Below are 55,900 nucleotides of genomic sequence, written 5' to 3'. Positions count from 1 at the left end.
TCGAAGAAGGCGAACGAGGCGAGCCCCGTGGCGATCATCAGCATTCCGGCCGTGCAGGTCGCCTTGGCTCCGAACCGGCCGACGGCCAGCCGGGCACGTGGTGCGAACGCCGACTGGGCCACCGCGAGCGGCAGGACCAGCAGTCCTGCCTCCAGCGGGCTGTGGCCGCGCACGGTCTGCAGATAGAAGACGGAGAAGAAGGCCACGCCCATCATCGAGAGGAAGGCGAGCGCAGTCGCGGTGATCGCGGCGGAGAACGCGGGGTTCCTGAAGTACGAGAAGTCGAGGGCCGGATGGTCGATGCGCAGCTCGTACAGCACGAAGGCCGTCAGCACGGCCAGTCCGCCGAGCAGGGGCAGCAGCACGGCCCGGTCGGTGAGGGAGGCGAGTTCGCCGCCGCGGATGATCCCGAACACCAGCAGGACGAGCCCGACGATGGACAGCAGCACGCCGACCGGGTCGATCCTCCCGGGGCCCGGGTCCCGGGAGTCGGGGATCAGCAGCAGCATCGCGGCGAAGCCGACGATCACCACGGGGACGTTGACCAGGAAGATCGACCCCCACCAGAAGTGCTCCAGCAGCAGTCCGCCGGTGAGCGGGCCCAGCGCGATGGCGATGCCCACGGCACCCGCCCAGATGCCGATGGCCTTCGGCTGCTCGTCCCGTTCGAACACATTCATCAGGACAGCGAGCGTGGCCGGCATGACGAACGCCGCGCCGACGCCCATCACCGCGCGGTACGCGATGAGTTCCGCCGACGACCCGGAGAACGCGGCGAGCGCCGAGCCGATGCCGAACACCACCATGCCGCAGAGCAGCGCCTTCTTGCGGCCCGTACGGTCACCGACCAGCCCCGCCGTGAAGAGCAGCGAAGCGAAGACGAGCGTGTAGGAGTTGATGGCCCATTCCAGCTCGGCCTGGGTGGCACCGAGACCCACGGGCGCGGGCGTGGCGATGGTCTTCACCGCGACGTTCAGGACCGAGTGGTCCAGCACCATGATGAGGACGGTGAACATCAGGACGCCGAGGATGGCCCAGCGGCGTCGGTGCACGGCTTCCGGTACACGGGGCGGGGCGGCTGGAGCGCCCGGTGGGATGGACATGGTCCCAGTACTTCCCGGAATTTCGATACGGGACCGTTTCGTATAGAAATATGACCGGGATGGCCCAAACATTGCAGGGGTGTGAACGGCACCACTTCACGCGACGGGCGCGAGGATGCCACCATGGATCCGGTCCGGGGACGCCGTAAGGGCGCCTCGAGATGACGAAGGAGCCGTTCACCATGACGCTTCAGGCTGCCCAGACGGGGCCCGCCGACAGCAGCAGCAAGGCGCTGTACGGCGGCAAGGGCACTCGCCGCATCACCGTCCACGACATCGCCGCCGCCAAGGAGCGGGGCGAGAAGTGGCCCATGCTCACCGCGTACGACGCCATGACGGCGTCCGTGTTCGACGAGGCCGGCATCCCGGTCATGCTCGTCGGCGACTCGATGGGCAACTGCCATCTCGGTTACGACACCACCGTGCCCGTCACGATGGACGAGATGACCCTGCTGTCCGCCGCCGTCGTACGGGGCACGAAGCGGGCCCTCGTCGTCGGCGACCTGCCCTTCGGCTCGTACCAGGAGGGCCCGGTCCAGGCCCTGCGCTCGGCGACCCGGCTGGTCAAGGAGGCCGGTGTCGGTGCCGTCAAGCTGGAGGGTGGGGAGCGCTCCCTGCCCCAGACCGAGATGCTGGTCCAGGCCGGCATCCCCGTCATGTCCCACCTGGGCCTGACCCCGCAGTCCGTCAACACGATGGGATACCGGGTCCAGGGCCGCAGCGACGAGGCCGCGCACCGGCTGATCCGCGACGCCAAGGCGGCGCAGGACGCGGGCGCGTTCGCCGTCGTGCTGGAGCTCGTACCGGCCGGACTGGCCGCCGAGGTCACCCGCTCGCTGCACATCCCGACCATCGGCATCGGCGCCGGCCCCGACACGGACGCACAGGTCCTCGTCTGGACCGACATGGCCGGGCTGACGGGCGGGAAGGTGCCGCGCTTCACCAAGCAGTACGCGAATCTCCGGCAGACGCTCGGCGACGCGGCGAAGGCTTTCGCGGACGATGTCGTCGGCGGGGCGTTCCCGGCCGAGGAGCACACCTTCCACTGACGCACCACGAGCTCACCGACGCACCACGGGCTCACCGTCGGAGCCGGAAGGCACCACAAGCCCGAAGGCGCCACAAGCCGTAAGGCACCAGGCAACACCGCCCGAGCCACTCCTGGCACCAACGACAGCCCGCCGATCTTCCCCCGTCGGCGGGCTGTCGGCGTCCCAAGAGGTCTCCGGCACCCGGGCGTAGCCTGAAACCGGACTCGGGATCCGCCTCTCTCCACCCGGAAGGTGGATGATCATGGCCGGAATCTTCTCCAAGAACTTCGACTCCGCCGACGAAACCCGTCCCTTCGAGGACGGCAAGGGAAGGGTCGAGGTGCTCACCACGGACCGCGGCCCCGTCGGCCGGGGCGTCTTCGAGCCGGGCTGGCAGTGGTCCAAGCACGTCAAGCCCATCGCCGGCACCGAGAGCTGCCAGGCCGCGCACGCCGGATACGTCATCAGCGGGCGGATGAAGATCGTCATGGACGACGGCGAGTCCGCGGAGGCGGGGCCCGGCGACTACATCGGCATCGCGCCCGGGCACGACGCCTGGGTCGTCGGTGACGAGCCCTGCGTCGTCGTCGACTGGGCGGGCTTCGGGGACTACGCCAAGCCGGCTGCGTAGGCCTCTCGTCAGCCCCTCTTCAGGCCACTTCTTCAGGCCCCTCCTCAGGTCTTCAGGCCACTTCTTCAGGCCCCTCCTCAGGCCCTTCGCAGGACCCTCTCACGCCCCGCGTCACGTCGTGTCGGTGCGGTTGTCCACAGGCTGTCGGCGGCTTGTCGGTGGTTTGTCGGTGGTGGCTGGCACCTTGTACGGCATGACGCGAAACGACAAGAACGCCGTCGAGGTACGAGGCCTCGTGAAGCACTACGGCGAGACGAAGGCCTTGGACGGCGTGGACCTCGACGTCCGCGAGGGCACGGTCCTCGGCGTCCTCGGCCCCAACGGGGCGGGCAAGACCACGCTCGTGCGCTGCCTGTCCACCCTCATCGCCCCGGACGCCGGACGCGCCACCGTCGCCGGGTTCGACGTGGTCAAGCAGCCCCGCCAGCTGCGCCGGACGATCGGCCTCACCGGGCAGTACGCCTCGGTGGACGAGAAGCTGTCCGGCTGGGAGAACCTGTACATGATCGGGCGGCTGCTCGATCTCTCCCGCAAGGACGCCCGCCGCCGGGCCGACGAACTGCTGGAGCGGTTCTCGCTCACGGAGGCGGGCAAGCGCCCGGCCTCGACGTACTCGGGCGGTATGCGGCGCCGCCTCGACCTGGCCGCCTCGATGATCGGGCAGCCCGCTGTGCTCTATCTGGACGAGCCGACGACCGGCCTCGACCCCCGCACGCGCAACGAGGTGTGGGACGAGGTCCAGCGGATGGTCGCCGAGGGCGTCACCGTCCTCCTCACCACGCAGTACATGGAAGAGGCCGAGCAACTGGCGAGCGCGCTGACGGTCATCGACCGCGGCCGGGTCATCGCCGAGGGCCGGATCGACGAGCTGAAGGCGAAGGTCGGCGGCCGGACACTGCGGATCCGGCCCGCCGACCCGGCGCAGCTCCCCTCGATGGCCGCAGCGGTCCGCGAGGCGGGCCTCGATGGGGTCTCGGGCGCGCAGGCCGTGCCCGACGAGGGCGTGCTGTACGTACCGATCCTCAGCGACGAGCAGTTGACCGCCGTGGTCGGCCTGCTGGGGACCCGCGGCTTCGCCATCGCCGACATCGGCACCGATCTGCCCAGCCTGGACGAGGTGTTCCTGGCCATCACCGGCCAGAAGTCGGCGTCCGTCAACGACACGATTCCCCAGGAGGTCGCGGCGTGAGCGCCACCACCGTCAGCCCCACCCCCACTCCCCGTCCCCACACGCTCGCCGACGAGGGCCGGATCGGCCTGCGCGGCAATCTGCGGCACATCGGCGCGCTCGTCCGCCGCAATCTGCTGTGGATCCGGCAGGACCCGGAGTCGATGTTCGACGCCGTGCTGATGCCGATCGTCTTCACGCTGCTGTTCGTGTTCGTGTTCGGCGGCGCGATCGCCGGCAAGGGCAACCAGCAGGAGTACGTCAACTATGTGGTGCCCGGCCTGATGGCGATGATGGGTATGAACATCGCGATGGGTGTCGGCACCGGCTTCAACCAGGACTTCCAGACGGGCGTCATGGACCGGTTCCGGTCCCTGCCCATCGCCCGGTCCTCCGTCCTGATCGCCAAGATCGTCGTCGAGATCGGCCGGATGCTCGTCGCCACGGCGATCCTTCTGACGGTCGGCTTCCTGCTCGGCCTGTCCGTGGCGGATGTCCCCGGGCTGCTCGCGGCCGTCGGTCTGTCGCTGGTCTTCGGCTCCTCGATCATGTGGATCTTCCTCACCATGGGCGTGACCATGAAGAACGCCCAGGCGATTCAGGGAATGGGCTTCCTCGTGCTGATGCCGCTGCAGTTCGGTTCCTCGATCTTCGCGCCGACGAACTCGATGCCGGGCTGGCTGCAAGCCTTCACGGACTACAACCCGCTGTCGTCGCTGGCCGACGCGGCCCGCGGACTGATGAACGGCGGCCCGGTCGCCAACGATGTGTGGGTGACGCTGATCTGGTCGGCGGTGATCACCGCGGTGATGGCTCCGGTCGCGATACGGAAGTTCCGTACGAAGTCCTGAGCCGGTCGAGATGGTCGCGTACGAGGGCGGCGGCCTGCTCCAGGGAGAGGCCGCCGCCCTCGGCGTACCGCGCGGCGAACTCGGCGTCGCCGAGGGCCGCGCGGACGACCCGCTCGGCGCGGGCGCGGCTCTCGCGCTCCACCGACATCGCCAGGACATGTCCGGCCGGGAGCACCTGCTCGTACGCACCGAGCAGCCGGGCCGCGTCATCTGCCGGCTCCCGGCCGAGACCGGCAAGCGCCTCGGCGGCGGTCACGAGATGGACGGCGGGCATATGCGGCGCGACCATCAGCGACAGCGGGGTCAGCGAGCTCTCCAGCGCCTGGTGGGCGTGGTCCAGGGCATCGCCGTAGCGGCCGTCCAGGCAGTCCAGCCAGGCGACACAGCCCCGCCGGAAACCCTCGAAGATCGCGAGGGTGGACGGGCGGAACTCCTCGGCCAGCAGGTCGAGTTGCTCCCGCGCCTCCGTGGTGCGGCCGGTGCGGCCGAGCTGCAGGCACAGGCAGAGACGGGCCGCGGGCACGACCTCACGGGCGGTGCCCTCGCCGACGCCGGCGAGCACGTCCCGGAGGATCGCCTCGGCCTCCTCGTCACGGCCGAGTTCGCCGACGACCCCGGCCAGCCTGGACCGCAGCAGCGGCACCTGGCTCTGGGCGCCGAGCCGCTCGGCACGGTCGATCGCGGCGGCGAAGTCCTCGGCGGCGAGCCGGAACTCGCCGCGCTTCTCGCGGGCCTCGCCCCGCGCCGACAGCGCCTCGGCGGCGCCCCACAGGTCGCCGAGCCGGTCGAAGATCTCCAGGCTGCGGTCCGCGTCACGGCTCGCGTCGCCCGCCCATGCGCCGCGGTTGGCGAGGAGGTTGGCGCGCATCTGCAGCGCGGCGGCGAGCGACCACTCGTCGCCGGACTCCTCGCAGCCGCGCACGGTCGCGTCGAGCACCTGAAGCAGCTGCTCGCCGTCCCCGGTCAGCATGATCGCGAAGATCCAGAGCGTGCCGGGGAAACGGCAGATCTGGGGGAGCCCGGGCCGGTAGACCTCGGTGACCCCGCGCAGCCATTCCAGGCGCTCGGGCGTCGTCCAGTCGTCCAGGCCGTGCTCCATGCTGACCATCGCGATCAGCCGCACGCCCCGCCGCGCCTCCTGGAGCAGCTCGGGCGCCAGCGGCGGGGAGGTGTCCGTGACGGGCGCGTCAAGCGGCGGCGCCGGCACGAGGGGCGGCGCGAACGGGTCGGGACCGAGGGCCGCGGCGGCCTGCGCCCAGTGCCGGGCGTCGGCCCGCAGATCCCGCATCTGCCAGTACCAGGCGAGGGAGAGGACCAGGCAGAGTGCCTCCTGCTCGTCCCGGGCGGCGACGGCCCGGCGCAGCGCGGTGCGAAGGTTGTCGTACTGCAGCTCCAGCCGCGCGACGGCACTGATCTGCTCCGGGCCGCGCAGCAACGGGTCCGTGCGGCGGGCGAGTTCGCGGTAGTACGTGAGATGGGCACGCTCGGCCTCCGACCGGTCGCCGGCCTCGTCCAGCCGTTCCGATGCGTATTCGGAGACCGTCTCCAGCAGTCGGTACCGCATCGCCCCGTCCGCCGAAGGCGCCGCGACCACCAGCGACTTGTCGACGAGCGCCCCGAGCACGGAGACGACGTCCTGGGCGCCGACGGGTGCGGAGGCATTGAGCGGTGCGGAGGCACCGAGCGCTGCGGAGGCGCCGAGGGCCGGCGGGGAGGCGCAGACCCACTCCGCCGCCGCCAGGTCGCAGCCGCGGGCGAAGACCGAGAGGCGGCGCAGGACCGACCGTTCGGCGTCGTCGAGGAGGTCCCAGGACCAGTCGACGACGGCGCGCAGGGTCTGCTGGCGGGGCAGTACCGTACGGCTCCCGCTGGTCAGCAGCCGGAAACGGTCGTCGAGGCGGTCGGCGATCTGGCGCGGGGTGAGCATCCGCAGCCGGGCGGCGGCGAGCTCGACGGCGAGCGGCAGTCCGTCCAGGCGGCGGCAGATCTCGGCGGCCGCCTCCGGATCGTCCTCGACCCGGAACGCCGGATTCGCGGCCGCACCCCGGTCGGCGAGCAGCCGCAGCGCCATCGGGTCGGGCAGGGGGTCGACGGGACGCACCGACTCGCCGGGGACGCCGAGCGGTTCGCGGCTGGTCGCGAGGACCGTGATCCCCGGGCAGTGCTCCAGGATCTGCTCGCACAGCGCGGCGGCCGCGGCCACGACGTGCTCGCAGTTGTCGAGGACGATCAGCATGCGGCGGCGCGCGCAGTGTTCGCCGAGGCGTACCAGCGGGTCGTCGCCGTGCAGGTCGGACGCGGCCCGCAACTCCTCGGCGCCCGCTCCGCGCAGCACGGTCTCGCGCGCCCCGAGCGCCGTGAGCACGGCCTCGGGCACGTTCTCCGGGTCGCCGACGGGCGCGAGCTCCACGAGCCAGACGCCGTCCGCGTACGCCCCGGCCACGCGCTCGGCGGCCTCCTGTGACAGCCGCGTCTTGCCTGCCCCGCCGGGCCCGAGCAGCGTGACCAGCCGCGCCCGTGCGAGGTCCCCGCGGATGGCCTCGATGTCCGCCTCGCGTCCGACGAAGCTGGTCAGCCGTGCCCGCAGGTTCCCCACCAGGGCGGGTGCCTCCCCCACCGGCTGCAGCCCGGGCCCTGCCCCCGGACCCGCCCCGCTGCCGGTCCCTGGATTCAGCAGCTCCGCGTGCAGGGTGCGCAGTTCCGGGCCCGGGTCCGTACCCAGCCGGGCCGCCAGCTCGCGGCGTACGGACTCGTACGCCGCGAGGGCCTCGGCCGTACGGCCCGCGGCACGCAGGGCGCGGATACGCAGCGCCTGCAGCGGTTCGTCGAGCGGATGGTCGCCGCAGAGCGCGGCGAGCTGCGGCAGCGTCTCCTCCGCGCGGCCCAGGGCGAGGGCTGCGGCGAGTCGTGAGCGGCGGGCGTCCAGGCGGCGGGCCTCCCAGCGGGCCGCATCGGCGGTACGGTCCGGCAGATCGGCCAGCACCGGGCCCCGCCACAGCGCCAACGCCTCGTCGAGCAGCTCCGCCGCCCCGCCCGGGTCACCCTGCGCAAGCGCCCGCGCTCCCTCTCCCGCGAGCCGCTCGAAACGGTGCAGGTCCACGTCGTCGGACCCGGCGCCCAGCCGGTAACCACCGTCCGCCGACACGACCGCGTCGTGCCCGAGAGCCCGCCGCGCCCGCCCGACGAGCGCCTGCACCGCCCCCACCGGGTCGGCGGGCGGATCCCCGTCCCACACCTCGTCGACGAGCACGCCGACCGGGACCGTTCGCCCGGCGCGCAGCGCCAGCACGGCCACCAGCGCACGCAGCCGAGCCCCGCCGAGCACGGCGGGGGTGCCGTCGTCATGGACTGCCTGGGTGGTGCCGAGTACGCGGTAATGCACCGGCCCATTGTCGTCGATCGCCAGGAACGCTCACGGCCTCACAGCACGTTGCCCGGTTGTCACCACGACGGTCTACCCTGCCCAAGCCCGATGCCCGATGCCCGACGACGCCCGGCGCCCGGCGCCCGGCGCCAGAAGCCCGACGCCGCGTACCCAGGATCCAGGACCCAGGAGCCCCGCCCATGACCACGGCCGCGACCCGCCGCAGCGATCGCCGCATCTCCCCCGTCTTCCTCGGCATCGCCGCGATCATGGCGGTCACCGCCTGGGCGGTCTGGACGGACTTCGCCTCCGAGCCGGGCGTGGCGGTGTTCCTCTTCGTCACGTCCGCATGGATCGTCTCGCTCTGTCTGCACGAGTACGCACACGCCCGTACCGCGCTCCACAGCGGCGACCTCACCGTCGGCGCCAAGGGCTATCTGACGCTCAACCCGCTCACGTACACGCACGCACTGCTGAGCATCGTGCTCCCCGTCATTTTCGTGATCATGGGCGGCATCGGCCTGCCCGGCGGCGCGGTCTTCATCGAGCGCCACCGCATCCGGGGCCGCTGGAAGCACAGTCTGATCTCGGCGGCGGGCCCGCTGACGAACGTCCTGTTCGCGGCCGTGTGCACCGCGCCGTTCTGGCTGGGCGCCCTGGACGGCGTACCGATCGCCTTCCGCTTCGCCCTTGGTTTCCTGGCGCTGCTGCAGGTGACGGCGGCGATCCTGAACCTCCTGCCGGTTCCGGGCCTGGACGGGTACGGGGTGATCGAGCCGTGGCTTTCGCACGGCATCCGGCGTCAGGTCGAGCCGTTCGCGCCGTTCGGGCTGCTCGCCGTCTTCGGCGTCCTCTTCATCCCCGCGGTCAACCACGCGTTCTTCGACGCGATCTTCGCGGTCATGGACGGCCTGGGCGTGTCACGGGCGGAGGTCGCATGCGGCCAGGACCTCTACCGCTTCTGGACCGAGCAGTACCCGGTCTGTACGGAGGCGATCAGCCGCTAGCCTTCGCCGCCTGCAGCGCCTTCTCGGCCTTCGCCCGGCGGATGTAGTACACCGCCATGTTCGAGGAGACACCGGCCATGAGCACCCATACGATCCCCAGCCAGCTGCCCTGCACGAAGGACACGACCGCCGCGGCGACGGCGAGGACGCAGATGACGACGGCGTAGAGGGCGAGGCGGGGCATGGGGGTCGGCTCCTGTCCGGGGGCTGTCGGTGCCCGTCCAGTGTCCCCCATGCCGCCGGGCCCTCAGACGTCGGTCACGCGCAGACCCGCGTGTGCCTTGTAGCGGCGGTTCACCGAGATCAGGTTGGCGACCAGCGACTCGACCTGGTGCGCGTTCCTCAACCGGCCGGCGAAGACGCCCCGCATGCCGGGGATACGGCCCGCCAGCGCCTGGACGAGGTCCGTGTCGGCGCGGGACTCGCCCAGGACCATCACATCGGTGTCGATCTCCTCGATCGACTCGTCCTGCAGCAGCACCGCCGAGAGGTGGTGGAAGGCGGCGGTCACGCGCGCCTCGGGCAGCAGGGCGGCGGCCTGCTCGGCGGCGCTGCCCTCCTCCGGCTTCAGCGCGTAGGCGCCCTTCTTGTCGAAGCCGAGCGGGTTCACGCAGTCGACGACCAGCTTCCCGGCGAGCTCATCGCGCAGCGCCTCCAGGGTCTTGGCGTGCCCCTCCCACGGCACGGCGACGATCACGACATCGCTGCGCCGCGCGCACTCGGCGTTCTCGGCCCCCTCGATGCCCAGGCCCAGCTCGGCGGCGGCGGTCTCGGCCCGCTCGGCCGCCCGGGAGCCGATGATCACCTTCTGTCCGGCGCGCGCGAGGCGGTACGCGAGGCCCCGGCCCTGGTCACCGGTGCCGCCGAGGACGCCGACGACGAGTCCGGAGACGTCGGGGAGGTCCCAGGGGTCCTTGGCGGGAGCGGGGGGCTTCGGGGCGGCGGCGTTGTCCTGTGAAGTCATGACCTCGACATTACTGGCTGGTCGGGTGGGGGTGAGCGGACCGCCGTTCGACGGAATCCAACCACGCGCCCCAGCCGAGTGCGCCGGCTGTCGGACCCGGGATTCCCGTACGGGTGAGCTGCCGCCAACGGCCCGTCCGGAGGCCGTCGTTCGGGAAGGATGCGGGGGCATGGATGCCGTACGCGTCGCACTGCTGCGAGAAGTCCTCGCCGGGACCGCATGGCCCGCGGCAGCCCGCCGGTTCGCCGGGGCGCTGCGGTCTTCCGTCGTCCCGCAGGGCGGTGGGCTGTTGCTGGTGGGGACGGCCGAGTACGAGCCGTGGCATCTCGCCGCGCATCTCGTGGACGAGGCCGCGTGGTCCGGCCGGCCGGAGCTGGCGCCGACGCTGGTACGGCACCGGGTGCGGTCCGGGGACCCGGCGCACCTGGCGGTCGGGCTCGGCCGGATCGAAGGGGCCGGACGCGGGGAGACGCTGCTGGTGGTGGCGCCGCGGCGGCCGGACGCGGGGCTGCTGGAGCGGGTGCACGACGCACGGCGCTCCGGGGCGACGGTGCTGACGCTGGACGGCGGGGACCCGGAGGTGCGGGGTCTCGCGCACGAGGGGCTCACGGTGGGCGGTACGGCGGAGGTGGACCTCGACACGGTGCAGCACCTGGTGAGCGCGGCCGCCGGTGAGAACAGCCTGCCGCCCGCGCCTCGGGGGCGGCGCGGATTCCGCGACCGCCTCTCCCGCCTGGCGGACCAGCTGACGGCCCCGCCGCCCCCGCGCTGGTAGAGGGTGTGGGTGCGGAGGCGCCTGCGGCGGGCCTTCTCCCCGCCCCGCCCCTTCCCGAACTGTGGGCTTCGCCCCCAGCCCCCCGGGTATGACCGGCACCGCCCGGTCGGCCCGCGTGTCCGTCCTCAATCGCCGGACGGGCTTGAAGTACACCCGGCACCAATGAGTGGGCCAGCGTGTCCTTCCTCAAACGCCGGACAAGCTCAAAGCGCACCCGACACCCGCAAGCAAGCCGGGGCGTCCGTCCCCAAACACCGGACAGGCTCGACGGCACGGCAAGCAGGCCAGCGTGTCCGTCCGCAAACACCGACAGGCTCAAAGCGCACCCGACACCCGCAAGCAAGCCGGGGCGTCCGTCCCCAACGCCGGACGGGCTCCGAAGGAGCACCCGGGGTCGGACTCCCATCCCCACGCCCGAAGGGCGTAGGGGGTAAGGGCCAGGGGCTGAGCCCCAGAACCCATCCTCGCTGAGGTCCCCTACGCCCGCGGGGCGACCCCGCCGGGTCCGGGCGCACCCCCGCCGGGCCTGGTCGCAGCCCCGGCAGGGGTCCGGGGGCACCCGGGTCCGGGGCCGCAGCCCCCGTTCGGGGAAGGTCGGGGTGGGGGCTGTGTCGATGTGCGGCTCCGCAGCGTTGGCCCGCCGTAGGCGCACACCGCGCGCTCCCCGCCGTAATTCGGTTGTCGCCCCCCGCGATCCGCGCGGAACATGGGCCCTCGTGGCATCACGACTTCGCGCGCTGCTCCCCGATCCGGCCCCATGGCGGTCATCGCGGGACTTCCGGCTGCTGTGGGGCCAAGGTCTGGTCACCTACTTCAGCAGCTTCATGGCAATGGTGGCCCTGCCCCTGCAGATCAAGGAGCTGACCGGCTCGCCGTTGGCCGTCGGCGCCATGGGGGCCGTGGAGCTGGTGCCGCTCGTGGTGTTCGGGCTGTACGGCGGCGCGCTGGCGGATGCCGTCGACCGGCGCAAGGTCATCCTGCTCACCGAGGCGGGGCTGGGCGTGCTCGCCCTGATTCTGCTCGTGAACGCCCTTCTGCCCGCGCCCATGCTCTGGCCGCTGTACCTGGTGGCGGCCGGCGTCTCGGGCCTCGCGGGGCTCCAGCGGCCCGCGCTGGACTCGCTGCTGGCCCGGATCGTGCCGCACGACCAGCAGACCGCCGCGGCCGCGCTCAATGCTCTGCGCTGGCAGCTCGGCTCGATCGCCGGGCCCGCGCTCGCAGGCCTGGTCGTGGCGTACGCGGGCCACGCGGCGGCGTACGCCGCGACGGCCGGCGGCTTTGTCGTCTCCGTACTGCTGTGCGCACGGCTCACCGCGGCGCCGCCCGCGCACGACGCGGAGAAGCCGTCACTGCGCGGCATCGTGGAGGGCGCGCGGTACGCGTGGAGCCGGCCCGTGCTGCTCGGTACCTACGCGATCGACCTGGCCGCCATGCTCTTCGCGTTCCCCAACGCGATCTTCCCCTTCCTTGCGGACGAGCTGGACGCGCAGTGGTCGCTGGGGCTGATGTACGCGGCGGGGTCGGTGGGCTCGCTCGGGCTGAGCCTGACCAGCGGCTGGACGTCACGGGTGCGGCGGCACGGGCTGTTCGTCGTGATCGGCGCGGCCGGGTGGGGGCTGTCGATCGCTGCGGCGGGCCGGCTGACGAACGTCTGGCTGGTGCTGCTGTGCCTTGCGTTCGCGGGGGCGGGAGACATGCTCAGCGGGCTCGGCCGCGCCACGATCTGGAACCAGACCATCCCGGAGTCCCTGCGCGGCCGCCTCGCCGGGATCGAGGTCCTCTCGTACAGCATCGGCCCCCAGCTGGGCCAGGTCCGCGCGGGCGCCATGGCCGGATGGACCGGCACGCGCGCGGCCTTCTGGAGCGGCGGGCTCGCCTGCGTGGCGTCGGTCGGCCTGCTGGCCTCGGTGCTCCCGAAGCTCCTCACGTACGACGCAGACACCGACGACGACGCCCTGCGCCGCCGCGCCCAGAAGGAGGCGGCGGCGCAGGCAGAAGCAGCTCTCTGATCAGTCGGCCGTGTCCTCGTCACGCGGGGCGTCGTGCCACCTCGGGTCGTTCTCCCACTCCAGGTTCCGCTCGCGCGCCGTCTCCATCGCGTGCTCGGCGTCCTGGCGTGAGGCGTACGGGCCGAAGCGGTCCTTGGCCGGGCACTCGGGGCCCTCCTCGACCTTCTTGTGCTGCAGGCAGTAGTACCACTCGCCCGGCTTGCCCACCGTGCGCTTCTTGAACAGGGCCATCGTCGGCTCCTTCCTCTGACGCCATGCTGCCCCACCGCCCTCCCCCTACGCCCCTCGGGCGTGTGGCGGGACCCCGCCCACGCCCGGTGGGCGTGGGCGGCCCCCGGTTAGACTCGCGGCATGTCTGGCCAGTCGCTGCTCGTACCAGGGGAGCTCTCTCCCACCCGTTCCGTTCCCGGAAACATCCGGCGCCCCGAGTACGTCGGGAAGCCCGCGCCGACGCCGTACACCGGGCCGGAGATCCAGGACGCCGAAACGATCGAGCGCATGCGCATCGCGGGCCGCATCGCCGCGCAGGCGATGGCGGAGGCCGCCAAGCTCATCGAGCCCGGGGTGACCACGGACGAACTGGACCGCGTCGCGCACGAGTTCATGTGCGACCACGGCGCGTACCCGTCGACGCTCGGCTACCGCGGCTTCCCGAAGTCGCTGTGCTCGTCGATCAACGAGGTGATCTGTCACGGTATCCCCGACTCGACGGTGCTGCGCGACGGCGACATCGTGAACCTGGACGTCACCGCGTACATCAACGGCGTGCACGGCGACAACAACGCCACCTACCTCTGCGGCGACGTGGACGAGGAGTCGAAGCTCCTCGTCGAGCGGACGCGGGAGTCGCTCAACCGGGCCATCAAGGCGGTCAAGCCCGGCCGTCAGATCAACATCATCGGACGGGTCATCGAGTCGTACGCGAAGCGCTTCGGCTACGGCGTCGTGCGCGATTTCACCGGGCACGGCATCAATTCGTCGTTCCACTCGGGACTGATCATTCCGCACTACGACAGCCCGCACGCGACCACCGTCATCCAGCCGGGGATGACCTTCACGATCGAGCCGATGCTGACGCTCGGGACGCACGAGTACGACATGTGGGGCGACGGCTGGACCGTCGTGACGAAGGACCGGAAGCGGACCGCGCAGTTCGAGCACACGCTCGTGGTGACGGAGAGCGGCGCCGAGATTCTGACGTTGCCCTGACCCGGAAGAGGGGTAGCGTTTTACCGACAGGTCGTCGGGAACCGGTTGACTTAGGTAAGCCTAAGTATCACGATCTTATTGGTTCCCGACTCCATCGGCCCCAGGAGGTCCTCCTTGGACGCACTGGACACGCTGCACACGCCCTTCTCGACCCTGATCCGTATCGCGTCGCACGAGCAGCACACCCAGGCGGAAACCTCGACGTTCATGAGTGACCTCCTCGGCGGCCGGCTGGGCGTCGACGCGTACGCGCGCTACACCGAGCAGCTGTGGTTCGTGTACGAGGCCCTGGAGGGCGCGGCCGGATCGCTCGAGGACGATCCCGTCGCCGGTCCCTTCATACGGCCTGAGCTGTTCCGCACGGCCGAACTGGAGCGCGATCTCGCGCATCTGCGCGGCGCGGACTGGCGGGACGGGCTGCGCCCGCTCCCCGCGACCGCGGCGTACGCGGCACGGGTCGAGGAGTGCGCCCGCACCTGGCCCGCGGGCTATGTCGCGCACCACTACACCCGCTACCTCGGGGATCTCTCCGGCGGTCAGATCATCCGTGACAAGGCCGAGCGGACCTGGGGCTTCGACCGCAAGGGGGACGGCGTCCGGTTCTACGTCTTCGAGGGGATCACCAATCCCGCGGCGTTCAAGCGGAGTTACCGGGAGCTGCTGGACCGGGTGAATGCGGACGACCTGGAGAAGCAGCGCATCATCGACGAGTGCAAGCGCGCCTTCGACTTCAACGGCGCGGTGTTCCGGGAGCTCGGCCGGGAATTCCCGCTCAGCGCCTGATCGAGCCGGGCGTACGCGGCCCGTTCACGCGAGGCGTACGCGGCCGCCGATCTCGATCGTGCCGTCAGGGCCGGGGGCAGTGAGGATCTGCGAACCCCGGCCCTGCGTGATGTTCAGGGCCCGGCCCAGCTGCCCGGTGAGCAGCAGCGCCGCCGCGCCCGTCGCCTCGTCCTCGTCGACGCCGTCGCCGCGCCCCGGGAAGGCCCGTGCGCGCACCCGGCCCGCGGCCTCGTCCTCCCAGGCCCACGCGTAGATCCACTCGCCCTCCGGCGGCACTTCCAGCGCCTCGACCTCGGCGGCCGATGCGTACCGGCGCAGGGTGCGCGGCGGCGCCCACTCGGCGCGCGCGGTGATCCAGGTGAACTCGCCGTCCTGGCGTACCCACACCTCACCCGCGGGCGGATGCACGACCTCCAGGTCCAGCAGCCACGCCGCCCCGACGAGCGGATGACCGGCGAACGGCAGCCGCAGCCCGGGGGTGTAGATGTCGACCGCGCCGCGCTCGGGATCGTCGACGAACACGGTCTCGCTGAAGCCGAGTTCCCGGGCCAGCGCCTGCCTCGACTGCCGGTCGGGGTACGCGCGTCCGTCGCGTACGACACCGAGGGCGTTGCCGTGGCGGCCGTCGCCGCCGCAGAACACACGGAGTACGTCGATGCCGTGGGGTCGTTCGCTCACGCCGGAATTGAAGCATCCCGGAACGACGGGGCCGCACCCGCGCCGCGAACCGGGCGGCGCCGTCCTCTGAGATGCGCCGGCAGCCGGTCGAGGTGCTGCCGCGCCCGCGCACCGGGGCGCCCCTCGTCGTACCGAAACGCGATATTTGACCCGCGCTTGACCGACCCGTGATCCGGCCGTATCCGAAGGCCCGTTCGTGAGAGCTGAATCACTGGACGCGGGGGTATCGCTCAGGTAAGCCTCGGTTAAGTTAGGTCCGCCTCACCGCCGTCCTACCCATGTCCCACCCCGTCCCGTCCTCTGTGGAGCCTTTATGCGACCCGTCCGTCTCACCGTCGTCACCGCCGCCGCGACCGCGGCCGCTCTGACCGCCATCACGGGCTGCGCCGAGAAAAGCGACGCCAAGGGCGGTGAGGGTGCCATCACCGTCACCGCGAAGGACGACTCCTGCGAGGTGTCGAAGAAGGAGTTCCCGGCCGGACACGTCCAGTTGGACATCGAGAACAAGGGCTCGAAGGTCACCGAGGTCTACATCCTCTTCCCGGACGACCGCATCGTCACCGAGCGCGAGAACATCGGCCCCGGCACGAAGACGAAGCTCACCGCCGAGGTGAAGGCCGGTGACTACGAGATCGCCTGCAAGCCCGGTATGAAGGGCGACGGCATCCGCCGGCAGGTCAAGGCGACCGGCGGCACCGCCGCCAAGCGGTCCCCGGAGATGGACAAGGCGGTCGCCGAGTACCGCAAGTACGTCCAGCAGCAGGCCGACGAGACGCTGCCGAAGGTGAAGGTGTTCACCGACGCCGTCCGCGCCGGGGACATCGAGGCGGCGAAGAAGGCGTACGCCGACTCCCGTATCGGCTGGGAGCGCACCGAGCCGGTCGCCGAGTCCTTCGGCGACATCGACCCGAAGGTAGACCTCCGCGAGGACGGCATCGGCGACCTGGAGAAGGGCCAGGAGTGGACCGGCTGGCACCGCCTGGAAAAGGCGCTGTGGCAGGACAAGAAGCTCGGCCCCGAGGCGAAGACGCTCGCCGACACGCTCGACAAGGACCTCACCGACTGGGTGAAGAAGGTCGGCACCGCCGAGATCACGCCGACGTCGATGGCGAACGGCGCCAAGGAGCTCCTCGACGAGGTCGCGACCGGCAAGGTCACGGGCGAGGAGGAGCGTTACTCGCACACCGACCTGGTCGACTTCAAGGCGAACGTCGAGGGTGCGCAGAAGTCGTACGAGCTGCTGAAGCCGGTCGCCTCCAAGAACGACCCGCAGCTGGTGGCCGAGCTCGACAAGCAGTTCGCGGCGCTGAACACGCTGCTCGACAAGTACCGTGCGGACAAGGCCTCTTACGTCTTCACCTCGTACGACAAGGTCACCGAGCCGCAGCGCAAGGAACTGTCCGACGGCGTGAACGCGCTGGCCGAGCCTCTGTCGAAGCTCGCCGCCGCGGTCGTGAAGTAGCAGGCAGGGGGACACGACGATGACCGAGAAGACCACCGGAACAGCCGCCGACGAGACCGCCGGAGCGACCCCCGGGGAATCCACCGCGGAATCCACCGGGGCGACCGCGGACAAGGCCGCCCCGTCGCGCCGCGCAGTGCTCGGCTGGGGAGGTGCCGGGCTCGCGCTCGGCGCCGCCGCGGCCGGCGGCGCGATCGCCGCCGTGACGCGCGAGGAGGACGAGACCGCCCTCGCCGCCGCGAGCGGCGCGGCGGTGCCGTTCCACGGCGCGCAGCAGGCCGGTATCGCCACGCCCGTGCAGGACCGGCTGCACTTCGCGTCCTTCGACGTGAAGACCACGGACCGCGCGGAGCTGATCCAGTTGCTGAAGGACTGGACGCGCGCCGCCGAGCGGATGACGACCGGGCAGACGGTCGGCGAGGGCGCGTACGGCGGTCTCGCCGAGGCGCCGCCGGACGACACGGGCGAGGCCCTCGGCCTCAAGCCGTCCCGGCTCACCCTCACCATCGGTTTCGGGCCCTCCCTCTTCGACGGCCGTTTCGGGCTGAAGGACCGCAGGCCCGCCGCGCTCGTCGACCTGCCGAAGTTCCCGGGCGACAACCTCGACCCGGCGCGCAGCGGCGGCGATCTGTGCGTCCAAGCCTGCGCGGACGACCCGCAGGTCGCCGTGCACGCCATCCGCAACCTCGCCCGCATCGGCTTCGGCAAGGTCGCCGTCCGCTGGTCGCAGCTCGGCTTCGGCAAGACGTCGTCGACGACGCCCGATGAGCAGACGCCGCGCAACATGATGGGCTTCAAGGACGGCACCCGGAACATCTCCGGCACCGACAAGGCCGCCCTGGACAAGCATGTGTGGGTGTCCGAGAAGGACGGCCCGGGCTGGATGGTGGGCGGCTCGTACCTGGTGGCGCGCCGGATCCGGATGAACATCGAGACCTGGGACCGCACGCCGCTGCAGGAGCAGGAGGACATCTTCGGCCGGGACAAGCGCGAGGGCGCCGCGGTCGGCAAGGCCAAGGAGCACGACGAGCCGTTCCTGCCGGCGATGCTGCCGACCGCGCATGTGCGCCTCGCCCACCCGGACTCCAACGGCGGGGCGCGGATCCTGCGCCGCGGCTACTCCTTCACGGACGGTACGGACGGTCTCGGCCGGCTGGACGCGGGCCTGTTCTTCCTCGCGTACCAGCGGGACGTCGCCAAGGGCTTCGTTCCGGTGCAGCGGAGTCTCGCCGCGAGCGACGTCCTCAACGAGTACATCCAGCACGTGGGTTCGGCGCTGTACGCGGTACCGCCGGGCGTCCGCGGCAAGGACGACTGGTGGGGCCGTGCGCTGTTCTCGTAACGAGCGCGACAGGAAGGACGGACCGACGTGTTCGGCAACTATCTGATCGGCCTGCGCGAGGGTCTCGAGGCCAGTCTGGTCGTCTGCATCCTCGTCGCGTACCTCGTGAAGACGGACCGCAGGGACGCCCTGAAGCCGATCTGGATCGGCATCGGGGTCGCCTGCGGTGTGTCGCTCGCGTTCGGCGCGGCCCTCGAATTCGGCTCGCAGGAGCTGACGTTCGAGGCGCAGGAGCTGCTCGGCGGTTCGCTGTCGATCGTCGCCGTCGGCCTCGTCACCTGGATGGTCTTCTGGATGCGGCGCACCGCGCGACATCTGAGGGCCGAGCTCCACGGCAAGCTCGACGCGGCGCTGCGGATGGGGACGGGCGCGTTGGTCGCTACGGCGTTCCTGGCGGTGGGCCGGGAGGGCCTGGAGACGGCGCTGTTCGTGTGGGCGTCGGTACGGGCGGCCACCGGCGCGGGCGGCTCGTCCGCCCCGTTGACCGGGGTGCTGCTCGGGATCGCGACGGCGATCGTGCTGGGCTGGCTGTTCTACCGGGGCGCGCTGCGGATCAATCTGGCGAAGTTCTTCACCTGGACCGGCGGGATGCTGGTCGTCGTGGCCGCGGGTGTGTTCGCGTACGGCGTCCACGACCTGCAGGAAGCCCGGTTCCTGGACGGCCTCGCGGACAAGGCGTTCGACATCAGCGCGACCGTCCCGCCGGACAGCTGGTACGGCACGGTGCTGAAGGGCGTCTTCAACTTCCAGCCCGACCCGACCGTGTTGCAGGTCACGGTGTGGCTGCTCTATCTGGTCCCGACGCTCGTCCTGTTCCTCGCCCCGGTAGGGTTCGGACGGTCAGTGGGGGACGAGAAGCAGAAGGCGCAGAAGGCAACCGATGAGCAGGCTGGGTCGGGCGGCGACGGGGCTCGCGGCGATAACGGTGCTGTCGCTGACGGCGAGCGGGTGCGTGACGGTTCACGGCGAGCTGGAAGTCGTACCGGCGGCGACGCGGACTGAGGCCGCGCAGGCCCTGAAGGACTTCACCGACGCCTACAACAAGGCGGACAAGGCGTACGACCCGGCCCTCGACGCGGGCCGGGTCACGGGCGCGCTCGGCGCGATCAACCAGGCGGGCCTGAAGGCGCGCAGCGTCACGCAGCCGGGCGGCAATCCGCAACACCGGCCGCTGGAGCTGGCGGACGCGAAGTTCTACGTGCCGAAGAAGGCGGGCTGGCCGCGGTTCTTCCTTGCGGACACCGACAGCAACCGTGACGTCGACAGCGGCAACCAGGACACGAGGTGGCTGGTGGCGTTCGTCAGGAACGGCAACGACCAGCTGTGGGAGGCCGCGTATCTGGCGATCCTGACGCCCGACGAGGTGCCGAAGTTCCGGACGGACAAGGACGGCTGGGCGGAGCCGGTCGCCGCGGACTCGACGGCGACGGCGGTCGCCCCGCGTGATCTGAGCGAGGAGTACGCCTCGTATCTGCAGAGCGGCAAACCGGACCACTTCGCCGCCGGCGTGCACACGACGGGCTGGCGGCAGGAGCGCAAGCAGAACGCGCAACGTCCCGGCCTCTCCACGCAGTACGTCGACCAGCCGCTGGACACCGGGGACTTCGCGCCGCTGGGGCTGGCCACGGAGGACGGCGGGGCGCTGGTGTTCTTCGCGATGCGCTACTTCGACCGGCAGACGGCGGCGCAGGGCTACCGGCCGAAGGTCAACCCGGACGTGAAGGCGCTGATGACCGGCGAGGTGAAGAACACGCTCACGAAGGAGTGGGTGTCGAGCCAGGCGGTCAAGCTGGCTCCGAGCGGCGGGGCGGATCCTGCTGTGACGATCGTGGGGCGGCTGCAGGGTGTGACGTCGGCGGAGGGCTCGTAGGCGCGGGTCGGCCCACCGGGTGTGGCGGGCGGGGCCGTTGGCGGGCGGGCCGTTGCCGTGCATCGACCGTTGTCGTACAGGACCGTTGGCGGGCGGGGGCGTTGTCGTGCAACGGCCGTTGGCGCCCTGCACCTTCCCGGGCCCCCGCCCTCGGCCGCCCTTGGTCCGAGGGCCTCGGCGCGAAGCGTCAGCGGTGCTGCGGCCACGCCACGGAGTGGCGGTCGTGGTCGTGCTCGTCCTCCTGGTCCGCGTACTTCGCACAGGCGTCGGCGAGCACCTCGAGCAGGGTCAGCGGGTCCGGCAGCGGATGCTCGGGGCCGCGTGCCCAGTCGACGGTGAGGCCGTCCGGGAGCCGCGCGGGCGGTACGAGTACGTAACTGCCGCGGCTGTGCCAGCGCAGCCCCGGATGCTCGTCCATCGTCTCGGGATGGCAGTCCAGTTCACACGGCCACCACTCGTCCTCGTCCTCGGGCGTGCCGCGGGTGGCGGTGAAGAACAGCATCCGCTCCTCGCCGGACTCGGCGACCGGCCCGACGTCGACGCCTTCCGCGAGCAGCCGCTCCAGAGCGGCGCGGCCCGCCTCCAGCGGTACGTCGAGGACGTCGTGGACCATCCCGGTGGCGGTGATGAAGTTCGCCTCGGGCTGGTCGCCAGCCCAGCGCTCGATCTTGTCGCGGTCGGTGGTGGACTGGGTCTGCCAGGCGAAGGAGACGGGGTGCCGGGCGGGGGTGGGACACCCAATGCGCTCACAGGAGCAGCTGTAGCCCGAGGGGTACGCGGCGGGCGCGAGCGGCAGTCCGGCGGCGGCGGTGGCCAGCAGCAGGGGCAGGCGGCGGTCGGAGGCCTCCCCGGCGTCCTCGCGGGGGCGCCTGCGCAGCCATTGCGGCAGCCGGCTCTCCCAGGACATCCTGCTCTCGGTGCCGCGCCCCGTGCCGCGGTAGCGGCCGATACCGTCGCCCATCTATCCCCTCACACCTCATGTCGCGCCCCCGGCGGTCCTTGTCATCGTCCCACCATCGGGCGCGCGGGGTGACCGCACCCCCCGATCGTGTGGCCGGTCCCTCACTCAGCGGCTCGCCCACCGCCTCGGTCGGCCCTCGGCGCGAGGCCGTACAGCGCGTACTCGACGATCTTGTCGGCGTAGTCGTGGGTGAGCGGGAGGGTGCGCAGCAGCCAGCGGTGGGTGAGGGGGCCGGTGAAGAGCTCCAGGGCGATCCGGAGGTCGATGCCGGTGCGTACGTGGCCGGCGTCCTGGGCGGCGCGCAGCCTGAGTACGTACAGCTGGAGCTGCGGTTCCAGGAGCTTCTCGACGAACTGGGCGCCGAGCTCGGGGTCGACGATGCCCTCGGCGGTGAGGGCGCGGGTGGGGGCGTCGTAGAGGGGCGAGTTCAGCTCGTCGACGGTGGCGCGGAGGACGAGCTTGAGATCGGCCTCCAGGTCGCCGGTGTCGGGGATCCCGGTCTCGCCCTGGGTGGCCTGGGCGGCCTGCTCGCCGAGGTCCAGGAAGGCTTCGAGGAGGACCGCGGCCTTGGAGGGCCACCAGCGGTAGATGGTCTGCTTGCCGACCCCGGCTCGGGCGGCGATGCCCTCGATGGTCGTCCTGGTGTAGCCGACCTCGCCGACGAGGGCGAGGGCGGCGTCGTAGATGGCGCGGCGGGAGCGTTCGCTGCGGCGGGAGGCGTCGGGGGCCCTGGTCTCTGCCATACGGCCAACCTATCAGCGGGCGTGACGAGACGTATCGTCTCTCTTTACGCGAGGCGTATGTGTGATGAACCACCCGTTCGGATCACTGCGCGGCGCCTCAGGACGACGCACCATGGCAGCACGCACAACCGTGCGCCGCAGCTCTGCCGCTCGTGAGGAGCCCTCATTGCCTCGTGACGCTAGATCCCGCCGCTACCTCATGTGCCCACCCACGCACTTCGAGGTGACGTACTCCATCAACCCATGGATGGATCCCGCGAAGCCTGTCGATCTGCCGCTGGCGCTCGCCCAGTGGGACACCCTGCGCGACCGCTACCGTGCGCTCGGGCACACGGTGGAACTGCTGGAGCCGAAGCCCGATCTGCCCGACATGGTCTATGCCGCGAACGGCGCGACGGTCGTGGACGGGCGCGTCCTCGGAGCGCGCTTCGCCCACCGCGAGCGGGAGGCGGAGGCGGCGGCCCACCTGGAGTGGTTCCGCGCGCACGGCTACACCGAGATCCATGAGCCGGTGCACATCAACGAGGGCGAGGGCGACTTCGCGGTGACCTCGACCTACGTGCTGGCGGGGCGGGGGTTCCGGTCGAGCCCGCTGTCGCACGACGAGGCGCAGGAGTTCTTCGGGCGGCCGGTGATCGGGCTGGACCTGGTGGACCCGCGCTACTACCACCTCGACACGGCGCTGTCCGTCCTCGACGACGAGGCGGACGAGATCATGTACTACCCCGGCGCGTTCTCCCCCGGCAGCCGCGCGGTCCTCGCCCGCCTCTTCCCCGACGCCCTCATCGCCCGCGAGGCGGACGCGGCGGCGCTGGGCCTGAACGCGGTGAGCGACGGCCGCCATGTGCTGCTCCCCCAGGCGGCCCTGGGCCTCTTCGAGCCCCTGCGGGCGCGGGGGTTCGAGCCGGTAGGGGTGGACTTGGGTGAGCTCCTCAAGGGCGGCGGCAGCGTCAAATGCTGCACCCAGGAGCTCCGCTCCTGACCTCACGGGGGGTACGAGGTGCCCCCGCCCCCGGGCCCCCGGGGCCGCCGGGGCCGCGCGGGTGCGCCGCGCCTGCCCGGTGGCCCGGGGACGGGCCGGGGCAGGGCGCCCCACGCCCGGTGAACCGGCGTACCCGTCCTCGAACGCCGGACAGGCTGGAACAGGGCGCCGCCCTGGCGTCCGGTGAACCGGCGTGCCCGTCCTCGAACGCCGGACAGGCTGAGACAAGGCACCGCCCCGCGCCCGGTGACCGGCGTGCCCGTCCTCAAACGCCGGACAGGCTGAGACAAGGCGCCGCCCTCGGCCGCCGCAGGAGGCGCGGAGCACCGGCCCCGACCCCGCCTCCCCGTGGGGCCGGGGCGAAGCCCCCGCCGCGGGAGCTGGGGCCGGGGCGCCCTCCAACAGCGCTCGAGACTGCACGCCCATGAGGCAACCCGTGCTCGCGGCGCGAAGCTGCCGCAGGGAGCCGGGGCACGGGCACCGGCACCCGCAACCCCGCATGCCCCAGGGGGCTGGGGGCGGAGCCTCCAGTTCGGGAAGTGGGCGGGGTGGGGTGGGGGAAGCCCTACGGAGGCCACTCCGCGCCCCAGCCCGTGTCGCGGGCCGCGCGGTAGAGGGCGCCGTGGCGTTTGGTGACCGTCGTGCGGTGGAGGGACTCGTCGGAGGAGCAGAGGTCGAGGAGGACCTGGCCCTTGCGGATCTGGGGTTTGCGGACCACCCGGGAAGCCGTCGGCGTCGGGGGGAAGCGGGTGGCGGCGACGTAGCTGAACTTCTCGTCCTCGTAGGCCAGCGAACCCCCCTTCACCTGCCGGTGCAGCGACGACCGGCTCACGCGCGCCGCGAAGTGGCACCAGTCCGTGCCGGGCACGATCGGGCAGGCCGCGCTGTGCGGGCACGGCGCCGCGACCCGCAGGCCCGCCGCGATCAGCCGGTCGCGGGCCTCGATGACGCGCTCGTAGCCGTCGGGCGTGCCGGGCTCGACGATCAGCACCGCCTGCCCCGCCGCCGCGGCCTGCTCCACGACCTCCGCGCGGTCGGCGGCGCTGAGCTCCTTCAGGACGTACGAGACCGTGATCAGGTCCGCCGGCTCAAGCCGCATCGCCGCACCGATCCTGGCCCGCCGCCACTCCGCGCCGCGCAGCGCCGGCGAGTCCGATGCGGCCGCCAGCTCCTGCCCGAGGGCCAGCGCGGGCTCCGCCCAGTCCAGCACGGTGGTGCGACGGTCGTCTTCCGGCCAGGCATCGGCGACCGCCCAGGTCGCCGCGCCCGTACCGCCCCCGATGTCGGTGTGCGTGGCGGGCGCCCATTCGGGCGCCGCCGCCCGGAAAGCCGCGAGTGCGGACCGTACCGCCTCGAACGTCGCGGGCATCCGGTACGCCGCGTACGCGGCGACGTCCGCCCGGTCGCGCAGCACGGGCGCGTCCGTCGGCGTCTCCCCCCGGTAGCTGGCGATCAGCCGGTCCACGGCCTGGGCGAGACGGCCTTGCGGCAGACCGTCGAGCAGTCCGGCGAGAGCAGCGGAGAGAGTGGCGTTCACCGGCGAATTCTAGGCCGGTTTCCGGGCCGGATTCCGCCCCCGGCGGCCCCGGACCGAACCCCTGTGCCCCTCTGGCCAGTTGCTAGTCTGACGGCCGTTGTCCATCGGCAGTGCTCATCGGGGGGACCAGCAGTGCTCATCGGGGGGACCACGAGACAGCGGGTCGTGCGCATCGCCCTGGTGGCCGGAGTGGGCGTGCTGGCGCTGCTCCTCCTGCTGGCCACGTGCGGCGGTGGCGGAGGCAAGGACGCCGAGGGCGGCGGCAAGCCGAAGAAGCCCGCCGCCAAGAGCACCGGACCGGCCACGAAGCTCACCGTCCCGCCCGCGTACGACACCGGCAAGGGCTGGGAGCTCCCGGACACCTCGCCCGACTACGCCATCGCCCGCGAGACCGGCCTGATCGCCTACCTCGTACGGGAGAAGGACGACTTCCGGCTGCGGACGGTGAACGCCGCTACCGGCAGGCCCGGCTGGTCGGACGAGCCCAGGTCCGCGCTGGCCGGCCCGCAGAACTTCCCGCGGCTCTTCACGGTCACCAAGGACGAACGGCAGTTCTTCGTCACCTGGTCGTTCGGGAAGGCCGGGCTCGACCCGCTCACCCCGTCCGGCACCTTCGTCTCGCTCGACATCTACAACGCCGTCGACGGCGTTCGGCAGCGCGTCGAGGTCCCCTGGCCCACCGCGCCGACCGTCTCCGGCACCGGCCCCGGCATCCTCATCGGCGACGGCGGAGCGCGCAGCGCCGTCGTCGACCCGGTCACGGGCGGCGTGACGATGATCGAGCCGAAGGCGCTGGGCCACCCGAAGGGCTGCGCGACCTGCGGGCAGCTGACCGAGGTCCGCGGGCTGACCGCGAAGGGCCTGCTGGTGAGCGGGGCCCGGGAGTTCTGGGTGCGGGGCGGCTGGTTCAGCCGGAACGTCGCCCCGGCCGGCACCGACCGCACCTACGGCGTACCGACGTCGCTCACCTCGGGACAGGTGCTCGTCCGCTGGCAGAAGGCGCCGAAGACCAAGCGCGCCGCCACCCACGACCTCTGGGCCGTGCATGACTCGGCGACCGGGAAGGCGCTGGTCACGGCCGAGTGCCACAAGCCGGCAATCGAGCCGGGCGAGTACCCGCGGGCCGTGGTCTCGCCCGACGGCCGCTATCTGATCGCCGGGAATCTCGCCTTCGACCTGCAGGAGCGGTCCGGGCGCTGCTTCGAGGAGGAGGACGGCACCCGCCCGCTGACCCTGACGACGGTGACCGACGAGGGCATGGCGTACGGGGCGACGAACACCCGTGGCGCCGCGGAGGCCCTGGCCGGCGGCGGCACCCCGTACGAGGTCGATCTGGCGACGGGCCTGCCCGAGCCCCTCTCCCTCAACGCCCGGCTGCCGAGCACCGAGGTGTCAGGGGTCGGGCTGTTCCGCTGGACGGACACGAAGGACCGGCTGCATCTGATCGGTTACGTGCGCGCGGACTGAGCGGAGGCAGTGGCCTGCGCGGACGCAGACGCGTCGGCGGCGCGGCGCCACGGGCGGCACAACAGCACGAAGGAGGCCACCGCGCCCAGCGCGCACACCAGCTGCACCACGGCCATGGGCACTGCGGTCGTCTCCCCCGCGATCCCCACCAGCGGGGATGCGACCGCGCCGATCAGGAACGAGGATGTGCCGAGCAGCGCGGAGGCCGAACCCGCGGCGTGCGGGGTGCGCATCAGCGCCTGGGCGTTGGTGTTGGGCATCGCCAGCCCCATCGCGGACATCAGCACGAACAGACCGGCGGCGATCGGGGCGAGCCCGACGTGCCCGAAGACGCCCGAGGTCATGAGCAGCAGCGCCACCGCGGCGAGGGTGATCACTCCGAGTCCGAAGCCGAGCGCCTTGTCGAGGCTGACCCGGCCGACGAGCAGCTTGCCGTTGATCTGGCCGACCGCCACCAGGCCGATCGAGTTGAGCCCGAAGAGCAGGCTGAAGGTCTGCGGCGAGGCGCCGTAGATCTCCTGGACGACGAACGGCGAGGCCGAGATGTACGCGAAGAGCGCGGCGAAGGCGAGCGATCCGGCCAGCATGTAGCCGGTGAAGATCCGGTCGGCGAGGAGCCCGCGCATGGTGCGCAGGGCCTGGCCGACGCCTCCGGCGTGCCGCCGCTCGGGCGGCAGGGTCTCGTGCAGCCAGCGCCACACGACGAGGGTGAGCAGCAGTCCGACCCCGGTGAGGACGTAGAAGACGCCGCGCCAGTCGGTGACCCGGAGGATCTGGCCGCCGATGAGCGGGGCGATGATCGGGGCCGCTCCCGAGATCAGCATCAGGGTGGAGAAGAACCGTGCCATCTCCACGCCGTCGTACAGATCACGGACGACCGCCCGGGCGATCACGATGCCCGCGGCGCCCGCGAGGCCCTGGAGCAGCCGGAAGGCGATGAGCATTTCGGCGCTGGGCGCGAAGGCACAGACCGCGGTGGCGGCGACGTACACGAGCATGCCGATGAGCAGTGGGCGGCGGCGCCCCCACTTGTCGCTCATCGGGCCGACGACGAGCTGGCCGAGCGCCATGCCGGCGAGGCAGGCGGTGAGCGTGAGCTGGATGGTCGCGGCGGGCGCGTGCAGGGACCCGGTGACCTCGGGCAGAGCCGGGAGGTACATGTCCATGGACAGCGGCGGCAGTGCGGTGAGGCCGCCGAGCACGAGCGTGACGAGCAGTCCGGCGCGGCGCGCGGCGGTGACAGGTGCACTGGCCGGAGCCTGGGCCGGAGCCCGGGCCGAGTCGACGGTGGATATGTGTCCTTGTGTGCTCTGGCCGCTCTCCGGCATCGACAGCTCCTGTTCTGGGTCTCGCCCCTATGCTCTCAGCTCGTCCGGAGTGGTCGAGACCTTTTCGAGGTGTGGGCACGGCGGGACAGTGCGGTCGGGTGTGTGGGCGACCGCCGGGATCGCGGCGGCGTTCACGGCCGATCTGAAGGCGATGCCGGACGCGGAGGTCGTCGCGGTGGCATGCCGGGGAACTGGTGGCGCCGGCGCGCGGGCTGTTCCTGATGGAGGCCATGTGGATGTACTGCAATCCGGTGATCCGGCGGCCGGCGGAGCGGGTGCGGGACGGGGCGATCGGTGACGTCCGTACGGTCCAGGCCGACTTCGTTCTCGCGGGGCCGTTCGCGGCGGACCACGGGCTGCGCGACCCGGCGCTCGGCGGCGGGGCGCTGCTGTCGTGCTCGGTGCCGCTCGACGGTTCGCCGGCGGTGATGCGGACGCTCGACGCGGTACGGGACCGCGTCGGCGTCCGCTGTCCGGGCGAGCTTGCGGCTATGCCGGCGTGAGGCCGGGGTTTCCGGCCTCGGTGACGAAGGACGCGGCCGTGGTGATCGGCGCGCCGGGTGTGGTCACCGCGGAGACCGTCCGGAAGTCGGCGCGGGCCAGCTCGGTGGTGAGGGTGACCGTCGCATAGCCGCGGCGGCCGTTGTAGAACTTCATGTGCGGATTGGCCTGGGTGAGGTTGTCCCAGTTCGCGGGCTTGTCGGTGCCGTCCTTGCCGCTGCTGATGGAGGTGGCGACGATTTCGGTGCCGACCGTGCGGGACGCCGGGTCGTCGAAGTCCTGCTTCAGGTCGAAGGCGTAGCCGACGTGGACGTCGCCGGTCAGCACGACGAGGTTGTCGATGCCGGCGGCCGCGGCACCGTCGAGGATCCGCTTGCGGGAGGCGGGGTAGCCGTCCCAGGCGTCCATGGAGAGCTTGTAGTCGGGGCGCGGGACGTCGCGCCGCTGGGCGAAGGTGACCTGCTGCGGGACGACGTTCCAGAGCGCGTTCGACGCCTGCCAGCCGTCGAGCAGCCAGCGCTCCTGCGTCTCGCCGGTCATGGTGCGCGCCGGGTCCTCGGACTCGGGCCCGGGCGTCCGCCAGCCGTCGCCGTACGCCTGGTTGGAGCGGTACTGGCGGGTGTCGAGGATGTCGAACTGGGCGAGCCGGCCGAAGCGGAGACGGCGGTAGAGCTGCATGTCCGGGCCGTCGGGCTGTTGGGGCCTGCGCAGCGGCTGGTTCTCCCAGTACGCCCGGTAGGCGGAGGCCCGGCGCAGCAGGAACTCCTCGGGCGGGACGTCGTTCTCGGGGATGTCGTCGGCGTAGTTGTTCTCGGTCTCGTGGTCGTCCCAGGTGACGACGAAGGGGTGCGCGGCGTGCGCGGCGGCCAGGTCCGGGTCGCTGCGGTAGAGCCCGTAGCGCAGCCGGTAGTCCTCGAGGGTGACGGTCTCGCGGTTGAAGTGCGCGGGCAGGCGCCGGTCGGTGTAGTTGCGGGCGCCGCCGACGGCGTTGACGGCGTACTCGTAGAGGTAGTCGCCCAGGTGGAAGACCGCGTCGAGGTCCTCGTCGGCGAGGTGCCTGTACGCGGTGAAGTAGCCGTCGTGGTACGCCTGGCAGGAGACGGCCGCGAGCTTCAGCCCGGAGATCGGGGCGCCGGTGCGCGGCGCGGTGCGCGTGCGCCCGGTGGGGCTGATCCAGGTGCCCGCGCGGAAGCGGTAGTAGTAGACGCGGTCGGCGTCCAGGTTGGAGACCTCGACGTGGACGCTGTGGTCGAACTCGGGGTGGGCGGTGGCCTGGCCTCGTCTGGCGATACGGGTGAAGCGGTCGTCGTGGGCGAGCTCCCATTTGACCGTGATGCGGGAGTCCGGCAGCCCGCTGCCGGGCTCGAACGGGCGGCTCGCGAGCCGCGTCCACAGCAGTACGGAGCCGGGCAGCGGGTCACCGGACGCCACACCGAGTGTGAACGGGTCCTCGGTGATCTTCTTGGCGTCGAGCTCGGCGGCGCTCGCGGCCCCGGCGGTGGGCAGGTTGGCGGCGAAGGCGAGTGCTGCGGCGGCGCCGGTGACGGTGAGGAAGCGACGGCGGGCCAAGTGCCGTGCAGCAGTGCGGAATTCTGCCGAATGCTGGCGTACGGGTGTCATGTACCCCTCCCCTTACGGCTGTTGTCAGTCGCATTGGAGTCGGGGGCGGCGTCCCTCGGCTGTCGGGTACACAACATCCGCGTGGCGGACGGATGAGATCCGGGTTCGCGGCGCTGCCGTACGCTGCGGGCCCATGGAGGCAGAACGTAGAAGTGCCGTGGTCACGGGAGCGGGCTCGGGTATCGGGCGGAGTGTCGCCCTGGCCCTCGCGGGTGCGGGCTGGTCGGTGGCCCTCGCCGGCCGCCGTGCGGAGGCCCTGGAGGAGACGGCGTCCCTCGCGGGCGCGGCGGGCCCGGTGGACGTGGAGTGCGTCCCCACGGACGTCACCTCACCGGACGAGGTCACGGCCCTCTTCGCCGCGGTGCGCGAGCGGTACGGGCGCCTGGACCTGCTCTTCAACAACGCGGGCACGTTCGGACCGGGCGGCGTCCCGCTCGAGGACCTCCCCTACGAGGCGTGGCGCCACGTGGTGGACGTCAACCTCAACGGGTCGTTCCTGTGCGCCCAGGCGGCGTTCCGCCTGATGAAGGACCAGGAGCCGCAGGGCGGCCGGATCATCAACAACGGCTCCATCTCGGCGCATGTGCCGCGGCCGATGTCGATCGCGTACACGGCCACGAAGCACGCCATGACCGGCCTGACCAAGTCGCTCTCCCTGGACGGCCGCCCGTACCGGATCGCCTGCGGCCAGATCGACATCGGCAACGCGGCGACCGACATGACGGCCCGCATGCAGACCGGCACCCTCCAGGCCGACGGCCGCCTCGCCGTCGAGCCGGTGATGGACGCGGCGGACGTGGCGCGGACCGTGCTCCACATGGCGGAGCTCCCGCTGGAGGCGAACGTCCAGTTCGCGACGGTGATGGCGACGACGATGCCCTATATCGGCCGCGGCTGACACCCCGGTCCCGGCCCCCGTTGCGCCCGGGCTCCGCGCCCGGGATGGCCCCGTGGGCTTTCTGGCGATGCGATGTGCGCGGCGCCGGCGGCATGTGGCCGCCCCACGCCCGCAGGGCGTAGGGGGGTCCGGGGCGAAGCCCCAGTGGGGTCCGGGGCGAAGCCCCCGGTTCGCCCCCGCCCCCCGGGAACAGCAGCGGGCGGCCGGGCGTTGGCCTGGCATGACGATCAGTGAGCGTGGGGTCGAAGTGCTCCGCTACACCGCATTCTCCACCGACCCCGACGGCGGCAATCCCGCCGGAGTGGTGCTCGACGCATCCGGCCTGGACGACAGCGACATGCTCGCCATCGCCGCCGAGGTGGGGTACTCCGAGTCCGCGTTCCTCACGGCGCCCCCCGAAGACCTCGGCGGCGAGGAAGGCCGGGCCTACACCGTCCGCTACTTCAGCCCCAAGGCCGAGGTCCCCTTCTGCGGGCACGCCACCATCGCGACCGCCGTCGCCCTCGCCGAGCGGATCGGCCCCGGGAAGCTCGTGTTCGCCACGCCCGCCGGGACCGTGCCGGTCGAAGTCGCCGAGGAGGACGGGGTCCTGCGGGCCACGCTCACCAGCGTCGAGCCGCGCGTCGGGACCGTCGACGCCGACGACCTCGCCGAGGCCCTCGCCGCGCTCGACTGGCCGGCCTCCGATCTCGATCCCGCACTCCCGCCCCGTATCGCCTTCGCCGGCGCCCGCCACCTCGTCGTCGGCGCGGCGACCCGGACGCGCCTCGCGGATCTGGCGTACGACTTCGCCCGGCTCGAAGCCCTGATGCACCGTCTGGACCTGACGACCGTGCAGCTGGTGTGGCGTGAGTCCGCCACTGTCTTCCACGTGCGTGACCCGTTCCCCGTCGGCGGCGTCGTCGAGGACCCGGCGACCGGTGCGGCGGCGGCCGCGTTCGGGGCGTACGCCCGTGAGCTCGGCCTGGTGGGTGCGGACGCCGTCCTCACGCTGCACCAGGGCGAGGACATGGGCCGCCCGGGCGAGCTCACGGTCACACTGCGCGCGGGCGATCCGCGCATCCGCGTCGGCGGCGCAGGAACTCGTATCGCTGGTATCAGCTGAAGCGCACCGGCAGGTGCTTGATCCCGTTGATGAAATCGGAGCGCATCCGCCGCGGTTCCCCCGTCAGCTCCACCCGCGCATGCCGCCGCAGCAGCTCCCTCGTCAGCGCCTTGATCTGCGTACGGGCGAGGCCCGCCCCGAGGCAGTAGTGCGGCCCGCCGCCCCCGAACGTCAGATGCTCGTTCGGGGCGCGGCGGATGTCGAAGACGTCCGGGTCGCGGAAGACGGCCTCGTCCCGGTTCGCCGACGTGTAGAAGAGCACCGCCTTCTGCCCGGCCGCCACCGGCACCCCACGGACCTGCGTGTCCCTCGTCGCCGTACGCCGGAAGTTGTGTATCGACCCGTTCCAGCGCAGGAACTCCTCCGTCGCCCTCGCCCACAGTGCGTCGTCGTCGATGCCCTTCACCAGCTCCGCGTACGCCTCCGGGTGCTCGATCAGGCTGAGCAGCGTCCCGGCGAGGAGGTTGCGCGTGGTCTCGTTCCCCGCCACGCAGAGGGTCACGAAGAACATGTCGATCTCGTGGGCCGTGAGCCGCTCTCCGTCGACCTCCGCGTGGACGAGCGCGCTGAGGATGTCCTCGCGCGGTTCGCGCAGCCGCTCGGCGGCCAGCGCGTCGCAGTACGCGTAGATCTCCGCCGCCGCGATCTGCCCGTCCTCCTCGCTCGTACGGAAGTCCGGATCCTGGAGCCCCACCATCCGGTTGCTCCACTCGAAGATCCGGTCCTCGTCGGCCGCCGGGACTCCGACCATCTCGCAGATGATCTGCAGCGGCAGCCGCGCCGCGACCTCCTCGACGAACTCCACCTCGCCGCCCTTGGCGGCCACCGTGTCCGCCAGCCGTGCGGCCCGTCGCCCGATGTCCTCGGTCAGCTTCCGGATGACGCGCGGCGAGAAGCCCGCGCTGACGAGACGGCGGTAGCGGGTGTGCTTGGGCGGGTCCATGCCGACGAGGGTGAGCGCCAGGCTGTCCAGCGCCTCCGGGGTCTGGTCGCGGATGAAGAAGGAGCCGAGCTCCACCGACCACAGCTCGGGGTCGCGGCTGGCCGCGACGATGTCCTCGTGACGGGTGATCGCGAAGAAGCCGTCATGGTCACCGGGCACGTCGTGCCAGTACACCGGCGCTTCCCGGCGCAGCCGCGCGAACTGGTCGTACGGCACGGCCCGTGCCCAGGTGTCCTCCAGCAGATCGATACCGTCGGACAGGTCGTCTTTGGCCATGCCTCACAGCAATCCACAGATCTGACGGTCCGTCAATCCTGTCGACGGCCGGCGCCGCCGGCCCTGCTCGCTCAAGTGCTGCACGGCCGCGCAGTGCGGGCCCTCGGCGAAGAGCGCCGCCCGCGCCGGGTCGTCGGTGCTCCACGCGTACGCCCGGATCCGCCCTCCCCCTCGTCCCGGAAGGCCTACGCCTGGCCGGTGTCGAAGCGCGTGACCTTCCCGTTCTCGACGGTGAACTTCCACTTCGTCCGCATCTCGCCCCAGGTCTCGTTGCGGTACCGGGCGACGAGCGTGCGCCCCTCGTCCGACTCGGACTCGATCTCCATGTGCCCGCGCGAGGAGAAGATCTCCTTGTCGGTCCAGTCGTCGAGATCGCGGTCCGAGCCGTCGTCGGACATGGTCGCGTCCGGGGTGAGCGCGGCCATGAAGGCGTCGCGGTCATTGGAGTTGACGGCCTTGACGAAGGCGCGTACGGCCGGGTCGCTGAGCCGGTCCACGGGGATGGTCATGGTCGCTCCTCTGATGCGTGGGTGCGTGGGTGCGTGGGTGTACGTACGCCACCTCACCCGTACACCCCGCAGCGCCCCGCCCCGCGGACCTTGACCCAGCCGTGGCGCGTCACTCCTGCCCGCGCGTCACCCCTTCGCGGGCGCCACCTTCGCGAACCAGCCCGCGGCCTCCTCCGCCCCGAGGACCCGCTCCAGCACAAGGTCCCCGCGCATCCCGGGGAAGAACCGCCCTGCGGGCCAGCTGCGCTGGTACGGCGGGGGGTCGAGGACCAGCAGCCGGACGCCGTCGACGACGGCGATGTCGGACGGGGTGCCCTCGTTCCAGATCCAGCCGCCGTCCGGGCCCACGAGGTTGAACGCGCCGGTCGTCGGGACCTGCCCCTCGGCGTCCCGGCACACGGCGATCTCCTGCGCGGACGGCGCGTCGCCGGGCACATGGCGGCCGCCGATGAGTGCGCCCGCGAGGAGGGTGTGCAGCTGGAAGTTGTCGCCGATTCCGGTCATGCGCATCGCGTAGGCGGTACCGGTCTCGCGGTGCAGCACGACGAGCGGCTCGTCGTCGAGGACGCGCAGCGCGTACGCCAGGCACTTGAACTGGTGACCGGAGGCCTCGGCGACCCGGTCGACGAGCGCGAGCAGTTCGCCCTTGCCCTCGAAGGTCCTCCGTACGGCCTTCGCGTTGAGCATGGCCAGGCCCGCCATTTCCCACTGCGGCAGCGTCCACCAGCCGATGGCCGACTCGAATCCGGTCCGCTCGACGATCGCGTCGGTCAGTTCGTCATCCTCGGGGTCGGGCAGGTCCCCGCCCCCGGTCTCCGCCCAGCGCGCGCAGAACGCCTCGGCCGCCGCGAACGCCTCCCGCGCGCCTGCGAGTACCCCGGGAGCACACGCCACGGCGTCGGCGCCCCGCTCCACACACGCCCCGGTGATCACTGCGGCCACCGCACGCGGGCCGTGCGGTACGTCCGCGAGCAGCGCCGACAGCCGCGGTCCCGCCTCCCGGAACTCGGCGTCGCCGGCCTTCCCGTACGTCCGGTGGAGCTGCGCGAACGCGCGCTCCGCCCCCTCCGCGTCCTGCACGCGTACGGCGCTCTCGAAGTCACCGACGGCGCCCAGGAACGCCTTTCGTCCGAATATCATCCGCGCACCCTATCCGCATGGCACGCTCCCCTGATGAACAGCGTCTGGGACACCGTCGAACGCCTCCACGCCTGGCTCGAAGCGGCGGCCAACCGCGCGCCCGAGCAGGAGACCCTGCTGCGTGTGCTGAAGCTGTCGGAGGAGGTCGGCGAGGTCGCGCAGGCGGTCATCGGCGCCACGGGGCAGAACCCGCGCAAGGGCACCACGCACACCTGGCAGGACGTGGAGTCCGAGCTGTGCGATGTGATCGTCACGGCGATGGTGGCGCTGCGCACGCTGAACCCCGAGGCCCCGCAGGTGTTCGAGGACCATCTGCGCGGTGTGGCAGCGCGGTCGTCGTAGGGGGTCAGCGCGGTCGTCGTAGGGGGTCGAACGCTGGGACCTCCGGCAGCGGATCCGGACTGCTCTCCGATCCGCCCCAGAAAGGCGGCGCGCGGCGCTGACGTTCCGTCCGCGCGCCGGTGGCCTGATCGGACCGCTGCATGCCGATGTTCATGTGAACGGCCTTGCGTTCTCGAGGGCTTGCTGCACCAATGACAACTGTCACTGACTGCCCATCAGCCCCTCCGTGGACGGATGTCGCGAGCAAGCAGTGGCAGTCGGCGACGCCATCCCGTGCCCCCCACACACGAAGGCGGGACCCCCCATGAAGCACGGCACACTCCGCACCGCCACCGTTCTCTCAGCCGCCCTGGCCGCCGGCACGCTCGCCGTGGCACCCGCGGCCCAGGCCGTCGAGCCGACGACGGCGACGCTCTCGTTCGACTGCGGTTCGTACGGTTCCGGCGAGGCGACCCTCACGGCCACCCAGGACGGCACGGCCGCGACGATCACCGTCTCCACCTCCGCCATCACCGCCCCCATCCCGATCTCCGCGAACTCCGTCAGGTCCACCCTCACCCTCACGAAGAACGGCTCCGGCACGGCGACGTTCACCGGCAACGCCAACCCCGCGATCCCGGCGGGCGGCCCGGTGTCCACCGGGCCGCTGAACGGGACCGTCGCCGCGGGCGACAGCCTTGAGGCGACGTCCCTCACGGTCGTGGTCCTCGGCATCACGGCGACCTGCAACGCGACGACTCCGCAGAACCCCGGTCCGTTCGTCTTCTGACGGCCGGCTCCTCCCGGGGCGGCGGCACCCATGGCACGGGTGGCGCCGCCCCACCCTTCTGACCTGGGGGAACATACCGAACAAACCGGTTGGTACACGGCCGAACTACTATGAACTGCGGACGTGCGGTCGCACATGCCACCAGGCAGAGGGAGGACCGACCCGTGACTGCTGAGGCTGTGACCAACGAGACCACCCAAGAGGCCCCGGGTGCGGCCCGTGGCCCCGGGGGCTCGGGCAGCCCCCGGTATCTGCCCCTGTCCGAGCACGGGCTCATCGGGGATCTGCGCAGCGCCGCGCTCGTGGGCACGAACGGCACGATCGACTGGTACTGCTGCGGCCGGTTCGACGCTCCCAGCGTCTTCGCCTCGATCCTGGACGCCGAGCGGGGAGGCTCATTCGAGCTCGCCCCGGACGTACCGACGCGCACGAAGCAGTTCTACTTCCCCGACACCAACGTGCTGATCACCCGCTTCTTCGCGGACGACGGCGTCGGCGAGGTCCAGGACTTCATGCCCATCGTCGACGACTCGCGCGAGGCCGGTCGGCACCGGCTGATCCGCCGGGTGATCTGCGTGCGCGGGTCGCTGCCGTTCCGCGCGGTCGTGGCGCCCCGCTTCGAGTACGGGTCCCAGCCGCACACCGTCCGTACCGAGCACGGCTATCCCGTCTTCGAGTCGCCCTCGTTCACCCTCGCGCTGACCTCCAGCGTTCCGGTCGAGAGCGACGGCCGGGACGTGTGGTCGCTGTTCAAGCTGCACGAGGGAGAGACCGCCGTCTTCGCGCTCGACCGGGTCGGCGGCGAGGTGCGGCCGCGGGCCTGTCCCGTCGCCGAGGCGGAGGATCACTTCGAGGCAACCGTTCGGTACTGGCGGCGGTGGCTGTCCCAGTGTCGCTATCGCGGACGCTGGCGCGAGATGGTGCACCGCTCCGCCCTGACGCTCAAGCTGCTCACCTACGCACCGACCGGCGCCATCGTGGCCGCACCGACGACGAGCCTGCCCGAGCAGGTCGGCGGCGAGCGGAACTGGGACTACCGGTACGTCTGGATCCGCGACGCGGCCTTCTGTGTCTACGCGTTGCTCCGGTTGGGCTTCACCGACGAGGCCAAGGCCTTCATGGGGTTCCTGACCGAGCACGTCTGCACCTCCTGCACCGGCTCGGGACCGCTGCAGATCATGTACGGCATCGACGGCCGCCGCCGGCTGCCCGAGCGCGAGCTGGCCCACCTCGAGGGCTATCTGGGTTCCGCCCCCGTACGCGTGGGCAACAGCGCCGTCGACCAGCTGCAGCTGGACATCTACGGCGCGCTCATCGACTCGATCTACCTCTACGACAAGTGGGGCGAGCCCATCTCCAGCGCGCACTGGGACACGGTCTGCGACCTGGTCGAGTGGGTGTGCGAGAACTGGGACCAGCCCGACGAGGGCGTCTGGGAGACCCGCGGCGGCCGCAAGAACTTCCTCTACTCCCGACTGATGTGCTGGGTGGCGATCGAACGGGCCATGCGGATGGCCCAGCACCGGGGGCTCCCCGCCGACATGGTGCGCTGGGCCAAGGTGCGCGACGAGATCTACCGGCAGATCATGCGCCGCGGCTGGTCGCCCGACCGGAAGGCGTTCGTCCAGTACGAGGGCGGCAACGTGCTCGACGCGTCCGTCCTGATGATGCCGATGACCAAGTTCATCTCCCCGACCGACCCGAAATGGCTCTCCACCCTGGACGCGCTCGGCGAGGAACTCGTCTCCGACTCGCTGGTCTACCGCTACGACCCCCAGGCCAGCCCGGACGGCCTGCGGGGCGAGGAGGGCACGTTCTCGATCTGCTCCTTCTGGTACGTCGAGGCGCTCGCCCGCGCCGGACGACGGGACGAGGCGCGCCTGGCGTTCGAGAAGATGCTCACGTACGGCAACCACCTCGGCCTGTACGCGGAGGAGATCGGCCGCACGGGCGAGCAGATCGGCAACTTCCCGCAGGCGTTCACCCACCTGGCCCTGATCAGCGCGGCGTTCAACCTGGACAAGGCGCTGGGGTGACGGGTGGGAGGCAGCAAGTGACGGGTGACGGTCCCGTCGACCGGCCCGCCTTCGCAACCACGCGGGCACGGTGGAGCTGCGACCGTGCCGATAGCCCGAGCTGTGGCCCCCGCGGAGGAAGCCGAGATCCAGCGCCGGATCATGCCGACCGGGGTGACCCGCGCCGGGAGCCCTCAGCCGCCCACGAGGGCGACGAGCTTGATGAAGACCAGGCCGGCATCGGCGGTGAGATCCACGTCTTCGTCGAGGTGCTCGACCTGGCGATCCCCGGCCAGCACGAAGAATCCGTTGGACAGGAAGGCGCGCTCGGCGATCGCGGCCTGGCGCTCCCAGTCGAGGCGCCGGGGCTCGCGGAGACGGTAGCCGTTCAGCTCCGCCTCGGCGTCGTCGGGGCGGACGAGGCCGTGGAAGCGATCGCTGGGGGATGCGTTGAACCGGGCGACCTCGTCGCGGACCCGGAGCCTGATCAGCTCCCGTACGGTCATCCGTTGCGGCAGCCCGGCGACCTTCCACTCGGCGACCGGCCTGCCCGTCGCGGTCTCGTCCCGGAACGTCACGGTGGCCATCAGGCACCTCGCTTGATCTGCGTGAGGATGGACTCGTCGGTGATCTCGGTGTCGGCGGCAAGCAGGAACGCCTTGCTGAGGATGAGTGAGAGCCGGTCGTCCTCGAAAGGCAGGAACACCCGGCCGTCCGCCCTGCCGCGCGACGGGACGATGCACAGGTAGGCGTCGTCCGGCTCCATCAGGATGTTGGCCGAGCCCAGATGGATCTTGTACGTGCGCAGTCCGCCCCGGACCACCAGGAAGCGGCCGTCGAGCGAGCACCGGTCGGCGATCTTCAGGCGCGGCAGGATCCGTACCAGCGCGTCGCGGCGCGCCTCGGCGCTCGCGGTCAGCTCGGCGAACCCGGCCCGCTCCCAGTAGGCGCGCTCGGGCCCCCGGTCGGTCCAGTCGGGATCGGCGGCGATCGACGTCACGCCGACGAAGAGGTCCACGTCCCGCATCGCCTCGCTGAACACCAGCGGGGGCACGTCGGCGAGCGGCGCCTCCCGCCGGACGCCGTCCACCCGGCGGGTGAAGCGCACCTGATCGGTCGCGGCCAGCAGGTCGTCGCCCGCCCGGTCCGCGAGGGCGTGGAAGAAGCGGATCCGCCACTCCCCCGCCGCCAGGGTCCGCTCGGCCACCGCGTCCTCGCCCCCGCCGTCCCAGGGGCCGAGGCGGTCGCTCGTCCACCCCCGGGCCCGGAACAGCGCGAACATCCTGTGGTAGTGGACGAGATGCGCGGCGAAGCGGTTGGAGTAGACGCGGGTCTCCTCCTCGGCCGGGGTGAGGAGGTAGATCTCGCGGAACGCCTGCTTGAACGGCTGCCGGACCCGGCGCTCGGTGAGCAGATCCCGCCAGGCCCGTACGGTGCCGGGGTCGGAGCGGATGGGGTGCCAGAGCCGTACGGAGGCGTCGTCGGGCGCGTCGGGAAGGTCCTCGGCCTCGGGCAGGACCGCTCGCCAGTCGCCGGGCGCGACCTCGATCTCCCAGATCAGCCGGCGCACGACGGCCCGGGCGAGCGGATGCCCGGCCAGCTCGGCGCGCCACCATCCGTAGGGATGGACGGCGTCGACGGTGAAGCCGCCCTCCAGCGCCCGTGCGAGGGTGCCGAGTTGGACGCCCACCCGCTTCACCAGGTCACGCAGCTCCCTGACCAGGGCGGCGTGGTCGCGGCGGACCGGCGCCGGGACGCTGCGCAGCGGGCGGCCGTCCTTCTCCCAGGTCAGCGTGACGGTCTCGGTGACCATGACGACGGCCTGGTAGTCGCCGGCCGTCCGGCGCAGGACGCCGCCCGCGGCGGAGCCGCTGATGGATGCAGTGTCGAACTCCAGCCTCGGCAGCCGTAGCGCCACGTCGGTCCGCTCGGCCAGGGCCGCCTCGACCTTCTTGAGCATCTTGTCGAGCTGCTTGGGCACCCCGGCGTGCCGGACAGTCCGGCGCACGGTGCGGATCGCGGTCACCAGCTCGGGTGTCGGGAAGTCCTGCGCGGCGCGGACCAGTTCGTACAGCAGCGCCTGCGACGGCACGGTTCTCGCGGTCGTCGGGGCGACCGCGATCCCGGGCAGCAGTCGGTCGAGCAACTCCGGCAGCCACGGCTCGTCGCGCAGCAGCGCCACCCGCGCGGCATGTCCGAGCGCAACGACCTCGCGGGCTGTGAACGCCTTGTCCGCGTGGTACGGGATCGCGCCCGCGTGGATCGCGTCGGCGCGGTCGGCAGCCGCTTCCAACGCGCGGCGGGCGTAGGTGGCGTAGGCAGGGATGTCGGCGAGCCTCCGCCACGCATCCGGGAGGGTCGGCGGTGAGGTGTACGAGTTGGCCCGTTCGATCTCGGACAGCAACGCCCCTTCGGCCGGAGTGAGGCCGGTGATGACGGTGATCTCGTCCAAGGAAATGGGCCCCTCGTTCCGGCCGAGGCGCTCCACGGCCGCTCGCAGCGTCTCGCCACCCGCGAGCCCCGCTATCGAGAGCAGCGCGTACGGCTGGCGCACATCGTCCTTCTTCAGCAGGAACTCGACCAGCGTGCGGGCGGGTTCGGACAGCTCGGGCCACGGCCCTGTGCACCGCACCAGCGCGCCCGCCCCCAGCGTGAGATCCGCCCAGTCGCGCGCCTCCCTCCGCGCGACGAGCGCCTCGAACATCCGGCGGCAGGCGTCGGGCGTATAGCGCGGCTGCCGCTCCTTGCCCGCCTCCTCGACCGCGAAGCGGACCCTCATCGTCGTGTGCGGGGCGGAACGGCCCACACGGTAGGCCGCCGGGAGAAGGTCGCCGAGTTCCTCGTCGGAGATCTGCGACAGATCGGGCCACCGTTCCCCGAGCTCGAAGTCCGGGTCGGTCAGCGCACGCATCAGCAGGGCTGCGGGGTCCATCAGGCACCTCGCTGCCGGCGCACGCGGTCGAGCGCGACGGACCTCATGCCGTCGAGCGAGTCGTTCCTACGGGATGCGGCCACCAGAGCGTCGTAGAACATGCGGGGATGGTGGCAGACCGGACTGACAAGCCGATCAACCGCAAGAATCCTCGCGACTGTTCACGCGCGACGCACAGTGGTCCCGGCCGGGATATTTCCCCTGGTCAGGACCACAGTGGCAGACGAGTCGGGCTGTACGCCGGGTTCTGTGCCCCGGGACCTCGCGGTCGTCGGGGCGACGGCCATCCATCTAGGACCGGTGTTGCCACCGGCCTCGTGCGGTCTACCCGCGGACTCGGGCGGGCAGCCCTCGATCGTCCGCGCAGGGACGTCCGAGGACGTCCCCTCTTGACCTTGCTCCGGGTGGGGTTTACCGAGCCGCCTGAGTCACCTCAGGCGCTGGTGGTCTCTTACACCACCGTTTCACCCTTACCGGGGACCGAGGTCCCCGGCGGTCTGTTTTCTGTGGCACTGTCCCGCGGGTCACCCCGGGTGGGCGTTACCCACCACCCTGCCCTGTGGAGCCCGGACGTTCCTCGGCGGAATCATGGATCCCGTCGCGGCCGTCCGCCCGGCTCGTCTGCCGTGACGACCATGCTACCCGGCGGGGCGGAGGCTGCGGCATGGCACTCATGTCGCGCTCCTTCCTCGGTCGCTCGCCGGACTGGGACATCGCTGCACCGGCCGTCCTTGAGATGGGGAGTATTTCCCTCGACCGTGGCACACGATCATGGAAGCCGGGGCGCTTCCGGCGCCGGAGCACGGCCTCGCTTGACCTTGCCGCAGCGTCAGGGTTTCTACTGGGGCCATGCGTATCGGAGAGATCGCCGCGATGGTCGGGGTCACCCCGCGGGCCATCAGGCATTACCACCACCTCGGGCTGCTGCCCGAACCCACCCGGCAGGCGAACGGCTACCGGGACTACTCGGTCCGGGACGCCGTGCTGCTCGCGCGGGTCCGGCGGCTGACCGAGCTGGGGCTCGGGCTCGACGAGGTGCGGGACGTGCTCGCCGACGACGCGGGGAGGGAGGTCGTGGAGGTGCTGGAGGAACTGGACCAGGACCTCGCGCGGCAGCAGGAACAGCTGGGCGAGCGCCGCCGGCGGCTCGGGGAGCTGCTGGCGCAGGCGCGGGACGGCCGGATGACGGCCGAGGGGCCGGTGTCGGACGAGCTGTCGGCGCTGTTCGGGACCCTCGCCGAGGCCACCGCCGGACGCCCCGAGTCCCCCATGGCCGCCAAGGACCGCGAACTGCTCGCCCTCCTGGACACCGTCGCGTCCGCCGAGGAGCGGGACCGGCTGCTCGGCGCGATGCGGCGGATGACCGAGACGCCGGGAGCCGCGGAGCGCGCGTACGAGGTGTACGGAATGCTCGACGCGCTCGCGGACGCGGCCCCGGACGACCCGCGGGTCGGCGAAGCCGCGCAGGCACTGGCCGACTGCATGCCCGACGAGGTCGCGGCGCACCTCGCGGACGCCGGTGCCGTGCCGGAGAGCGGGTTCCTCGACGCGTTCTACGCCGACTTCTCCCCCGCCCAGGCCGAGGCCGTACGCCGCTCGCTGCGCCTCGTCGTGGAGCGTGCCCGGTGAAGCGGCTGCTCAGGGGGGCGGCGTACGCCGCGCTGCCCGCCGAACTCGTCGTCGCCGTCTGCCTGTTGGCCGGGGTACGGATCTCCGGCCCCGTTCTCGCCGCCGCCGAGGCGGCCTCGCTGCTCCTGCCGGCGGCCGGAGCCGCCGTCTTCGTACGGCTGCGCCGGCAGGGCCGCAGCACCCGCGAAGCCGTGGGCGAGCTGGTGCCCGAGCCGGTGCTCCGGCTCACCGGGCACGAGCTGCGGATCATGTGGAGCGTCGTCCTGTGGGTGACGCGGCGCCGCGACGGCGTCGGCCCCGGCGACCAGGCCTTCGGGCACGCCCGTGACCGGGCCGCCCTCCTCCTCGGCTTCGGCTTCGTCTGTGTCGTCGAGAGCGTCGGGATGTCGTACCTGCTGAGTTCCTGGCCGATCGTGCACGCGATCGTGCTCGTCCTCGACGTGTACACCGTCCTCTTCGTGATCGGGGTGTACGCGGCCTCGGTCACCCGCCCGCACACGCTGTCCGCGGACACGCTGAGACTGCGCCAGGCGGCCCATGTCGACGTGCGCATACCGCTGGAGCGGATCGCCTCCGTCTCGTACGAGCTGCTCTTCACGCACGAGAAGAAGGAGGACGGCGTCCTCAATCTGGCCGTCGCCTCGCAGACCTCCCTCACCCTGGAACTGTCCGAGCCCGTCACCGCGGTAGGGCTGCTGGGGCGGGAGCGTCAGGTCCGTACGGTACGCCTGCACGCCGACGACTCCCGGGCCCTCCTGCACGCCCTCACGCAGGCGCGAACTGCACTTTCGCCGCCCCCGGGTCAGCCTGCATGAGCCGCACCCGCAGCGCCTCCCCGAGGGGGAGCTCGGCCCCGCCGCCCTCGACGGGGGCGACCACCGCCGGGTCCTGCAACTGGACGGTGCCGACGTCCGGTTCGTGGTCCTTCACATCGATCACGAACGCGTCGAAGAGCTCGCCGACCCGCCCGCTCAACAGGGCGGCCTCGACGATGTCCACGCATTCGCGCTCGACGATGTTGGCGCGCCGCGAGCCCTCGGCCATCTCCTTCGGCAGTACGTCGAGGGCATCCCGCACCCACGCGGGCGGCTCCTCGCCGGCCACGGCGGACAGGCACAGCTCGCCCGCGTACCGGTCGACGAGCCGGCGCAGCGGGGCGGTGCAGTGCGTGTACGCGTCGGCGACGGCGGCGTGGACGGCCGGGACGGGGAGCCGGCCGCCGCTGAACGCCGTGTAGCCCGCGCCGCGCAGCAGCGTCGTGCACTCCTGCAGGAAGGCGGCGTGCCGATGGTTCGAGGGGTCGAGGGAGCGGACGACCTCCGCGTACGAGACGTGGTGCGGCCAGTCGATGTGCAGGGCCTTGGCGGTGCGGCGCAGCCGGGCGACCGCGCCGTCAGGTGCGGTCGGCAGGGTACGCAGGATGCCGGTGCCTGCCTTGGTCATGAGGTGGGCCGCGGCCATGCCGGTGAGGAGCGAGATCTGGGCGTTCCAGCCGTCCGCGGGGAGGGGCGCACGGAACCGGAGTGCGTACGCATGGTCCTGCTCGACGATCTCCTGTTCGGGCACGTTGAGGGAGATCCCGCCCCGTTCGACCTCCAGCCGCTCCCGCAGCAGCCCGATGTCCTTGAGCAGTGCGAGCGGTTCCTCGGCGGTGCCGGTGTCGATCTGCCGCTGTGCCCCCTCGTAGTCGAGCCTGGCGCGGCTGCGTACGAGGGCACGGTGCACGTCGGTGGTGACGACCCTGCCGTCCGCGTCGAGGTCGATCGTCCAGAGCAGCGCCGGACGCGTCTGCTCCGGCAGCAGGCTCGCGGCGCCTTCGGAAAGGGCCGCGGGGTGCAGCGGAACCTTCTCGTCCGGGAAGTAGAGCGTCAGCGCCCGACGGTGCGCCTCGGCGTCCAGCGCGCCTCCGGGCCGTACGAACGCCGCGACGTCCGCGATCGCGTACCGGACCCGGAAGCCGCCGCCGCGGCGCTCCAGATGCATGGCCTGGTCCAGGTCGCCGGAGGCCGGCGGATCGATCGTGAAGAACGGGACGTCCGTCGCATCGCGGTCGGGAAGCCGGGGCTCGCGCGCCGCCTGCTCCGCCTCCGCGAGGACCTCGGGCGGAAAGCCGTCCGGCACGTCGAGCGTCGTGCGCAGCGCCCGCAGGGCGGCCCGCAGGGGAGCCTCGGCTGCGCAGATCACATGCATCTGACGGCGGGGCATGGACCGAGCGTATGGCCCCCGGACCGCCGCGGCGACCGGACGATCCGGGGGCTGCCGCCCCCGTGGCCCGCCGCGCCCGCGGCGTACGCCTGTGGGAGGCGGACCGCGCAGCGCCGGGCGGGGCGCGCCCCGCTCGTCGCCGCGGCGGGCGGTGGCACGGCCGGGGGATGCGTGGCCCGACTACGCTGGCGCGGGGGCCGCACCCCCTTCACGTACGTAGGTAGAGGAGAACCGCCGTGCTCGTGCTGTTGCCGCCGTCGGAGGGCAAGGCCGCTTCCGGCCGTGGGGCGCCGCTCAAGCCGGAGTCGCTGTCGTTGCCCGGGCTGGCCGGGGCGCGGGCCGCGGTGCTCGACGAGCTGGTCGAACTCTGCCTGGGGGACGAGGAGAAGGCCCGCGAGGTGCTCGGGCTGAGCGAGGGGCTGCGCGGCGAGATCGCGAAGAACGCGCAGCTGCTGACGGCCGGGGCGCGACCGGCCGGGGAGATCTACACGGGCGTTCTGTACGACGCGCTCGGCCTCGCCACGCTCGACGCGGCCGCCCGCAAGCGGGCCCGGCGTTCGCTGCTGGTCTTCTCCGGGCTGTGGGGCGCCGTCCGGGTGGACGACCGGATCCCGTCGTACCGCTGCTCGATGGGGGTGAAGCTGCCGGGGCTCGGGGCGCTGAGCGCGCACTGGCGGGCTCCGATGGCGTCCGCACTGCCCGAGGCCGCCGGGGACGGGCTCGTCCTGGACCTGCGGTCGTCGGCCTACGCGGCGGCGTGGCGGCCGAAGGGCGAGGTCGCGGGCCGTACGGCAACCGTGCGGGTACTGCACGCCCCGACCCGGAAGGTCGTCAGCCACTTCAACAAGGCGACGAAGGGGCGGATCGTGCGCAGCCTCCTGGAGGCGGGGGCGGCACCGAAGGGTCCGGGCGAGCTGGTGGAGGCCCTGCGGGACCTCGGCCACACGGTGGAGGTCGAGGCGCCGGGGAAGCCGGGGAAGGCGTGGTCGCTGGACGTGCTGGTGACCGAGATCCACTGAACGAAACGTGAGGTTGCATCCTCTGCAACGCCCGTTGCGCAGGGCGGTGAGGGCGGGCACGATGACCGCATGCCCTCCGTGCTCGGCCTCGCCCCCGTCGTCCCCGTCGTCGTCATCGACGATGCCGCCGACGCCGTACCGCTCGCCCGCGCCCTGGTCGCGGGCGGCCTGCCCGGGATCGAGGTGACCCTGCGCACCCCGGCCGCGCTCGACGCGGTCCGGGCGATCGCCGACGAGGTGCCCGACGCTGTGGTCGGCGCGGGCACGGTCATCTCGCCACGGGGCGTGGCGGACGCGGTGGCGGCCGGGGCGCGGTTCCTGGTGAGCCCCGGCTGGACCGACGCGCTGCTGGATGCGATGGCGTCCTCCGGCGTGCCGTTCCTGCCCGGCGTCTCGACCACCTCGGAGGTCGTCGCCCTGCTGGAGCGCGGGGTGAGCGAGATGAAGTTCTTCCCCGCGGAAGCGGCGGGCGGCACCCCGTACCTGAAGTCCCTCGCCGGCCCGCTCCCCCAGGCCCGGTTCTGCCCGACCGGCGGGATCTCGCTCGCCACGGCGCCGTCGTACCTCGCGCTGCCGAACGTCGGCTGCGTGGGCGGTACGTGGATGCTGCCGCCGGACGCGCTCGCGGCGCGGGACTGGGTGCGGGTCGAGTCCCTCGCGCGCGAGGCCGCGGCTCTGAGTCGAGCGCGGGGCTGAGCCGAAGCGGGGGGCCGAGCCGAGCCCGACGCCGAGTCGAGCGCGGCGCTCAGCCGAAGACCAGCTCCAGGTGGTCCGTCACCGGGCGGTACCCCAGGCGCTGGTAGAGCGCGCTGCTCGTGGGATTGGCCAGGTCCGTGAAGAGCAGCACCTCGCTCGCGCCGGAGCGCTGGGCGAGGCGGGTCGCAGCGACGGTGGCGGCGCCCGCGTAGCCGCGGCCGCGGAGCTCGGGCGGGGTGTAGACGGGGGCGATCCGGGCCTGCCCCGCGACCACCGGTGACACCCCGGCCATCGCGACGGGGCGTCCCCCCGCCTCCCAGAACAGCAACCGCCCGTCGCTGACGCGGGTCCTGGCGGCGTCCGTGAAGTCCGCCGCCTCTCCCCCGACGTCCACCTTGAACGCGCTCAGCCAGTCCGCGGCGAACGGGATCTCCTCGGCGGTCGCCGGGCGGGCGCGGCCCTCGGGGGCGGGGTGCTGCGGGGTGAGCTCGCCGAGCCGGAACAGGCGTGTCTCGTGGTCGACGCGGTAGCCCTCGCCGGCCCACTCCTGCGCGAACGCCCGCGCGCTCGCGCTCTCGCCGGTGACGCCGGGCAGGGGCTCGCCGCCACGGTCCCGGAGCGCCCGGAGCGCCCGGGCGAGCTCGCGGGCGGCCTCCTCGGGCATGACGCCCAGCTGGGGCGGCATCGGAGGCGTCTGCAGGTACGCGGCACCGACGGGCCCTTCGGTGGTCCTGCGCCACCAGCCGAAGCGCGCCGGAGCATCCTTCCCGTACACGAACGGGCCATGGCGGCGCACCATTTCACCTGATTTCTCTCAGGATGCCCCGGCCTTCAGGCCGGGGAGGAATGGGTCCTTGGAGCGGAGCCGCGAAGCGGCGGAGTTCCCTTCGTGCCTGTCGTGACCTGCGCTTTCGGCTGTTGTCAGTGGTGGCGGTTAGGTTGAAGGGGTGAAGGTCGTGGTGCAGGCGAAGCTGTTGCCGTCGCCCGAGGTGGCGGCGGCTTTGACGGCGACCCTGCGCGTGTGCAACCGGGCGGCTGATGCCGTATCGGTTTTGGCGTACGAGACGGGCATCACGTCCCGCAACGAGTTGCAAAGGCTGGTCTACGCCCGTCTCAAGGCGGAGTTCGGGCTTGCTGCCCAGCCTGCTGTACGGGTGGTGAAGAAGGTCGTGGACGCCTACGCCACGTTGCGTGCGAACATCCGGGCGGGGAACCTGGGTCCGGCCGCATCGAAGCGGCGCAGGCGTGCGGAGTCGAAGCCGGTCGTCTTCCGGCCTGATGCGGCCCAGCCGTATGACGACCGGATCCTGTCCTGGCAGCACGACGCGCAAACGGTGAGCGTCTGGACGGTGGCCGGGCGGATCAAGGGCGTCCGGTACTCCGGGCACCCCGACCAGTTGGCGATGCTCGAGAAATACCGCAAGGGCGAGTCGGATCTGGTGCACCGGGACGGTATGTGGTTCCTGGTCGCCACCTGCGACATCCCGGAAGCGCCGCTCAACACCGACCCGGTGGACTGGGTCGGCGTGGACCGGGGCATCGCCAACCTCGCCACCACGTCCGACGGGACCAACTACCAGGGCCGCCGCCTTGGCCGCTACCGGCGCTGGCACGCCCGCAAGCGAGCCGAGTTGCAGGCGAAGCAGACCTGCTCCGCCGCCAGGCGGGCCAAACGCCGGGCGAAGAAGGAAGCCCGGCACGCTACTCATGTCAATCACAGGATCAGTAAGGAGATCGTGGCCGTCGCACAACGCACCGGACGCGGAATCGCCCTCGAAGAGCTGGGTGGCATCCGTGACCGGGTACGGCCTTCTCGCGACCAGCGGGCCGCGCTCTCCTCCTGGCCGTTCCACCAGCTGGAAGAGCACATCCGGTACAAGGCCCGGCGGGCCGGGGTACCGGTAATCGCGGTGGACGCCCACTACACCTCGCAGATGTGCCCCAGATGCGGGCACACGGCGAGGAACAACCGTCCCACCCGGGACACCTTCTGCTGTCGTCGGTGCGGGCTCGCCGGCCCCGCCGACCACGTCGCCGGGGTCAACGTACGCAACCGCGCACGCTCGGCGTGGGTTCTCGTCAACGAACCCGTACCACAAAGGACCTGAACACCCCCTTTCGCTGGTAGATGCGACCCGTGACCGTCCTGCCGTAGGGGGCAGTCGGGAGCGCGACAAGGTGTGGACGACCCAGTCAACAAGCTCGGTCGTTTACGGCCGAGAAGTTGACTGACCGTCAGGAGGACCGTGTTGCGGCCGGGGTGGGCGAAGAGGTGCTCGTCGGCGGCGCAGCGGAAGGCTTCGACGTCGTGGGTGAAGTGCCAGGGCATGCACCGACGCTGCCACAGCGCGCGGGCTTGCCGCGCGGGGTTTGTTCGTACGGGTGCCACCCCGTACCCCGGGTGGGGCAGGGGCTGCCCCGTGCCGCGGGGGTGTCCGGCCGCTCAACTCGCCCTCAACTCGCCTACCGCATCACGGCCGACAGCTCCCGCTCGCTCCACGCGGTCTGAGCACGCACCCAGGCCAACTGTCGAAAACTGTCTTCACGTACTCAAGGCACCGAACAGCGACGGTTGATGAGGGAAAACCCGCTGTGGCTTGGGCGGTCGGCTCCACGGCTTCAGCCACCTCCCCGATCCTGAAACGGGTGTCGCGCACCCGTCCCGCAGCCGATTTCCAGCACCCGACGCGCGTTGAACTCCTGCACGACACCAATGCGCGGATCCAGATCGCTTCGGTCGGAATCGAGCGGATCGTAGATCTCGGCGGAGCGCGGAAGGGGTGCCCTCCCCAAACAGCGGGAGGGCACCCCAAGGACGGTCAGCGGTGGTCGTAGCGGTCGTGACCCCAGTGGTGACCGTGGTGCCGGTGGTGACCGTGGTGCCGCTGACCCCAGTGGTGACCGTGGTGCCGGTGGCCCCCGCGGTGGTGGCCCCAGCGGCCGTCGCGCTCGCCGCGCCCGTAGTCGTCACCGTGGTCGTGACCGTGGTCGTGACCACGGTCGTGCGTGGCGTGAGACACCACCGAAGGCGCAGAGGTGGCGGCGCTGGCACCAGTGGCGCCGCCCAACAGGACGGCGGCCGCGACGCCCAGCGCGGCGGCAAAACGGGAAACCCGCATTCCGTGCTCCTTTCACGGCAGGTGCCTGATGCGCCTGCCTGGGTCGGACTCGTCGATGCTTGCATCCGAAATGCACCATTAAGTCCAAATCTTCAACAAAGGCACCTCATGTAACGAAAAACCGTTGGGCCCGGAACCGGCTTCCGGCATGTCGGCGTCACGCGCGCACGCGTACTGGTGGCCCGCTCCATCCGCCCACCAGGGTGAACTTGCACCCCACGTTCTTGCCGAGCTCGCGCTCCCCTACCACCCACCTCTTCGCGACGACTCGTCCCGCAGCCCGGTCCGGCACATGCGGGTAGGCACCAGCGCCGTGGATCATCCGTGGGCAGGAAGCCGTCGAGTACGCAGAAGCAGCCCTGTGACCAGCAGCGACTCCGCAGGTCCAAAGGGCCTCCGGAGCCCTGTGCCTGCGGTAACGCGCATGGGACACACTCCTCTTCATGGAAGCTTCAGTGAACGAGCTCCGGCGGATCCGAACTGGGCCGGAGCGCGATGAGCAGGCGTTCGTGGTGCGAGTGCACTTCTCGGCCGATGACCCGGTCTCGGTGGTCGAGCGTGCTCGTGACGTGCTCGGGCGGGTGGTCGAGCACCTGGACCCATGGCCCGCCGAGGGAGCCTGGGCACAGCTGCTGCCGCCGTGGTTCATACAGGCATGCGCTCCCGAACGATCGGCCGATCCCTCTTGGGATGCCGCTGCTTGGCTGGCGAAGTGGCAAGCAATGACCCCGGCGGAGAAGATCTCCCACTCCCAAGGGCCCTGGACACTGTCGAACTGGCTCTACTACTTCGACCCCATTGACGGCGAAGGCGATGACCGCAGTTGGTGGTGGTGGGACGCCGGTAGTAGCGGGCCGGATACCGGCTGGTTCGATGTGGCCACAACCGGCTGGCCGTTTGGAACCGGCTCGTTGCACTGGCTGATCGAGGCGTCCGGAGGGACGATCTCCTGACAGAAAGTCGCCCACCTGGCCCGGCTTCAACGGGCTGGCCACTTCCACAACGGGCCGGTGCCGGTGGTCTACGGGTCCGGCCGACGCGGGCAGGGCGGTCGCAAAGCGGCGTCGAGCGTCCCGCACCGCCGCTCCGGGGCTCGTGTCCTGGACTGCGCTGCATCCGATATGCGGCTCCGCCGCGTGGTCACCGCGCTTCGCGCGAGTTGCGGGCGCTTTTACACGACCCCTACGCACCCCCGGGCGTGGTTGCCGGTGGGGGCTCGCCCCGGTGGGCATGGTTTTCCACCCCCCGACCTGCAGTCGGCGGGCGACCCGGGGCGGGGCCGTGCAGGGTCGCCCCCGCAGGAAATCGGGCGGTGGTACCGGACGACGCCGTACCCACCGATTTCCGAGGAGGCGAGCCCGGAGGGGCACCGCACCACCACCCACCCACAGCAGCCGCACCAAGCCCGTCCGGCGCTTGAGGACGGACACCCCGGACGCCCACCCGGCACCGGGCAACACCGCACCCCGCACCGGTGCCGGGCACACCGCACAGACCCCGCCCACCGCCGGAGGCGTCAGCGGAGGTGCGACGTGTCGTTCAGCAACCGCACCGACGCGTTGCCGTCCGCGTAATACGCAACCGCCGACAACGACGCCGCGGAGAGTTCCATGCGGAAGACGGCTTCCGGCGGGGCTCCCAGGGCCAGGCGGACCAGCATCTTGATGGGCGTGACGTGCGTGACCAGCAGGACCGTGCGGCCCCGGTACTCCGACGTCAGGCGGTCCCGGGTCGCCGAGACGCGCCGGGCGACCGACGCGAACGACTCGCCGCCCGTGGGCGCCGCCTTCGGGGACGCGAGCCAGGCGTCGAGGTCGTCCCCGTACCGCTCACGGACCTCCGCGAACGTCAGGCCCTCCCACGCGCCGAAGTCCGTCTCGCGCAGCCCGTCGTCGATCTGTACGTCGAGCCCGAGGCGCTTGCCCACGACCGCAGCCGTCTGCCGGCACCGCCGCAGCGGCGAGGAGACGATCTCCTGGATCGTGCCGCGGGCGGCCAGTGCCGTCGCGACCGCGTCCGCCTGCCGCTCACCGGCCGCGGAGAGCTCCGGGTCGGTGCCCCCGCTCCCCGAGAACCGCTTCTCCGGCGTCAGCGCCGTCTCGCCGTGCCGCAGCAGGACGAACGTGGCGGGCGCCCCGAGGTCGGCGGGCCCCCAGCCCACCGCTGGGGTGGCCGGGGCCGGAGCCGCGGCCGACACCGCCGCGCCCGACACCACCGCACCCGGCACGGCAGCGCCCGATACCGACGCACCCGACACCGCCGTACCCGCGAGCGCGGCCCGCGCCTTCGCCGCGCCCGCCGCCGCGTCGCCCACGACCCGCGCCGCCCGGGCGTCCTCGGCGAGGGCCGCCCGAGACGCGGACGGCTCCCACTGCCTGCCCCGCTTGCCCGCGTCCATCGCCTCGTTGGCGAGCCGGTCCGCGTGCTTGTTCTTCTCGCGCGGGATCCACTCGTAGCGGACCTGCCCCAGCGGGAAGATCCGCGCCGCCTCCGCCGCGAGCGGCTTCATGTCGGGGTGCTTGATCTTCCAGCGGCCCGACATCTGCTCGACGACGAGCTTGGAGTCCATGCGGACGCGGATCGACGCGTCCGGGGCGAGCTCCTTCGCCGCCTTCAGGCCGGCGACCAGACCGCGGTACTCGGCGACGTTGTTCGTCGCGATGCCGATGTACTCGGCGCGCTCGGCGAGCGGCTCCCCCGTCGTCGGGTCGAGCACGACCGCGCCGTAACCGGCCGGGCCCGGGTTGCCCCGGGAGCCGCCGTCGGCCTCGACGATCAGCTCCTGCAGTTGCTGCATTACAGGCCCGACTCCGAGGTACGGACCAGGATGCGGCGGCAGTTCTCGCACCGTACGACCGTGTCGGCCGCGGCCGCCCGCACCTCGTTCAGCTCGGTGATGTTGAGCTCGATGTGGCAGCCCTCGCAACGGCGCTGGTACAGGCGCGCCGCACCCACGCCGCCCTGCTGCTCGCGCAGCTTCTCGTACAGCTTGAGGAGATCAGCGGGGATGCTGCCGGCGACGACTTCGCGCTCCTTGGCGACGGTCGCGGACTCGCCGTCGAGCTCCTCGAACGCCGCGTCCCGGCGGGCCGTCGCGTCGTCGGCCTTCGCCTGGACGGAGGCGACGCGGTCGGTCAGCTCGGTGACACGTTCCTGCGCGGACTCGCGACGCTCCATGACCTCCAGGACGACGTCCTCGAGGTCGCCCTGCCGCTTGGCCAGCGACACGATCTCCTTCTGGAGGTTCTCCAGATCCTTGGGGGACGTGACCGCGCCCGAGTCGAGACGCTGCTGGTCACGGGCGGAGCGCTGGCGCACCTGGTCGACGTCCTGCTCGGCCTTGGTCTGCTCGCGGGCGCAGTCGCTCTCCTCCGTCTGCGCGGCGACGAGCAGGTCGCGCAGCTGCGTGAGGTCCTTGTTCAGCGACTCGATCTCGGCGTGCTCGGGGAGTGACTTGCGCTTGTGGGCAATCTGCGACAGGCGTACGTCGAGGGCCTGGACGTCGAGGAGTCTGATCTGGTCGGCGGGCGCGGCGTTCAGTTGGGGGCTCCAGAGGTGTGGTGGGAGGACCAGGGGTCGGTGACCGTCTTCGAGACATGGACCCGCAGGTCCCAGCCGTGGCGGTCGGAAATCTCGTCGAGCTGGGCGGCGGCCTGCTCGCACCAGGGCCATTCGGTGGCCCAGTGGGCGGCGTCGACCAGACCGAGGGGTGAGTGCTGGGTGGCCTCGGACACCGGGTGGTGCCGCAGGTCGGCGGTGAGGTACGCGTCGACGCCCGCGGCCCGTACGGCGTCGAAGAGGCTGTCGCCCGAGCCGCCGCTGACGGCGACGCGACGGACGATCGCGTCGAGGTCGCCGGCGACCCGGATGCCCTGCGCGGTGACGGGCAGCCGTTTCGCGGCGCGGGCCGCGAACTCGCGCAGCGTCTCGGGGTGGTCGAGCTCGCAGATCCGCCCGAGCCCGTTCTCGGGTACGAGGGGGCCGGTGACGCGCAGGTCGAGGGCGCCGGCGAGGGCGTCGGAGACGCCCGGGTCGGCGGTGTCGGCGTTGGTGTGCGCGACGTGCAGAGCGATGTCGTGCTTGATGAGCTTGTGCACGACCCGGCCCTTGAAGTGGGAGGCGGCGACCGTCGTCGTACCGCGCAGATAGAGCGGGTGGTGGGTGACGATCAGCTCCGCGCCGAGGCCGATCGCCTCGTCGGCGATCTCCTGGACGGGATCGACGGCGAAGAGGACGCGCGTGATGCCGGCGTCGGGGTCTCCGCAGACCGTGCCGACGGCGTCCCACTCCTCGGCCCGCTCGGGGGGCCATAGGGCGTCGAGCGCGGCGATGACTTCAGAGAGACGGGGCACGAAGCAAAGGCTACCTGGGCTGCCCCTGCGCCTGAACCGGCGCTCGCTCCCGCGGAGGGGGCCGGTCGCCGTCGGGGTTGCTCGATCGATGGTTGCGGTGGTCTTCGTTCCAGGACCGGCTTGAGGACCGGGAGAGCCCCGGCGCCGCTCACCGGCACCGGCACCGGCACCGGCACCTACTTGACCAGGTGGCCGCGCAGGTCGTCGAGGACCTTGTCGGCGGCGGTGACGCCGAGGCCGAGGTACCAGGTCTCGTCCGGAACGTCCTTGGCCTGGCCCGCCTTGACCGCCTTCAGGTTCTTCCCCAGCGGGTTGGACTGCGCGGTGTCGCGCTTGGTCTTCGCCGGGCGGCGGCGCGCAGCTGGCTGCCGAGGATGAGGTCGGGCTCGAGCTGGGCGATCGCCTAGAGACTGAGGTTGTTGATCATGCCGACGCTCTTGGGGCTGCCGGCCTCCTTCTTCAGGTACGACGGGATGCCGTCGTCGCCCTCCGACGGGGCGTAGCCGACGGGCTGTACGCCGAGCGAGGCAACGTTGTCGAGTTCCCCCACGTCGAGGACGACGACGCGCTTGGCCACGGCGGCGTAGCGACATGGGTGCTCCTGCTGGAGCGGGGGTGCGACAGGGTTTGCTTAGGTGTGCCTTACCTTAACGGGGGCCCCGTAGAGCACAGCCGCCCCCTCACCCACAGGCGAACCGGCGCACGGCCACCCTTATGTGTGAAGTGAGCTGTCTTGCGTTGTTCGGCTGGAAGTACGAAAACTAGCTTCGATGGCCGGAGGTGAACAGCCGATGACAGCGTGTGCCATCGAGGAGACCGCGGCCGGGGACGACGGAGCCGAACGGCGTACGGACGCGGCTGAGGGTACGGGCGCCGGCCTCGGCGCCGGTACCGGTGACGGGTTCACGATCAGCGCGGACGGCTGCTACGCGGCGCGTCTCGCGGGCACGGGAGACGCGCGCTTCGCCGAGCGGTGGACGCTCGACGGGCCCGAGCCTTACGCCGTTCCGCTGCCGCTGGACCAGCCGGAGGAGCCCGACGCCGAGGTGGCGCCGATGGCCGACGGGCGGGTGCTGATCCGGCGCCGGGTGGCGGGCCTGCAGACGTTCTCGCTGCTCTATCCGACCGGACCGGGCACGGGCCAACTGCCCCTCGGTGCCGTCGAGTCCACCACACTGACCCTGCTCCCGCCGTCCCCGAACGGCACCTGTGTGTACGCGCTGGTGCCCGGCGAGCGTTCGACCGCGGTGTGGCTGGTCGCGGGCGGGGCGTTCGGGCCCGAGCGGGTCGCCCAGGTGCCCGGCCGCTGCTCGGGTGGGGTGTGGCTGGACCGTACGGGCCGGATGCTCGCCCTGGACCGGGAGACGGACGGGATCACGAAGGCGATCGCGGTCGATCTGGAGCGGGGCGGCGAGGTGACGCCGCTGCTCCAGATCACCGAGGACAGCAACGACCGGCTGCTGCTCGCGGACGCCGAGAGCGGCCTGCTGCTGATCCGCTCGGACGCGGCGGGGCACGACCGGCTGGGGTGGGGCGTGCTGGGGAGCCTGCGGCCGGTGCGGTTCCCGGAGTGCCTGCGGCTTGCCGACGCGGCGGTGACGCCGTTCGCGATCCAGCCCGGGCAGATGCTGATGCCGGAGAACTGTTCGGTGGCGCTGCGGATCGACGCGGCGGCGGGCAGCTGGGTGGGGGTGTGGCGCCCGTCGGAGCGCCGGATGCACCAACTCGCCGCCCCTGAAGGATGGTTGACGGGGGCCGGGCTGTGGACGCGGGAGGGGGCGCTGCGGCTGCCGTACGCGACGGGGGCGGTGCCGTGCGGGGTGGCCCGGGTGGAGATCCCGGATGACGCGTTCCTCCCTGATCCGGTCACCGTGATCACCGAATCGGCACAAGCGGAATCCGCAGGTGGGGAACCGTGCGAGGGCCGTGGGGGTCCTTCCGTGTGCAGGCCCGTGCCGTTGCAGCAGGCGCCCCTCATCGGGCGAGTGACACCTGGTTAGACTTCCCGGCGGGGGGCTACACAGCCGCACCGTCCGGATGCCGACGGTGACGTGTCGTGACGTGACCGGCTCCCTTGCGACCTGAAATCAGCGATCACAACGGGGTGAACTTCCCACATGTCTGAAGCCCGAACCAACACGACCGAGGCGCGTCCGCAGGGGGCGGGCGCGATCCAGGCCGCAGGCGGCGGCTCCGGAAAGCACCGGGGCGGTGCGGCGTCGAGGGAGGACTCGACGGCACCGTCCCACGGCCGCCACCGCCGCCCGGGCGGCACGCAGTAGCTCCGCGGGGGTGGGTGCGGGTTTCGGGTGCGCCTGCGGCGGGCCTTTCCCACCCCGCCCCTTCGCGAACCGGGGGCCGGCCCCCAGGCCCCCGGGATGCGACCCGTACCGTCCGGTCGGCCCGCGTGTCCGTCCTCGAACGCCGGACGGGCTCACAATGAGCCCGCCGCAGGCGCCCACGGCCTAGCTGTATTGACCCGCAGCGTTGTTGACGCGGCTGATCGGAGGTTGCCCTCCGATTGCGGTGTGGCAGCGGTGGTGGTTGTAGGTGTGGAGGAAGTCT

Annotated in this window: 50 protein-coding genes, 1 other RNA gene and 4 pseudogenes (1 of these 55 cut by a window edge); 29 read left to right on the top strand and 26 right to left on the bottom strand. The window is 71.8% G+C overall.

What is annotated here, in order from left to right; translation table 11 throughout:
- Positions 1–1,103, bottom strand: the 5' portion of a protein-coding gene (locus ACWCXB_RS21670) for a DHA2 family efflux MFS transporter permease subunit (RefSeq protein ID WP_450725084.1). 529 nt of this gene lie to the left of the window's left edge; 1,103 of the gene's 1,632 nt are visible here — the first part of the coding sequence; the start codon lies at positions 1,101–1,103; its stop codon lies beyond the left edge, outside the window.
- A 182-nt stretch (positions 1,104–1,285) separates the two neighbouring features.
- On the opposite strand from ACWCXB_RS21670, the gene panB reads away from it, so the two are divergent.
- The 4 genes from panB to ACWCXB_RS21650 all read left to right on the top strand — a co-directional run bounded on the left by panB (position 1,286) and on the right by ACWCXB_RS21650 (position 4,784).
- Positions 1,286–2,152, top strand: a complete 867-nt coding sequence (gene panB, locus ACWCXB_RS21665) for a 3-methyl-2-oxobutanoate hydroxymethyltransferase (protein ID WP_450725083.1) — start codon at positions 1,286–1,288, stop codon at positions 2,150–2,152.
- A 244-nt stretch (positions 2,153–2,396) separates the two neighbouring features.
- A complete protein-coding gene (locus ACWCXB_RS21660; RefSeq protein WP_450725082.1) occupies positions 2,397–2,765 on the top strand; it encodes a cupin domain-containing protein in 369 nt (122 codons plus the stop codon).
- 193 nt (positions 2,766–2,958) lie between these two features.
- A complete protein-coding gene (locus ACWCXB_RS21655; protein WP_450725081.1) occupies positions 2,959–3,954 on the top strand; it encodes an ATP-binding cassette domain-containing protein in 996 nt (331 codons plus the stop codon).
- Positions 3,951–4,784: an ABC transporter permease gene (locus tag ACWCXB_RS21650; protein ID WP_450725080.1), complete on the top strand. Its 834-nt coding sequence runs from the start codon at positions 3,951–3,953 to the stop codon at positions 4,782–4,784. Before ACWCXB_RS21655 ends, ACWCXB_RS21650 begins: the two co-directional genes overlap by 4 nt.
- Here the strand turns inward: ACWCXB_RS21650 and ACWCXB_RS21645 are convergent.
- Complete coding sequence (locus ACWCXB_RS21645; RefSeq protein WP_450725079.1) at positions 4,732–8,166, bottom strand: BTAD domain-containing putative transcriptional regulator; 3,435 nt, start codon at positions 8,164–8,166, stop codon at positions 4,732–4,734. The two genes, ACWCXB_RS21650 and ACWCXB_RS21645, sit on opposite strands and share 53 nt — an antisense overlap.
- A gap of 182 nt (positions 8,167–8,348) precedes the next feature.
- On the opposite strand from ACWCXB_RS21645, the gene ACWCXB_RS21640 reads away from it, so the two are divergent.
- A complete protein-coding gene (locus ACWCXB_RS21640; protein ID WP_450725078.1) occupies positions 8,349–9,155 on the top strand; it encodes a site-2 protease family protein in 807 nt (268 codons plus the stop codon).
- Here the strand turns inward: ACWCXB_RS21640 and ACWCXB_RS21635 are convergent.
- Positions 9,145–9,390, bottom strand: a complete 246-nt coding sequence (locus ACWCXB_RS21635; protein ID WP_450725077.1) for a hypothetical protein — start codon at positions 9,388–9,390, stop codon at positions 9,145–9,147. The genes ACWCXB_RS21640 and ACWCXB_RS21635 overlap by 11 nt on opposite strands.
- Before the next feature lie 12 nt (positions 9,391–9,402).
- Positions 9,403–10,119, bottom strand: coding sequence for an NADPH-dependent F420 reductase (gene npdG / locus ACWCXB_RS21630; protein WP_450725076.1), 717 nt, complete (start codon positions 10,117–10,119; stop codon positions 9,403–9,405).
- 169 nt (positions 10,120–10,288) lie between these two features.
- Here npdG and ACWCXB_RS21625 point away from each other — a divergent pair, with 169 nt between their 5' ends.
- Both ACWCXB_RS21625 and ACWCXB_RS21620 read left to right on the top strand, forming a co-directional pair.
- Positions 10,289–10,894, top strand: coding sequence for a hypothetical protein (locus ACWCXB_RS21625; protein ID WP_450725075.1), 606 nt, complete (start codon positions 10,289–10,291; stop codon positions 10,892–10,894).
- 716 nt (positions 10,895–11,610) lie between these two features.
- Positions 11,611–12,903, top strand: a complete 1,293-nt coding sequence (locus tag ACWCXB_RS21620) for an MFS transporter (RefSeq protein ID WP_450725074.1) — start codon at positions 11,611–11,613, stop codon at positions 12,901–12,903.
- Here ACWCXB_RS21620 and ACWCXB_RS21615 read toward each other — a convergent pair whose 3' ends face one another.
- On the bottom strand, positions 12,904–13,134 hold the full coding sequence (locus ACWCXB_RS21615; protein WP_450725073.1) for a hypothetical protein: 231 nt from the start codon (positions 13,132–13,134) through the stop codon (positions 12,904–12,906). It lies immediately after the preceding gene.
- 120 nt (positions 13,135–13,254) lie between these two features.
- Between ACWCXB_RS21615 and map the strand changes: the two genes are divergently transcribed.
- Both map and ACWCXB_RS21605 read left to right on the top strand, forming a co-directional pair.
- A complete protein-coding gene (gene map / locus ACWCXB_RS21610) occupies positions 13,255–14,112 on the top strand; it encodes a type I methionyl aminopeptidase (RefSeq protein WP_450725072.1) in 858 nt (285 codons plus the stop codon).
- A 114-nt stretch (positions 14,113–14,226) separates the two neighbouring features.
- On the top strand, positions 14,227–14,895 hold the full coding sequence (locus tag ACWCXB_RS21605) for a biliverdin-producing heme oxygenase (RefSeq protein WP_450725071.1): 669 nt from the start codon (positions 14,227–14,229) through the stop codon (positions 14,893–14,895).
- A 24-nt stretch (positions 14,896–14,919) separates the two neighbouring features.
- On the opposite strand, the gene ACWCXB_RS21600 is transcribed toward ACWCXB_RS21605, so the two are convergent.
- Positions 14,920–15,573 (bottom strand): PhzF family phenazine biosynthesis protein, encoded by a 654-nt coding sequence (locus tag ACWCXB_RS21600; protein ID WP_450725070.1) that lies wholly within the window; start codon positions 15,571–15,573, stop codon positions 14,920–14,922.
- Positions 15,574–15,886: 313 nt separating this feature from the next.
- On the opposite strand from ACWCXB_RS21600, the gene efeO reads away from it, so the two are divergent.
- From efeO to ACWCXB_RS21580, 4 genes are read left to right on the top strand one after another with little or no spacing between them, the layout of a single operon-like run.
- Positions 15,887–17,035 carry an iron uptake system protein EfeO gene (gene efeO / locus ACWCXB_RS21595; protein ID WP_450725069.1) on the top strand — a complete coding sequence of 383 codons (1,149 nt, stop codon included), beginning with the start codon at positions 15,887–15,889 and terminating at the stop codon, positions 17,033–17,035.
- A gap of 19 nt (positions 17,036–17,054) precedes the next feature.
- Positions 17,055–18,377 (top strand): iron uptake transporter deferrochelatase/peroxidase subunit, encoded by a 1,323-nt coding sequence (gene efeB / locus ACWCXB_RS21590; RefSeq protein ID WP_450725068.1) that lies wholly within the window; start codon positions 17,055–17,057, stop codon positions 18,375–18,377.
- Between the two features lie 27 nt (positions 18,378–18,404).
- A complete protein-coding gene (efeU, locus tag ACWCXB_RS21585) occupies positions 18,405–19,379 on the top strand; it encodes an iron uptake transporter permease EfeU (protein WP_450725067.1) in 975 nt (324 codons plus the stop codon).
- Positions 19,267–20,247, top strand: coding sequence for a hypothetical protein (locus ACWCXB_RS21580; protein WP_450725163.1), 981 nt, complete (start codon positions 19,267–19,269; stop codon positions 20,245–20,247). The genes efeU and ACWCXB_RS21580 overlap by 113 nt, the downstream gene beginning before the upstream one ends.
- A gap of 187 nt (positions 20,248–20,434) precedes the next feature.
- Here the strand turns inward: ACWCXB_RS21580 and ACWCXB_RS21575 are convergent, their stop codons facing one another.
- Both ACWCXB_RS21575 and ACWCXB_RS21570 read right to left on the bottom strand, forming a co-directional pair.
- Positions 20,435–21,208 carry a bifunctional DNA primase/polymerase gene (locus ACWCXB_RS21575; protein WP_450725066.1) on the bottom strand — a complete coding sequence of 258 codons (774 nt, stop codon included), beginning with the start codon at positions 21,206–21,208 and terminating at the stop codon, positions 20,435–20,437.
- A 101-nt stretch (positions 21,209–21,309) separates the two neighbouring features.
- Positions 21,310–21,951 (bottom strand): TetR/AcrR family transcriptional regulator, encoded by a 642-nt coding sequence (locus tag ACWCXB_RS21570; protein WP_450725065.1) that lies wholly within the window; start codon positions 21,949–21,951, stop codon positions 21,310–21,312.
- A 112-nt stretch (positions 21,952–22,063) separates the two neighbouring features.
- On the opposite strand from ACWCXB_RS21570, the gene ddaH reads away from it, so the two are divergent.
- Positions 22,064–22,933, top strand: coding sequence for a dimethylargininase (gene ddaH / locus ACWCXB_RS21565; RefSeq protein WP_450725064.1), 870 nt, complete (start codon positions 22,064–22,066; stop codon positions 22,931–22,933).
- Positions 22,934–23,498: 565 nt separating this feature from the next.
- Here ddaH and ACWCXB_RS21560 read toward each other — a convergent pair.
- Positions 23,499–24,470 carry a small ribosomal subunit Rsm22 family protein gene (locus ACWCXB_RS21560; protein WP_450725063.1) on the bottom strand — a complete coding sequence of 324 codons (972 nt, stop codon included), beginning with the start codon at positions 24,468–24,470 and terminating at the stop codon, positions 23,499–23,501.
- A 171-nt stretch (positions 24,471–24,641) separates the two neighbouring features.
- Between ACWCXB_RS21560 and ACWCXB_RS21555 the strand changes: the two genes are divergently transcribed.
- On the top strand, positions 24,642–25,937 hold the full coding sequence (locus ACWCXB_RS21555; RefSeq protein ID WP_450725162.1) for a hypothetical protein: 1,296 nt from the start codon (positions 24,642–24,644) through the stop codon (positions 25,935–25,937).
- Here the strand turns inward: ACWCXB_RS21555 and ACWCXB_RS21550 are convergent.
- Positions 25,919–27,265: a multidrug effflux MFS transporter gene (locus tag ACWCXB_RS21550; protein WP_450725062.1), complete on the bottom strand. Its 1,347-nt coding sequence runs from the start codon at positions 27,263–27,265 to the stop codon at positions 25,919–25,921. The genes ACWCXB_RS21555 and ACWCXB_RS21550 overlap by 19 nt on opposite strands.
- A gap of 49 nt (positions 27,266–27,314) precedes the next feature.
- On the opposite strand from ACWCXB_RS21550, the pseudogene ACWCXB_RS21545 reads away from it, so the two are divergent.
- Positions 27,315–27,669: pseudogene (locus tag ACWCXB_RS21545) on the top strand (gfo/Idh/MocA family oxidoreductase); the annotation flags it as partial.
- Between the two features lie 85 nt (positions 27,670–27,754).
- Here ACWCXB_RS21545 and ACWCXB_RS21540 read toward each other — a convergent pair.
- Positions 27,755–29,386, bottom strand: a complete 1,632-nt coding sequence (locus ACWCXB_RS21540; RefSeq protein ID WP_450725061.1) for an alkaline phosphatase D family protein — start codon at positions 29,384–29,386, stop codon at positions 27,755–27,757.
- A gap of 133 nt (positions 29,387–29,519) precedes the next feature.
- Here ACWCXB_RS21540 and ACWCXB_RS21535 point away from each other — a divergent pair, with 133 nt between their 5' ends.
- On the top strand, positions 29,520–30,284 hold the full coding sequence (locus tag ACWCXB_RS21535) for an SDR family oxidoreductase (protein WP_450725060.1): 765 nt from the start codon (positions 29,520–29,522) through the stop codon (positions 30,282–30,284).
- Between the two features lie 220 nt (positions 30,285–30,504).
- Positions 30,505–31,389 (top strand): PhzF family phenazine biosynthesis protein, encoded by an 885-nt coding sequence (locus ACWCXB_RS21530; RefSeq protein ID WP_450725059.1) that lies wholly within the window; start codon positions 30,505–30,507, stop codon positions 31,387–31,389.
- Here the strand turns inward: ACWCXB_RS21530 and ACWCXB_RS21525 are convergent.
- The 3 genes from ACWCXB_RS21525 to ACWCXB_RS21515 all read right to left on the bottom strand — a co-directional run bounded on the left by ACWCXB_RS21525 (position 31,382) and on the right by ACWCXB_RS21515 (position 34,257).
- Positions 31,382–32,608: a cytochrome P450 gene (locus ACWCXB_RS21525; protein WP_450725058.1), complete on the bottom strand. Its 1,227-nt coding sequence runs from the start codon at positions 32,606–32,608 to the stop codon at positions 31,382–31,384. The genes ACWCXB_RS21530 and ACWCXB_RS21525 overlap by 8 nt on opposite strands.
- Positions 32,609–32,793: 185 nt before the next feature.
- A complete protein-coding gene (locus ACWCXB_RS21520; RefSeq protein WP_450725057.1) occupies positions 32,794–33,117 on the bottom strand; it encodes a nuclear transport factor 2 family protein in 324 nt (107 codons plus the stop codon).
- A 126-nt stretch (positions 33,118–33,243) separates the two neighbouring features.
- A complete protein-coding gene (locus ACWCXB_RS21515; RefSeq protein WP_450725056.1) occupies positions 33,244–34,257 on the bottom strand; it encodes a hypothetical protein in 1,014 nt (337 codons plus the stop codon).
- A gap of 33 nt (positions 34,258–34,290) precedes the next feature.
- Here ACWCXB_RS21515 and ACWCXB_RS21510 point away from each other — a divergent pair, with 33 nt between their 5' ends.
- The 3 genes from ACWCXB_RS21510 (at position 34,291) to ACWCXB_RS21500 (ending at position 37,404) form a co-directional block, all read left to right on the top strand.
- Positions 34,291–34,599, top strand: a complete 309-nt coding sequence (locus ACWCXB_RS21510) for a MazG-like family protein (protein WP_450725055.1) — start codon at positions 34,291–34,293, stop codon at positions 34,597–34,599.
- 304 nt (positions 34,600–34,903) lie between these two features.
- A complete protein-coding gene (locus ACWCXB_RS21505) occupies positions 34,904–35,368 on the top strand; it encodes a hypothetical protein (RefSeq protein WP_450725054.1) in 465 nt (154 codons plus the stop codon).
- Positions 35,369–35,619: 251 nt separating this feature from the next.
- On the top strand, positions 35,620–37,404 hold the full coding sequence (locus ACWCXB_RS21500; protein ID WP_450725161.1) for a glycoside hydrolase family 15 protein: 1,785 nt from the start codon (positions 35,620–35,622) through the stop codon (positions 37,402–37,404).
- Between the two features lie 173 nt (positions 37,405–37,577).
- On the opposite strand, the gene ACWCXB_RS21495 is transcribed toward ACWCXB_RS21500, so the two are convergent.
- The 3 genes from ACWCXB_RS21495 to rnpB all read right to left on the bottom strand — a co-directional run bounded on the left by ACWCXB_RS21495 (position 37,578) and on the right by rnpB (position 40,935).
- Positions 37,578–37,970, bottom strand: coding sequence for a hypothetical protein (locus tag ACWCXB_RS21495; protein ID WP_450725053.1), 393 nt, complete (start codon positions 37,968–37,970; stop codon positions 37,578–37,580).
- A complete protein-coding gene (locus ACWCXB_RS21490; protein ID WP_450725052.1) occupies positions 37,970–40,315 on the bottom strand; it encodes a DUF4132 domain-containing protein in 2,346 nt (781 codons plus the stop codon). Before ACWCXB_RS21490 ends, ACWCXB_RS21495 begins: the two co-directional genes overlap by 1 nt.
- Positions 40,316–40,535: 220 nt before the next feature.
- Positions 40,536–40,935, bottom strand: an RNA gene (rnpB, locus tag ACWCXB_RS21485) — RNase P RNA component class A.
- A gap of 229 nt (positions 40,936–41,164) precedes the next feature.
- Here rnpB and ACWCXB_RS21480 point away from each other — a divergent pair.
- Together ACWCXB_RS21480 and ACWCXB_RS21475 are read left to right on the top strand one after the other, a co-directional pair.
- On the top strand, positions 41,165–41,944 hold the full coding sequence (locus ACWCXB_RS21480) for a MerR family transcriptional regulator (RefSeq protein ID WP_450725051.1): 780 nt from the start codon (positions 41,165–41,167) through the stop codon (positions 41,942–41,944).
- Positions 41,941–42,759 (top strand): hypothetical protein, encoded by an 819-nt coding sequence (locus ACWCXB_RS21475; RefSeq protein WP_450725050.1) that lies wholly within the window; start codon positions 41,941–41,943, stop codon positions 42,757–42,759. The genes ACWCXB_RS21480 and ACWCXB_RS21475 overlap by 4 nt, the downstream gene beginning before the upstream one ends.
- On the opposite strand, the gene ACWCXB_RS21470 is transcribed toward ACWCXB_RS21475, so the two are convergent.
- Positions 42,710–44,149, bottom strand: coding sequence for an RNB domain-containing ribonuclease (locus ACWCXB_RS21470; protein WP_450725049.1), 1,440 nt, complete (start codon positions 44,147–44,149; stop codon positions 42,710–42,712). The genes ACWCXB_RS21475 and ACWCXB_RS21470 overlap by 50 nt on opposite strands.
- 236 nt (positions 44,150–44,385) lie before the next feature.
- Between ACWCXB_RS21470 and yaaA the strand changes: the two genes are divergently transcribed.
- Positions 44,386–45,168 carry a peroxide stress protein YaaA gene (yaaA, locus tag ACWCXB_RS21465; protein ID WP_450725048.1) on the top strand — a complete coding sequence of 261 codons (783 nt, stop codon included), beginning with the start codon at positions 44,386–44,388 and terminating at the stop codon, positions 45,166–45,168.
- A 69-nt stretch (positions 45,169–45,237) separates the two neighbouring features.
- Positions 45,238–45,864: a bifunctional 4-hydroxy-2-oxoglutarate aldolase/2-dehydro-3-deoxy-phosphogluconate aldolase gene (gene eda / locus ACWCXB_RS21460; protein ID WP_450725047.1), complete on the top strand. Its 627-nt coding sequence runs from the start codon at positions 45,238–45,240 to the stop codon at positions 45,862–45,864.
- Between the two features lie 49 nt (positions 45,865–45,913).
- On the opposite strand, the gene ACWCXB_RS21455 is transcribed toward eda, so the two are convergent.
- Positions 45,914–46,663 (bottom strand): GNAT family N-acetyltransferase, encoded by a 750-nt coding sequence (locus ACWCXB_RS21455; RefSeq protein ID WP_450725046.1) that lies wholly within the window; start codon positions 46,661–46,663, stop codon positions 45,914–45,916.
- A 148-nt stretch (positions 46,664–46,811) separates the two neighbouring features.
- On the opposite strand from ACWCXB_RS21455, the gene ACWCXB_RS21450 reads away from it, so the two are divergent.
- Positions 46,812–47,972, top strand: a complete 1,161-nt coding sequence (locus tag ACWCXB_RS21450) for an RNA-guided endonuclease InsQ/TnpB family protein (RefSeq protein WP_450725045.1) — start codon at positions 46,812–46,814, stop codon at positions 47,970–47,972.
- A 547-nt stretch (positions 47,973–48,519) separates the two neighbouring features.
- Here the strand turns inward: ACWCXB_RS21450 and ACWCXB_RS21445 are convergent.
- Positions 48,520–48,672, bottom strand: a pseudogene (locus ACWCXB_RS21445) (SAM-dependent methyltransferase); the annotation flags it as partial.
- 11 nt (positions 48,673–48,683) lie between these two features.
- Positions 48,684–48,983 carry a hypothetical protein gene (locus ACWCXB_RS21440; protein WP_450725044.1) on the bottom strand — a complete coding sequence of 100 codons (300 nt, stop codon included), beginning with the start codon at positions 48,981–48,983 and terminating at the stop codon, positions 48,684–48,686.
- Between the two features lie 443 nt (positions 48,984–49,426).
- Between ACWCXB_RS21440 and ACWCXB_RS21435 the strand changes: the two genes are divergently transcribed.
- The gene (locus tag ACWCXB_RS21435; protein ID WP_450725043.1) at positions 49,427–49,936 is read left to right on the top strand and encodes a hypothetical protein; all 510 of its coding nucleotides are present in this window, start codon (positions 49,427–49,429) and stop codon (positions 49,934–49,936) included.
- A gap of 563 nt (positions 49,937–50,499) precedes the next feature.
- Here ACWCXB_RS21435 and ACWCXB_RS21430 read toward each other — a convergent pair.
- From ACWCXB_RS21430 to ACWCXB_RS21415, 4 genes and pseudogenes are all read right to left on the bottom strand, one after another.
- Positions 50,500–51,780, bottom strand: a complete 1,281-nt coding sequence (locus ACWCXB_RS21430; protein ID WP_450725042.1) for a bifunctional RNase H/acid phosphatase — start codon at positions 51,778–51,780, stop codon at positions 50,500–50,502.
- Positions 51,780–52,523: a zinc ribbon domain-containing protein gene (locus ACWCXB_RS21425; protein ID WP_450725160.1), complete on the bottom strand. Its 744-nt coding sequence runs from the start codon at positions 52,521–52,523 to the stop codon at positions 51,780–51,782. The genes ACWCXB_RS21430 and ACWCXB_RS21425 overlap by 1 nt, the downstream gene beginning before the upstream one ends.
- On the bottom strand, positions 52,520–53,335 hold the full coding sequence (locus ACWCXB_RS21420) for a Nif3-like dinuclear metal center hexameric protein (protein WP_450725041.1): 816 nt from the start codon (positions 53,333–53,335) through the stop codon (positions 52,520–52,522). Before ACWCXB_RS21420 ends, ACWCXB_RS21425 begins: the two co-directional genes overlap by 4 nt.
- A gap of 176 nt (positions 53,336–53,511) precedes the next feature.
- Positions 53,512–53,915: pseudogene (locus ACWCXB_RS21415) on the bottom strand (hypothetical protein); the annotation flags it as partial.
- A 211-nt stretch (positions 53,916–54,126) separates the two neighbouring features.
- Here ACWCXB_RS21415 and ACWCXB_RS21410 point away from each other — a divergent pair.
- Complete coding sequence (locus ACWCXB_RS21410; RefSeq protein WP_450725040.1) at positions 54,127–55,335, top strand: hypothetical protein; 1,209 nt, start codon at positions 54,127–54,129, stop codon at positions 55,333–55,335.
- Between the two features lie 117 nt (positions 55,336–55,452).
- Positions 55,453–55,617 carry a hypothetical protein gene (locus tag ACWCXB_RS21405; protein WP_450725039.1) on the top strand — a complete coding sequence of 55 codons (165 nt, stop codon included), beginning with the start codon at positions 55,453–55,455 and terminating at the stop codon, positions 55,615–55,617.
- Positions 55,618–55,800: 183 nt separating this feature from the next.
- Here the strand turns inward: ACWCXB_RS21405 and ACWCXB_RS21400 are convergent.
- Positions 55,801–55,900 (bottom strand): annotated as a pseudogene (locus ACWCXB_RS21400) (IS481 family transposase); the annotation flags it as partial.

It is taken from the genome of Streptomyces sp. NPDC001514 (assembly GCF_053597075.1).
The sequence above is the reverse complement of the archived record's forward strand: the minus strand, read 5'-3'. Positions and strand labels throughout refer to the sequence as shown.

Coding starts and splice junctions, on each gene's coding strand:
- ACWCXB_RS21635 (WP_450725077.1), bottom strand. CDS start 9,390: ATGGGGGACACTGGACGGGCACCGACAGCCCCCGGACAGGAGCCGACC.
- ACWCXB_RS21525 (WP_450725058.1), bottom strand. CDS start 32,608: ATGGCCAAAGACGACCTGTCCGACGGTATCGATCTGCTGGAGGACACC.
- panB (WP_450725083.1), top strand. CDS start 1,286: ATGACGCTTCAGGCTGCCCAGACGGGGCCCGCCGACAGCAGCAGCAAG.
- map (WP_450725072.1), top strand. CDS start 13,255: ATGTCTGGCCAGTCGCTGCTCGTACCAGGGGAGCTCTCTCCCACCCGT.
- ACWCXB_RS21655 (WP_450725081.1), top strand. CDS start 2,959: ATGACGCGAAACGACAAGAACGCCGTCGAGGTACGAGGCCTCGTGAAG.
- ACWCXB_RS21495 (WP_450725053.1), bottom strand. CDS start 37,970: ATGGCCACCGTGACGTTCCGGGACGAGACCGCGACGGGCAGGCCGGTC.
- ACWCXB_RS21640 (WP_450725078.1), top strand. CDS start 8,349: ATGACCACGGCCGCGACCCGCCGCAGCGATCGCCGCATCTCCCCCGTC.
- ACWCXB_RS21660 (WP_450725082.1), top strand. CDS start 2,397: ATGGCCGGAATCTTCTCCAAGAACTTCGACTCCGCCGACGAAACCCGT.
- ACWCXB_RS21510 (WP_450725055.1), top strand. CDS start 34,291: ATGAACAGCGTCTGGGACACCGTCGAACGCCTCCACGCCTGGCTCGAA.
- ACWCXB_RS21490 (WP_450725052.1), bottom strand. CDS start 40,315: ATGGACCCCGCAGCCCTGCTGATGCGTGCGCTGACCGACCCGGACTTC.
- ACWCXB_RS21480 (WP_450725051.1), top strand. CDS start 41,165: ATGCGTATCGGAGAGATCGCCGCGATGGTCGGGGTCACCCCGCGGGCC.
- ACWCXB_RS21435 (WP_450725043.1), top strand. CDS start 49,427: ATGGAAGCTTCAGTGAACGAGCTCCGGCGGATCCGAACTGGGCCGGAG.
- ACWCXB_RS21440 (WP_450725044.1), bottom strand. CDS start 48,983: ATGCGGGTTTCCCGTTTTGCCGCCGCGCTGGGCGTCGCGGCCGCCGTC.
- ACWCXB_RS21515 (WP_450725056.1), bottom strand. CDS start 34,257: ATGATATTCGGACGAAAGGCGTTCCTGGGCGCCGTCGGTGACTTCGAG.
- efeB (WP_450725068.1), top strand. CDS start 17,055: ATGACCGAGAAGACCACCGGAACAGCCGCCGACGAGACCGCCGGAGCG.
- ACWCXB_RS21505 (WP_450725054.1), top strand. CDS start 34,904: ATGAAGCACGGCACACTCCGCACCGCCACCGTTCTCTCAGCCGCCCTG.
- eda (WP_450725047.1), top strand. CDS start 45,238: ATGCCCTCCGTGCTCGGCCTCGCCCCCGTCGTCCCCGTCGTCGTCATC.
- ACWCXB_RS21540 (WP_450725061.1), bottom strand. CDS start 29,386: ATGACACCCGTACGCCAGCATTCGGCAGAATTCCGCACTGCTGCACGG.
- ACWCXB_RS21405 (WP_450725039.1), top strand. CDS start 55,453: ATGTCTGAAGCCCGAACCAACACGACCGAGGCGCGTCCGCAGGGGGCG.
- ddaH (WP_450725064.1), top strand. CDS start 22,064: ATGGCAGCACGCACAACCGTGCGCCGCAGCTCTGCCGCTCGTGAGGAG.
- ACWCXB_RS21535 (WP_450725060.1), top strand. CDS start 29,520: ATGGAGGCAGAACGTAGAAGTGCCGTGGTCACGGGAGCGGGCTCGGGT.
- ACWCXB_RS21470 (WP_450725049.1), bottom strand. CDS start 44,149: ATGCCCCGCCGTCAGATGCATGTGATCTGCGCAGCCGAGGCTCCCCTG.
- ACWCXB_RS21455 (WP_450725046.1), bottom strand. CDS start 46,663: ATGGTGCGCCGCCATGGCCCGTTCGTGTACGGGAAGGATGCTCCGGCG.
- ACWCXB_RS21520 (WP_450725057.1), bottom strand. CDS start 33,117: ATGACCATCCCCGTGGACCGGCTCAGCGACCCGGCCGTACGCGCCTTC.
- ACWCXB_RS21530 (WP_450725059.1), top strand. CDS start 30,505: ATGACGATCAGTGAGCGTGGGGTCGAAGTGCTCCGCTACACCGCATTC.
- ACWCXB_RS21410 (WP_450725040.1), top strand. CDS start 54,127: ATGACAGCGTGTGCCATCGAGGAGACCGCGGCCGGGGACGACGGAGCC.
- ACWCXB_RS21615 (WP_450725073.1), bottom strand. CDS start 13,134: ATGGCCCTGTTCAAGAAGCGCACGGTGGGCAAGCCGGGCGAGTGGTAC.
- ACWCXB_RS21575 (WP_450725066.1), bottom strand. CDS start 21,208: ATGGGCGACGGTATCGGCCGCTACCGCGGCACGGGGCGCGGCACCGAG.
- ACWCXB_RS21550 (WP_450725062.1), bottom strand. CDS start 27,265: ATGCCGGAGAGCGGCCAGAGCACACAAGGACACATATCCACCGTCGAC.
- ACWCXB_RS21570 (WP_450725065.1), bottom strand. CDS start 21,951: ATGGCAGAGACCAGGGCCCCCGACGCCTCCCGCCGCAGCGAACGCTCC.
- ACWCXB_RS21430 (WP_450725042.1), bottom strand. CDS start 51,780: ATGCAGCAACTGCAGGAGCTGATCGTCGAGGCCGACGGCGGCTCCCGG.
- ACWCXB_RS21625 (WP_450725075.1), top strand. CDS start 10,289: ATGGATGCCGTACGCGTCGCACTGCTGCGAGAAGTCCTCGCCGGGACC.
- efeO (WP_450725069.1), top strand. CDS start 15,887: ATGCGACCCGTCCGTCTCACCGTCGTCACCGCCGCCGCGACCGCGGCC.
- npdG (WP_450725076.1), bottom strand. CDS start 10,119: ATGACTTCACAGGACAACGCCGCCGCCCCGAAGCCCCCCGCTCCCGCC.